Raw genomic sequence first — 55,221 nt, 5'->3', positions numbered from 1 at the left:
GGAGAGGACGTCGTACCCGCCGACCGTCGTACCGAGCAGGTGCGCGGCGCTGGGTGCCTGCTGGGCGCCGAAGTTGCCGTCTTCGCCTTTGAGCTGGTTGTACTCGTACGGCGCGAGCAGGGGCGCGAAGATCGCGCAGATCAGGAAGATGCCGGTCAGCACGAGACCGGCGACCAGCATCCCGCGCTGAAGGCCGACGCTCTGACGCAGCTGACGGATCACGGGGAGCCGTGCGAAGAAGCTGTTCTTCGCCATGTCAGTACCTCACCCTCGGGTCGATGAAGGCCGCGACGATGTCGACGATGAAGTTCGTCAGCGCGACGATGATCGCGATCATCGCGACGATGCCCTGCACGGCGACGAAGTCGCGTGCGCTCAGGTAGGCGGCGAGCTGGAACCCGAGGCCCTTCCACTCGAACGTCGTCTCGGTCAGCACGGCGCCGCCGAGCATGAGCGCGATCTGCAGGCCGATGACCGTGATGATCGGGATCAGTGCGGGGCGGTACGCGTGCTTGCGCACGAGACGCCCCTCGCGAACGCCGCGTGAACGAGCCGCATCGATGTACGGCATGTTGTACGTGCCGATGACGTTGGTGCGCACCAGCCGCAGGAAGATGCCGGCGGTGAGGAGCCCCAGCGTGAGGGCGGGAAGCACGGCGTGCAGGAGCACATCCTGGATGTACACCGGGTTGCCCGTCGCGATCGCGTCGATCAGGTAGATCCCGGTTCCGCCACTGCGGTTGAGGGCGACCTCCGTTCGCACATTCGCGCGACCAGAGACCGGCAGCCAGCCGAGCCACACCGAGAAGATGAGCTTCGCCACGAGACCGGAGAAGAACACCGGGGTGGCGTAGAACAGGATCGCGGAGACGCGCAGAGCGGCATCCGGCCAGCGGTCGCGCTTTGCGGCGGCGATCATGCCGAACGGGATGCCGACGGCGAAGGCGACGATCAGGGCGTAGCAGACCAGCTCGAGCGTGGCGCCACCGTAGGTGACCAGCACTTCGACGACCGGCTGGCGGTCGGTGATGGTCGTACCGAAGTTGAAGGTGAGGATCTGGCCGAGGTACTCGAAGTACTGCACCAGGATCGGCCGGTCGTAACCGGCCTCGTGGATGCGCTGCGCGAGCTGATCGGCAGGGAGCCGGCCGCCGAGTGCAGCGGTGATCGGGTCACCGGTGAGGCGGATGAGGAAGAACACCACGGTGACCAGGATCAGCACCGTGGGGATCATCAGCAGGAACCGCACCAGCACATAGCGTCCGAGCGAGCTTCCACTGCTCGGTCGTCGGCGTGAGGTGGGCGATGCGGGGGCAGCGGGCGCAGGGCCGGCCGCCGGGACGGAGATATCTGTCGTCATGACGGAATACAGGCGTCGGCCGTCGGGTGTGCGCACACGACGCACACCCGACGGCCAGACACGCTAGTTGTTGGTGATCGGAGCGAAGCGGAGCTTGAACGAAGCGTCGAGGATGACGCCGTCCACGCTCTTGCCGGCGACGGCCACCTGAGCACCCTGCAGGTACGGAACCGTCGACAGGTCCTGGGCCACGAGGTCCTGGATCTTCTCGATGTCCGCGGTGCGGGTGTCGGGGTCGGCCTCGACGGCCTGCTTCAGGATGAGGTCGTTGACCTCGGCGTTGTCGTAGTGGTTGCCCAGGAAGTTCTCCTTGAGGAAGAACGGCGTGAGGTAGTTGTCCGCGTCGGAGTAGTCCGGGAACCAGCCGAGCTGGTACGCCGGGTAGACGTCAGCCGTGCGGTCCTCGGAGTACTGGACCCACTCGGTGGACTTCAGGTCGACCGAGAACAGGCCGCTGTCCTCGAGCTGCGACTTGATCAGCGCGTACTCGTCGCCGGACGACGGGCCGTAGTGGTCGGGGCTGTACTGCAGGCTCAGCTTCACCGGGACGGTGACGCCTGCATCCTCCAGCGCGGCCTTGGCCTTGTCGGCATCCGGTGCTCCGTTGCCGTCGCCGTAGAGACCCTTCAGCGACTCGGTTGCGCCGGCGAAGCCCTCGGGGACGTAGGAGTACAGCGGGGTGTAGGTGCCCTTGTAGACCTGGTCGGAGATGGCGTCGCGGTCGATCAGGTCGGCGACGGCCTGGCGGACGGCGAGAGCCTTGGCCGGGTCGGCGTCACTGGTCGTCGCGCCGTACGGCTGCGTGTTGAAGTTGAAGACGATGTAGCGGATCTCGCCGCCGGGGCCGTCGATGACCTGCACGTCGTCGTTCGTGCCGAGGTCTTCGACGTCGGTGGCAGACAGGCTGCGGTACGCGACGTCGACGTCACCCTGCTGGACGGCGAGCTTGAGGTTCGAGGACTCGGCGTAGTAGCTGAGGATGACACCGTCGTTGGCCGCGGCGTCGAGAAGTCCCTTGTAGCTCTCGTTCGGGGCGAACTCGACGGTCTTGTTGAAGTCCCACGAGGTGATCGTGTACGGGCCGCCGAAGGCGTTCGCGTCGACGATGTCCTGATCGGGGGTGAGCGCGTCAGCCGCGAACACCTCGTCATCGACGATCGCGCCGGGGAAGCTCGTGAGGATGAACGGGAAGACCTGGTCGTTCTCGGTCTTCAGGTGGAAGACCACGGTGGTGTCGTCCGGGGCGTCGATGGTGTCGAGGTTGTACAGCAGGCTCGATGCGCCGTTCGGGTCGGCGATGGCGATATTGCGCTCGAACGAGAACTTCACGTCTGCCGACGTGAGGTCGTTGCCGTTCGCCCACTTCAAGCCCTCGGGGAGCGTGACGGTGTACTCGGTCGGCGAGGTGAACTCTGCCGACTCTGCGAGGTCGGGGACGACCTCGGTGCTGTTGTAGTCGGTGTTGACCAGGTACGGGAAGACCTGGGTCTGAACCGCCAGCGAGCCGTTGTCGTAGGAACCGGCCGGGTCGAGCGTGGTGACCTTGTCGGTGGTGCCGACGATGACCGTGCCGCCACCGCCACCGCCTCCGCCGTCTCCGTCGCCTGTGTTCCCGCCGCCGGCGCAGCCGGCCAGGATCAGACTCGTGACGCCGATCGCGCCGATGGCGAGGCCAACGCGGCCCCTGTGGATGTGCGAAGACATGGATCTCCCTCGTCTGTGAAGGTCGTGCCGCATCGGGTGGACGCGGCGATGCACTCAATCATGCGCGCGAGGGGGCCTCAACACGAATCCGCCGCACGATTTGTAACGAGACCGCAACGTGTCGCGGGGCTCTGGCGGGCGTCGGCTAGGCCGGGCGGAGCGCCTTGCGCACCTCGGGCAGCACCTCGGTCGCAAGCAGCTCGATCGAGCGCAGCGTGTCGCGCTGGCTGATGCCGCCGAGGCCGACCTGCGCGAGGAAGCGCGTGTGGCCGAGCATCTCGTGCTCCCACAGGATCTTGTCGGTGATCTCCGCAGGGCTGCCCGCGAACAGCGCTCCGCCTGGATCCGCCCAGGTGTCGAGGGTGTCACGGTCGAGTCGCCCGCCGCGCGGCATGTTCTCGGCGAAGTAGGCGGCGTAGTGCGGGAAGAACGCGTCGCGCGCGGCCTGCGTCGTCTCGGCTACGTGGAAGTGCGAGGTCACGCCCAGCTGCGGTGCGGCGAGCCCCGCGGCGGAAGCCGATTCGCGGTGCAGTGCGGCGAGCGCACGGAACCGCGGCGGGGCGCCGAGAATCGCGAGGTACATCGGCAGCCCGAGGGAGCCGGCGCGGGCGGCGGAGGCCGGAGTGCCGCCGACCGCGATCCAGACCGGGAGCTTCTCCTGCTGCGGACGCGGGTACACGCCGGCATCCCGAAGCGGGGCGCGCGTCGTTCCCGTCCACGTGATCTCGCTGCTCTCGCGGGCGGCGAGCAACAGGTCGAGGCGGTCGTCGAAGTACTCGTCGTAGCGCTGCAGGTCCTGCCCGAACAGCGGGAACGACTCGATGTAGGCACCGCGACCCGCGGTGATCTCGGCGCGACCGCCGCTGAGCAGATCGAGCGTCGCGAACTCCTCGTGCAGGCGGACGGGGTCGGCGCTCGAGAGCACGGTGACCGTGCTCGTCAGGCGGATGCTCTCGGTCTCCCGCGCTGCGGCGGCGAGCACGATCTGCGGGGACGAGACCGCGAAGTCGGGCCGGTGGTGCTCACCGACGCCGAACACGTCGAGGCCTGCCTGATCGGCGACGCGTGCCCACTCCAGGAGCTGCTCGAGGCGCGCCGCAGGGTCGGTGAACCGGCCGTCCAGGGTGCGGCTGAGTTCGCCGAACGTGAAGATGCCGATCTCGAACGGAGGGGTCATGCGGTGTGATCCTGGGGGGATCCGACGCGAGCGAGGAACGCCTGCACGTCGGCGAGCATGCGCGCGTCGATGCCATGGCCGAGGCCGGGGTAGCTGCGGGCGTCCAGGGTCGTGTGCACCGGTGCCCAGGCGTCGGTGCGCTCGACAGCGGCCGGCGCGATCACCTGGTCATCCGCGCCGCGGCCGAGGAACATCGCAGGGCGCGATTCGCGCAGCGCTGCATCCGCCTTCTGCTCGCCGGCCGCGACGAATCCGCCGAGGACGACCGGTGCGAGCACGCGCTCCGGTGCGGTGCGCAGCAGCTGAGTGGCCATGAGGCCGCCCTGCGAGAAGCCGATCGGCACGATCCGCGCAGCACTCGGAACGGCAGCATCGACCCACGACCGGATCGCGCCGGTCGCGGCATCCAGCGCGTCCTGATCAGGATGCCCTGGCGTCACGATCCGGAACCAGGCGTGTCCGCCCGGCGTCACTTCGATCGGCGCACGCAGAGAGGCCCACGGCATCCCGTCGGGAAGAGCCGACGCCAGGGCGGTCAGATCGCGCTCGTTCGAGCCGTACCCGTGCAGGAAGAGGGCGACGGCGGTCGCGTCGCCGGCGAAGTCCTCGGATACGATCGCGGCCGGAGTCATCGCCCCAGCACCTCGTCGACGCCCGCACCGGGGAGGGCGATCGTGACCTGGGTGTTCCACGGGTCGGTGACGGTGACGGCGCGGCCGTCGTCGGCGAACTGCAGACCGCGTGCCTTCAGGCGGGCGACGAGGGCGTCGAGGTCTTCGCGACCGGGGACCGTGATGGCGACATCCCCGAGGCCGAGCTGCGCGGCGCGGGGTCCGGCGCCGGCACTGTTCCAGGTGTTCATGGCGACATGGTGGTGGTAGCCGCCTGCCGAGGCGAACAGAGCGCCGGGGTAGCTGCCGACCGTGGTCTCGAATCCGAGAGTATCGACGTAGAAGGCGCGCGCGGTGTCGATGTCGCCGACCTGCAGGTGGACGTGCCCGACGGTGCCGGCCTGCGTGGCGACGGAGTCGACCGTCCGCTGGTCGAGGTGCTGCTGGAGGTAGGCGTTCGGGTCGAGGTGCAGGGTCGACATCTGCAGCTCGCCGTTCACGTACTGCCACTGGTCGCGAGCGCGGTCGACGTAGAGCTCGATGCCGTTGCCCTCCGGGTCGGTGAAGTAGAAGGCCTCGCTCACCAGGTGGTCGCTCGAGCCGGTGAAGTGGCCGCGATTGTCCTGCGCGGCGCGGAGCACGGTGGCTGCGAGCGCCGGCGCATCCTCGAACAGGAACGCGGTGTGGAAGAGGCCGGCCTGCCTCGGGTCGACCGCGGGGAGATTCGGCGTGCCGATCAAGCGCACCATCGGGGTCGTACCTCGGCCGAGAACGCGGTGCACTTCGGTACCGCGACTGCGCTCCTCGATCGGATCCAGGGCGAGCGCGTTCGCGTAGTACGACGACATGTTCTCGAGGTCGCCGACGCGGAGGGTCACGGCATCCATCGCGGTCTGCGTGTTCAGCGTGCGGTCGGTGACGGACTCGGTGGCGGTCATTGCGGCTCCTCTGCGAAAGTATTTACTTGCAGGTGCAACCAACTGTCGACGAGATGTATTCCCGCGAGCGACGCGCGCGGTGCGCTACCCCCGCGCGGCCCACCATTCGCGCAGACGCTGCTCGGCGGCATCCGGGCCGATCATGCCCTCGTCCAGACGCAGGTCGAGCAGGAACCTGTATGCCTCGCCCACCTCGCGACCGGGGCCGATCCCGAGGATCTGCTGGATCCGGTTGCCGTCGAGCTCTGGACGCATGGCGTCGAGCTGCTCCTGCTCGCGCAGGTCGGCGATGCGCTTCTCGATGTCGTCGTAGGCGGATGCCAGACGAGAGGCCTTGCGCCTGTTGCGCGTGGTCACGTCCGCTCGGGTGAGGATGTGCAGGCGCTCGAGCAGGTCGCCGGCATCGCGCACGTAGCGGCGGACGGCAGCATCCGTCCACGTCCCCTCGGCATAGCCGAAGAAGCGCAGATGCAGCTCGATGAGCGTGGCCACGGCATCCGTCGTGTCGCCGTCGAAGCGCAGGGCCTGCAGACGCTTGCGCGCCATGCGCGAACCGACCACGTCGTGGTGGTGGAACGTCACCGCTCCCCCTGGTTCGAGCTTGCGCGTCCGCGGCTTGCCGATGTCATGCAGGAGCGCGGCGATGCGCAGGGCGACGTCGGGCGCCTCGCCGGGGTGGCGGGAGTGCTCGAGCTCGATCGCCTGCTGCAGCACGGTGAGCGAGTGCTCGTAGACGTCCTTGTGGTGATGGTGCTCGTCGACTTCCAGGCGCAAAGCGCTGATCTCGGGCAGGAACTCCTCGACGAGGCCGGTGTCGACGAGCACGCGGATGCCGCGGACGGGGTCGTCGGTCTGCATGAGCCGGACGAGCTCGCCCTGGATGCGCTCGGGGCTGACGATCTTCAGCGTGTCGCGCAGGCGGGTGATCGCCTCCCGCGTCGCGTCGTCGATCTCGAAGCCGAGCTGTGCGCTGAAGCGGGCGGCACGGAGCATCCGGAGCGGATCGTCGCCGAAGCTGACGTTCGGATCGGCCGGGGTGCGCAGGATGCCGGCGACGAGGTCCTCGACGCCGCCGGTCGGGTCGACGAGCTTGATCTCTCGCGCCGTCTCCGGGGATGCGACCTGCAGAGCCATCGCATTCACGCGGAAGTCGCGACGCACGAGGTCGCCCTCGATCGTGTCGCCGAACTCGACGGTCGGCTTGCGGGTGACGCCGTCGTAGCTGTCGGCGCGGTAGGTGGTGATCTCGACCTGCTCGCCCTTGCCGCCAGAACCGGGCACCCTGGCGCCGATCGTCCCGAAGGCGCGGCCGATGTCCCACTGCGCGGTAGAGATCGGCGTGACGATCTTCAGGATCTCGTCGGGCGACGCGTTGGTCGTGAAGTCGAGGTCGTTCACGTCGCGGCCGAGCAGCGCATCGCGCACCGGCCCCCCGACGACGGCGAGCTCGAAGCCCGCAGCGTGGAACGCGTCGGCGACCGCCGAGACGACCGGTCCTTCGGCGAGCGCGCGCAGACGTGCAAGCCCCTCGGCCATGTTCAGCATGGGTTCCAGATTACCGGGCGCTTGCGACGTGACTCATCGTGCCGAATCCCGGATGACTCGTGCGCAGTCCGGCAGGCCCCGTCACGCCGCTAGCAGTCGGCGGAGCACCAGGCCGGGGGCGGATGCCGCGACCGCAGCCCGCTCGGCGGTCATGCCCCCGCCGGCGAGGGCCCACTCGTCGATCGCACGCAGCACGGCGAAGACGATGTCGGCCTGCAGATCGAGCGGAAGCTCGTCGCGCACGGCGCCGGACGAGCGCCCCGTCTTCAGCACGTCCTTCACCCAGGCGCGCACGCTCGCCAGCAGTTCAGCGCGAGCGCCCGACGCTTCCGCTCCGCCCGGCAGGTAGAAGATCCGGCCGAGGTGCTGCAGCGCCGGTGTCGCAGACAGGGCCCCGAGCTGCTCCAGCAGCTCATCGACGTGTCGCCAGAACGCTCGCGCGCCGAACTCCGCGAACTCGGCGGGCGCCGGCGGCGTCCATATGGCGGCCACATCGGCGATGAGCATCCGCACGACCGTGTCGAACAGCTCGTCCTTGGATCCGACGAAGTGGTAGAACGAGCTCTTGCTCATGCCGGCGGCACGGATGATCCGGTTCAGCGACGCGCCCTCATACCCGGCGCGCGAGAACTCCGCGACCGTCGCCTCGGCGAGCGCGCGGTGTCGGTCGGGTGCCGGCCGTTCGAAATCATCCATGTCGCGATCATACTGGACCACCCAGTCCAATCAGGAGTAGGCTCTGGACCACCCAGTCCAGAGCGTCATCCGGAGGACCGCATGCTCACCGCCACCACGCTCTCCGAGCAGCTCGAGGCGCAGAGGGACGATCGCCTGCGCGTCCTCATCGCAGGTGCCGGCGTCGCCGGTGTCACTCTCGCGTCTTTCCTGCGCACCCGGGGTCTCCATCCGGTGCTCATCGAGCGGATGCCGCGCATGGAGCATCCCGGCTACATGCTCGCCCTCATGCCGACCGTCGATCCCGTGCTGAAGGACATCGGCGTGCACGACGAGTACCTCGCCCGCAGCGCGCCGCTCACCCGCTACGCCTTCCGCTCACATCGCGGCAGGACGCTTCGCACGGACGACCTCGGCGCCCTGCTCTCGCTCCACGGCGATTACCAGGGCATCGAACGCGGTGTGCTCCTCGAGGTGCTCACGGCGCACGGATGCCCGGTGACGTTCGACACGACGATCACGACGATCGGAGACGACGTCGGGTTCAGCTCCCGCGAGCGCGCGGCGTTCGATCTGGTCGTCGCCGCCGACGGCATCCATTCGCGCACGCGCGACCTGCTCGAGGTCGGCGAGGTGTCGACCGTCGACACCGGCTGGGCCGGCTGGGTGACCTGGTCGGACGCGCTGGGCGACGACCCCGCGCTCGGCGAGGAGCTGTGGGGTGATGGTCTCTTCCTCGGCGTCTATCCCGTCAAGGATCGGATCGGCATCTTCCTCGGCGGCCCCGTCGCCGATCTGAGAATCGGGCCCTCGGCGCTCGCTGCGCGCGTCCGGAAGGCCGCACCCGAGATCGGTCCGCGACTCGGCGCGGCCCTGGATGCCGTCACCGCCGATCCCGACACCTATCTGTGGCCGCTCACCGACGTCCGTGCGCAGCGCTGGATCGATGCCCGACGACATGCGGTGCTGCTCGGCGACGCGGCATCCGGATTCCTCCCGACTGCCGGCATCGGCGCGGGCATGGCGATGGAATCCGCGTGGATGCTGGGGCGGATGCTCGCGCACGCCGACCGCACGAGTCTCTCGGCGGTGCTCGCCGAGTGGGAGCACGTGCAGAAGCCGCGCGTCGAATCCGCGCAGTCAAACTCGCGGATGCTTGCGAAGCTGATGTTCCGCCGCGGCAGGGCCGTCGCATGGTTGCGCGAGACCGCGATGCGGGTGATGACGGTCAAGGCGGTGCTCGGCCCGATCATCAGGCTCATCGCCGAGCAGCCAGACCCCGATGCCGCGGCCGAGAGCGCGATCAGCGCCCGGTGATGTCGCGCAGCTCCTGGGCGTGACGGCGGGTCATCGACATGATGCCGGTGCTCATCGCTGTCGCTCCGATCAGGGCGATGCCGAGGAGGATCCAGATGCCGAACTGCGGATCGACCAGACCGAACAGATACACGACGACGACAGCCGCCAGGATCGCCAGACCCTCGACGACGGCGAACGTGATGAAAAAGCGGCTCTGACGCTGTTGGTGCTGCCGCTTGAGCGCCTCGACCCGATGGTCGTCAGAGCTGCCGTTCAGCGAATAGCTCATGCCCGAAGCGTAGCGGGGCGGTACCGCTCCGGAGGATGCTGCGTTTCACCGCGAGCTGTGGTTGGAGCGCGACCCGCGAACGGATCGGCTATTGCGGCTTGGTAGCCGGCGCGATGCCGCGCACGGCGACTCGATCTTCACCACGATCCTCCTGTAGCGGTCGGGCCGCCCTGATCCGTCAGACCGGGTCGCCCTGAACGGGACCCTCGGTGTTCGGCTTCCAACCCAGCGCCGGGGCGACGTGCTCGGCGAACGCCTGCAGCACGTGCAGGTTGTAGTCGACGCCCAGCTGGTTCGGGATCGTCAGCATCAGAGTGTCCGCGGCCATCACGGCTTCATCGGCGAGCAGCTGCTCGATCAGCACATCGGGCTCTGCCGCGTAGGTCTTGCCGAAGGTCGAGCGGAATCCGTCGATGATGCCGACCTGGTCGCCGTTCTCGGCACTGCGCAGACCGAAGTACGCGCGGTCCATGTCGGAGATCAGCGGGAACACACTGCGACTGACCGACACTCGGGGAGTCCCCTCATGCCCTGCCGCCTGGTACGCCGCCCTGTACAGATCGATTTGTTCGCGCTGTAGCACGTGGAACGGCACCCCGGTGGCCTCGGTGAGCAGCGTCGAGCTCATCAAGTTCAGACCCTTGCGTCCGGTCTCCTCGGCCGTCGCACGCGACCCGGAGCCCCACCAGATGTGCTCGCGCAGCGTCTCGGAGCGCGGCTCGATCGCCAGGTAGCGGCCCTCGCCGACCTGCTGCGGGTCGCCCTGGACGACGCCGGCACCGTCGATCGCCTCGAGGAACAGGTCGAACTTGTCGCGGGCGAGGTCAGCGCCACGAGGGTCTTCCGACCCCACGTATCCGAACGCCTCGTAGCCGCGCAGGGCGGTCTCGGGTGAACCGCGGCTCACGCCGAGCGCGATGCGCCCACGGGCGATGAGGTCGAGAGCGGCGGCCTCTTCGGCGAACTGCAGCGGGTTCTCGTATCGCATGTCGATCACGCCGGTGCCGACCTCGATGCGCTCGGTCTTCGCGGCCATCGCCGCGAGCAGCGGCATCGGCGACGCGGCCTGACGCGCGAAGTGATGCACCCGCACGTAGGCGCCGTTCACGCCGATCTCGTCCGCGCCGACGGTGAGATCGATCGACTGGTGCAGCATGTCGCCGGCGGTGCGGGTGCCAGAGCCGGGGACGGGCGCGTAATGGCCGAACGAGAGGAAACCGAAAGCCTTCATGCTCCATGCAACCGAATGGATGCCGGCGGCATTCCCCGAAGCGCGTCAGGATGCCGCGACGAGGAACCCGTCCTGCACGAGCTCGCGGATGCGCGGCTCCAGCTCTGCCCAGAGGTCGGCCAGCGGCACGTCGAACAGGTCGGCGAGGGCGCCGGCGATCTGCGAGACCGTCAATTCGCCGTCGCAGGCGCCGACGAATCCGGCGAGCGCGGTGTCGGCCGAGACGGTCCGCCCGAATCCGCCGCCCTGCCGCAGCTCGATCACGCTCGGATCGTCGTCGCCGGGCATGTAGTGCCGCGCCTCGGTGACATCGGATGCCGTCACGAGAGTCTGCGGGATGCCGTCGCCGAGTACGTCGTGAGCAGCGAGCCCGTCGCGCAGCGCTCTCCCCGGGGCCGAGAGCGGCTGCGACAGCCTCTCGAAGCGCCGGAGGGGCGCGCGGCCGGCGGCGCCCCGTCGCAGCAGAACATATCCGAAGCCGACGGCCGTGACACCGCGGTCTGCGAAGTCGTCGAGCCAGGCTTCGAGCATTCGGCCGAACTTCGACTCACGTGGCGTCGTGCCGCCGTCGCGGATCCACAGCTCGGCGTACTCGAGGGGTGTGAGCTCTTCGCGCTGGACCACCCAGGCGTCGAGGTCCGGCGCGATCCACGATTCGAGGCGGTCGAGACCTGAGGTCGTCGACCCTTCGGCCCCCGGCCCGGTCGAAGGATCGGAACCCGAGGACACCGACTCCCAGTTACCGAGAAGCTGAGCGATCCCGCCAGGGGTGAGATGCGCTGGGGCGGATCGCACGAACTGCTCCACCAGCGCATCGCCGATGAGTCCCCCGTCGCGGTACTCGTACGCCGTGACACCGTCCACCCGGGGCGTGATGACGAACGGCGGGTTCGACACGATGAGGTCGAACGCCTCCCCCTCCACCGGCTCGAACATGCTCCCCAGCTGGAAAGTGATGTTGCTCACCCCGTTCAGTCGCGCGTTCAGCGCCGCGAAGGCCAGTGCGCGCGACGACACGTCGGTTGCGACGACCTCGCCGGCGTGCCGAGACACGAGGAGCGCCTGGATGCCGCATCCGGTCCCGAGGTCGAGCGCCCTGCCTACGGGCGTCGGCACGATCAGCTCCGCCAGGGTGCGGGATGCTCCGCCGACCCCGAGCACGTGATCGGCGGGCAGCTCGGTGCCGAGGGCGAGTTCGTCGAGATCGCTGGCGATCCACCACTCCCCGATGCCGTCGGCGTCCACGAACGACTGCGGTCGCACGAGCGCCGTCGGCACGGCATCCGCGCCGCTCACACGAGCGAGCCCCAGGGCTGCGAGACCTTCGGCGCCGAGCCGCGGCAGCGCCGCCGAGACCAGCGCGGCGGGCTGCGGCATCCCGAGAACCAGCAGACGACCCAGGGTCGCCAGCGCACTGGAGTCGCCGTCGACGGCCCGCAGCAGCGGCTCGCGGACTCCGCGACCGAGGGCGTCATCCGCCTCCTCTCCCCACAGGCGCCGCAGCGGCTCGGAGCGGAAGTCCGAGGCATCCAGGTCGGCGGCGAGCGCCGAGACGAGGGCAGGGTCGGGTACGGGAGGCAGGGCGTCGGACACGGCGGTCACTCTACGCGCCTTCAGGGTTCCCCGACGCCGCCCGCCTAGAATTGCGGGGTCACAACTCACGGGCCGCCGCCACCGCGCGCCCGAGGAAGACCAGAGACTTGATCAGCCCCCGAAACGGCAGACGTGCCCGCGCGCACCGCGGCATCCGCGGTGCGCTGGCGGCGGCCATCGCCGTCGGGGCGATCGCGGCCGGTCAGTTGATCGCCCCGGCATCCGCCGTCGCCGACGTGCAGACGCCGGACGAGGATGCCGTCGTCGAGCTCTCGCTGACCGCCGGCATCCACGGGGTCGTGGCGCCCGATGCGCCGGTGACCGCGACCGTGACGATCGACAACGGCACCGACGCGGCCGTGGCCGCAGGGCGCGTGTCGGTCGAGATCAACAAGACCCCCCTGGCGGATGCTGCGGCGCTGACCGCCTGGCTCGACGGCGGTGACGCCGACGGCGCGTTCACCTCGATCGGCGTCGAGGACTCCGATGAGGTGGCCGCCGCCCAGACCGCGTCGACGACGATCAGCGCGACGACCACCGTGCTCGGCAAGCTGCCCGCCGGCGTCTATCCGATCCGTGCGCTGCTGACGGGGCCGGAGATCACCGAGAGCCCCGGCGCGACGAGCGTGCTCGTGGTCACCGCCGAGAAGGACCTGCAGCTCACCGTCGTCGTGCCGATCACCGCGACGCCGGCCGACGGCAGCCTGCTCAGCGCCGAGGAGCTCACAGCCCTCACCGCGCCCGATGGCGCCCTGACCGCGCAACTGGACGGCGTCGCCGGCACCTCGGCCGCCATCGCGATCGACCCGCTCATCCCCACGGCCATCCGTGCTCTGGGTTCGGCCGCGCCGGCGGATGCCACGTCGTGGCTGGCCCGCCTGGAGTCGCTTTCGAACGAGCGATTCACGCTGCAGCCCGGAGATGCGGATGCGACGATTCAAGCGCGTGCGGGTCTGCCCGAGCTCCTCCGACCGCTACCGCTGTCGCCGTTCATCGACCAGGCGAACTTCGTCGACACCGGCGAAGCCGAGGGCCCGACGCCGAGCCCGACGCCGACGGAGCTCGAGCCGGAGATCCCGACCGACTCCGAGCTCGGCGCGGTCAGGGATGCCGAAACCGACATCCTCTGGCCACTCGGCGAAGCCCGAACCGCCGATCTCGAGACCTTCGACGAGTATCTCGATGCGGACATCACGACGATCCTGCCGTCCTCCTCCGTCGCGGCCGAGAGCAGCGCGCTGGTCGAGGTCGACGGCCACCGTATCCTCGTGACCGATGCCGTCGCCTCCGCAGCGCTGTCGGAGGCCGCCGCCACCGCCGACGAGTCGGATCGGGAGCGCACCATCACGGCGGGCATCGCCGGGCTGAGCCTCGTGCCGCACTCGTCGCTGCTCATCGGCCTCGACCGCAACGAGACTCGCACCGCTGACGCCCTGCGCGAGACGATCCTCTCGCTCTCGTCGATCGGCGCCCCGACGTCGCTCTCCGCGCTGCGCTCAGAGGAGCCGGCATCCACCACGATCGTCGGCGACACCACGACGGCGCGAGCTGACGCGTTGAAGGATCTCCTCGCCGACGAGGTCCGGCTCACCTCGTTCGCGTCGATCCTCGACGACCCGCTCGTACTCCTCTCGCCGGAGCGCATCGAGATCATGCGCCTGATCGGCGTCGGCACCGCGAGCGTCTTCGCGCCGGGGACCGGAGCGCACCGCACGCAGACAACCGTCACCCTGAACTCCGTCGGCGTGCAGCAACCGAGTCCCGTTCAGCTGTTCACGGCCGCCGCTCCCCTGCCGGTGTGGGTGCGCAACGACCTCCCCTGGCCGGTGAACGTGACGCTCACATCGACGCCGTCGGATGCCCGCCTCGACATCGAACCGCTCACCGCTGTGGCAGCGCAGCCGGCGAGCAACACGCGGGTGAAGGTCCCCGTTTCCGCACGCGTCGGCAGCGGCGTGCTCGATGTGCGGTTCAGTCTCACCTCTCCCACCGGGGTGCACATCGGCACCGACCAGACCGCCAAGGTCACGGTGCGCGCCGAATGGGAGGGCATCGGCCTCGGCATCCTGGGCGGCCTCATCGGCCTGCTGCTGATCCTCGGCATCGTGCGCACCATCGTTCGTCGTCGCAAGGACAGCGAGGCGGATGCCGCGACAGAGGCCCCGGCGGCGGAGTAGGTCCGACCCCGGTCACAACAACCGCAGCGGGAATGCCGCGCGGTTACGATTGGTTTCACGCAGGGACGCGTCTGCACGCGAGAAGGAAGAGGACATGCGCAAGGTCATCATCATCGGCTCCGGCCCCGCCGGATTCACCGCCGCCATCTACGCGGCCCGCGCGAACCTCGAGCCGCTTCTGATCGCGAGCTCGGTCGAAGTCGGCGGCGAGCTGATGAACACCACCGAGGTCGAGAACTACCCCGGCTTCCCCGACGGCATCCAGGGTCCCGACTTGATGTCGAAGTTCCAGGCGCAGGCCGAGCGGTTCGGCACCGAGGTCGTGTACGACGATGTGACCTCGCTCCAGGTCGACGGCCCGGTCAAGAAGGTCGTCCTCGGCAGCGGAGCGGAGCACGAGGCCCACACGATCATCTACGCCACCGGCTCTGCGTACCGGAAGCTCGGCATCGAGGGCGAAGAGCGCCTCTCGGGCTACGGCGTCTCGTGGTGCGCGACGTGCGACGGCTTCTTCTTCCGCGAGAAGACGATCGCCGTCGTCGGCGGCGGCGACTCGGCGATGGAAGAGGCCACGTTCCTCACCCGCTTCGCGGACAAGGTCTACGTGATCCACCGCAAGGACACGCTGCGCGCCTCGAAGATCATGCAGGAGCGCGCGTTCGCGAACGACAAGATCGAGTTCATCTGGAACAGCGAGGTCGCCGAGATCACCGGTGGGGATGCCGTCACCGGCGTCACCCTGCGCGACACGGTCGACGGGTCCACCCGCGAGCTGTCCCTCGACGGTCTGTTCATCGCCATCGGCAACGACCCGCGCACCCACCTGGTGCACGACAAGCTCGAGCTCACCGCCGAGGGCACGATCTGGGTCGACGGCCGCTCGTCCCGCACCTCCGTTCCCGGCATCTTCGCCGCCGGCGACGTCATCGACCCGACCTACCGCCAGGCGATCACAGCCGCCGGCTCAGGAACGGTCGCCGCTCTCGACGCCGAGCACTTCCTCGCGGATCTTGAGGACGCCTCGGTGGAGGTCCCGGCTGCCGAGGCAGCCGAGATCATCGCGTAGGGAACAGTTCCGACACCTCTGCTGTTGCAGTGGGTGAACTTCGATCAAGGAGAAGCAGATGACTGCCAAGGTAACGAGCCAGGCGACGTTCGAGCAGGACGTGCTGCAGGCTGAGGGCCCCGTCCTCGTGGACTTCTGGGCCGAGTGGTGCGGACCGTGTCGCATGGTCGCTCCTGTTCTGGACCAGATCCAGGCGGAGCACCCCGACAAGATCACCATCATGAAGCTCAACGTCGACGAGAACCCCGAGCTCGCGATGAAGTACCAGATCACGTCGATCCCGGCGATGAAGGTCTTCCAGGGCGGCGAGGTCAAGACGACCATCATCGGCGCCAAGCCGAAGCCCGCTCTCGAGCAGGACCTCGCCGCGTTCATCGGCTGATCCCGTTTCACTGAAGAACCCGTCCTTCCGTCAGGGAGGGCGGGTTCTTTCTGTTCGGCGGCTCAGCCCGGGATGCTAGGACGCGTCAGCGATCGTGGCATCCCACCGGCGATGCTGCGATCCCTCGCCGAGGAGCCCCCACACGGCCGTCGTGAGCTCCGGATACTCGAGAGCGATCTGCCGCATCACACGGTAGTTGCGCGCTGCGTTCGGGCGAACGCCGTCATTTGCTGCGATGTTGTCAGCCCGCAGGAGGAACACGACGAGCTCGTCGACGCTGGGGAGATCCTCCATGAACTCCCAGGGGTCCTCGCCGCTGAGCAACCGCTCCTGGATGAGCACAGCCAGCTCGTCCGACGCCTCTGCGCGCAGCACCTCGAGGCTGGCGCGGCGGGGGACGGCTTCAGACATGCTTCCAGAGCCTACGCGGGCTTCTTGCCACCGCGGCGCGGCAGGTTCACGACATCCGTCATCGTCTCGAGCTCCCGCCCCTTGGTCTCCGGCACCTGGTAGAAGACGAAGAAGAACGACACCAGCGCGAAGAACGCATAGAAGCCGTACGCGAACGTGAGCCCGATCTCGGCGAACGCGGGGAACGTCGTCGAGATGAAGAAGTTCGCGACCCACTGCGCTGCCGCGGCGACGGCCAGTGCTCCGGCGCGGATCTTGTTCGGGAACATCTCCCCCAGCAGCACCCACACGAGCGGGCCCCAGGTGGCGCCGAAGAAGACGACGAAGCCGTTCGCACAGACCAGAGCGATCAGCGACCACGGCTGCGGCAGGGTGACAGCACCGTCCTCGAGCGTGCCGAACGAGAAGGCCAGCGCCATCATGCCGAGAGTCACGGCCATGCCGATCGATCCGATCATGAGCATCGGGCGGCGGCCCACCCGATCGACCAGCAGGATGGCGACGATCGTGACCACGATGTTGGTGATCGATGTGATGACCGAGGTCATCAGGGCGCTCGACTCGTCGAAGCCCACCGACAGCCAGAGCGTCGTCGAGTAGTAGAAGATCACGTTGATGCCGACGAACTGCTGGAAGACACTGAGCAGGATGCCCACCCAGACGATGGGCTTCAGACCGAAGCGGTCACCTCTCAGATCCTTCAACGACTCGTTCTTCTCGTCGCCGAGACTCTCGCGGATCTCCTCGATCTTGAGGTTCACGTCCGTCTCGCCGGTGAAGTCGTACAGCACCTGCGAGGCCTTGTCGACCTTGCCTCGGGCGACGAGGAACCGCGGGGACTCCGGCAGTCGGAGCGCCATGATGCCGTAGACGATGGCGGGGATCGCTTCGACCATGAACATCCATCGCCAGGCGTCGATGCCGAGCCACAGGACGTTCGCCGCCGAGCCCGCGATGTTCGCGAGCAGGGCGTTCGAGAGCAGAGCGGTGAAGATACCGGTGACGATGGCGAGCTGCTGGAGAGAGCCGAGCCTGCCGCGGACCTTAGCCGGCGAGACCTCGGCGATGTAGGCGGGGGCGATGACGGATGCCGCACCGACACCGAGACCGCCGATCACACGCCAGACGATCAGGTCGATGACACCGAAGGCGAGTCCGGATCCGATGGCCGAGACCAGGAACAGGATCGCCGCGATCACCATGACCGGGATGCGCCCGAGCTTGTTCGCGAGACTTCCGGCGAACCATGCGCCGATGGCGCAGCCGATCAGCGCGGACGAGACCGCGAAGCCCTGCAGGCCCGGTCCGAGCTCGAAGGCCCCGGCGAGGGCATCCACGGCACCATTGATGACCGCGGTGTCGAACCCGAACAGGAAGCCGCCGAGCGCTGCCGCGATGCTGATGCCGATGACCCGGCCGTTGAGCCGGCCTGCTTTGCTCTTGTTCTCGGACATGTGCCCTCCCCCGTCTCGGTCCACTCTAGGAGCCGGACGGGGACGGGGCGCGGAGACGGGCGGAATCCGTCAGGATCCGTACTGCTCCTCACCCAGCTCCGAGAGGATGCGGTTGAGGTCCTGGATTGACGCGAATTCGATCGCGACCTGGCCTTTTCGCGCGCCGAGTGTGATCTTGACGCGGGTGTTCAGGCGGTCTCCGAGCTTGCCGGATACCTCGTCGAGGTACGCACGGCGCGCGCCCGGCTGGGGCTTCACCTTCTTGGCGCCGGCCGCTGGCAACGCCTTGGCGGCTGCCTCGGTCGCACGCACAGAGAGGTCCTCGTTGATGACCTTGTCGGCGAGCTTCTGCATCTGCTCCGGGTCGTCCAGCGACAGCAGGGCGCGGGCGTGACCGGCCGACAGGACTCCCGCCGCCACGCGCTGCTGCACGGGAACGGGAAGCCTGAGCAGACGGATCGTGTTGCTGATCTGTGGGCGGGACCGGCCGATGCGGGTGGCCAGTTCCTCCTGCGTGATGCCGAAGTCCTCGAGGAGCTGCTGGTACGCGGATGCCTCTTCCAGCGGGTTCAGCTCTGACCGGTGCAGGTTCTCCAACAGGGCATCGCGGAGCAGATCTTCGTCGGCGGTGTCGCGGACGATCGCGGGGATGGTCTCGAGGCCGGCTTCTCGTGCGGCGCGGGTGCGCCGCTCCCCCATGATGAGCTCGTAGTCGCCGTCCGTGTTCTTCCGGACGATCACCGGTTGCAGGACGCCGAACTCGCGGACGCTGTGGACGAGCTCGGCCAGATCCTCCGTGTCGAAGTGCGTACGCGGCTGACGAGGGTTCGGAACGATCGTCGTCGGGTCGATCTGGATCAGGTGGATGCCGGGAACAGACTCGAGCTCGGCCTCCGGAGCATCCTGCTTCTCCGGCTCACCGCTCGTCGGTGGGGCCTGGATCGTCCCTCCGGGGAAGAACACGTCCACCGGACGCGCCGAGGTCTGGTCGGCCGTGGGGATGAGTGCGCCGATTCCTCGACCGAGCCCAGTGCGCTTCGCCATCAGTTCTCCTTGCTCTGCGTCTTGTGGGACGCGATCTCGACAGCGGCCTCGCGGTACGCGATCGCGCCGGCGGAGGACCCGTCGTACGCGATGACCGTCTGGCCGAAGCTGGGGGCCTCGGAAACACGCACCGAACGCGGGATCACCGTGTTCAGGACCTGCTCCGGGAAGTGATTGCGGACCTCATCGGCGACCTGCTGCGCCAGGCGGGTGCGACCGTCGTACATCGTGAGCAGGATCGTCGAGAGGTGAAGACCGGGATTGAGGTGCTTCTGGATCATCTGGATGCTGCCGAGCAGCTGGCTGAGGCCTTCAAGCGCGTAGTACTCGCACTGGATGGGGATGAAGACCTCTGATGCCGCCGTGAAGGCGTTGATCGTCAGCAGTCCCAGCGAGGGCGGGCAGTCGATGATGACGAAGTCGACCGGGTGGTCAGCGATGTACTGGTCGAGGGCGCGGCGGAGGCGGTGCTCACGGGCAACCTGCGACACGAGTTCGATCTCGGCGCCGGCGAGGTGGATCGTGCTCGGCGCGCACAGCAGCGTCTCGGCCTCCGGGCTCTGCTGAACGATGTCGGCGAGCGGAACATCATCGATCAGCACGTCGTAGACGCTCAGGGTCTCCGCATCATGCGGGACCCCGAGGGCTGTGGATGCATTTCCCTGCGGATCGAGGTCGATCACGAGCACCTTCGCTCCGAAGGAGGCGAGCGCGGAAGCGATGTTGACGGCTGTCGTGGTCTTGCCGACGCCGCCCTTCTGGTTGGAAACCGTGAGAACGCGGGTCTCACCCGTGAAGGTGACCTCGACGTTCTCGAGGTTGCGGCGGCGAGCACTCAGATCGGCGATTTCGCGAGCCAGGGGCGTATCGATCCCGAAAGCCTCGTTCGGCGTTGTCTTCTCGGACTGTTTCACGTGAAACATCCACTCCTCTCGATGGCCGCGTTCCACTCTACTTGGCTCCCTCAGTGCTCGGTTACTCGCGGGCGTGAGAGCCGCACGATGTTTCACGTGAAACATTTCCACCGGGCATCCCATGGTCGTTGAGCGAAGCCGTCGCAGACGGCGAAGACGAAACGGGGCGAGCGAGCGAAACGAGTCGAAGCCGCAGCCCGGTGCGGCTTGTCTGCAGGAGGGCTTCGACCCATCGCCGAGGAGCTCCTCGCTCAGCCCGTTTCGTCTCGCTCCGCTCGGTCAACGAACCGCGACCGCATCCACGCACTCCCGAGTCGATGTTTCACGTGAAACATCACTGCCTGCGGAGACGGTCAGACGACGCGAACCTTGGCGCGCACAACGCGCGTCGTCTCGGCTAGGACGCCCTCGCCGAGCACATCCACCCGCACATCGCTCAGCCGGTACTTCTTGAGTTGCTTGGCCGCAGCTTCGATCTCGGCGGAAGCATTCTGCCCCTTGAGCAACGCGAGCTCTCCTCCGTCGCGTACGAGCGGCGCGGTCCAGGGCAAAAGAGTCCGCAACGCGCTGACCGCGCGGGCGGTGACGACGTCGAACTGCTTCGGCACGACCTCTTCGGCTCGGGCCCGAATCACGGTGACGTTGGAGAGTCCAAGCTCGTCTACCTGCTCCGTGAGCCAGGTGACGCGTCGCTCCATCGGCTCGATCAGAGCCCAGGTGACATCGGGGCGTGCGATAGCGAGCACGACACCGGGAAGTCCCGCGCCGGATCCGATGTCCGCCGCGGACCCATGGAACAGCGGTGCAGCGATGGCGCTGTTCAGAACATGCCTCGTCCACAGGCGGGGCAGCTCGAGCGGGCCGATCAATCCTCGCTCTTCTCCCTGCGCAGCGAGGTTCGCCGTGAACGCCCTGGCCAGGTCGATGCGGTCACCGAACAGCGCGGCCGCGGCATCGGGTTCGGTCTCAACAGTCATCCCAGCGACCTCAGCAACGTTTCACGTGAAACATCAGCGCCGGCGGATGACCGTGTGACGGTCTGCGCCCTCGCCGTACGACTCGGAAACGAGTTCGCGGTCAGCCACGATGTCGTGCACCAGCTTGCGCTCGTAGCTCGACATGGAAGGAAGTGAAGCCTGCGATGCTCCCTCGTCCAGTTTCACGACCGCGGCATCCACCAGCTTCTCCAGCTGACGACGGCGAGCGTCGCGTGATCCCCCGATGTCGAGGATCAGACGTGAGAACGAACCGGTCTTGCTCTGCACGGCCAGACGGGTGATCTCCTGCAGCGCCTGCACGGTGTCCGGATCCGCAAGCACGGAAAGACTGGAATCCTCGGACTCGACCGAGACGTACGCACGTCCCTGACGGACGTCGAGGTTCAGGTCGCCGTCGATGTCGGCGATGTCGAGCAGTCCCTCGATGAAGTCGGCGGCGACGTCACCCTCGAGCTCGAGCTGCTCCACGGAAGGTTCAGAGCGCTCTGCGACGTTGTCCACGGCCATCAGTTCGACCCCTTCTTCTTGGCGCGCTTCTTGCTCACCGGCTGCTGACGCTTGGGAGCCTCCTGCTTGGCCTTCTCTACTTCTTCCAGCATCCGCTTCTGCTCCGCTTCGTAAGCCGCCATCGGAACGACCTTGCCCGACGAGTCGATCGCCTTGCCCTTTCGAGCAAGCCTCTCCTCGCGAGCCTTCGCGGCCTCGGAGCCGGGCGTGGGCATCTCGCGGATGACGAGGAACTGCTGGGCCATGGTCCACAGGTTCGAGATGAACCAGTAGACGACGACACCGAGCGGGAAGAAGACACCCGAGAAGATGAAGCCCAGCGGCAGCACGTAGAGCATGATCTTCTGCATCTGGTACGCCTGGCCGGTCTTGGCCTCGGGCGACAGGTTCTTCGAGATGATCTGCAGCTGGGTGAAGAACTGCGAGCCGATCATCAGCACGACGAGAATCACCAGCAGGACGATGGCGATCGTGTTCTGCGTCTCGACAGCCTGACCGAGCGTGCCGTGCAGCGACACAGTTCCGAAGATCGTGGCGTCGTAGAACTCCTTGGTGAGCTCGGGACTGAGCAGTCCGACTCCACCGAGGCCGGCGATGGCATGCTTGCTGACGTCGTTGAGCACGCTGAAAAGCGCGAAGAAGATCGGCATCTGCACGAGCAGCGGCAGACAGCTCGACATCGGCGACGTGCCGTGCTTCTTGTACAGGCCCATGGTCTCGCGGCTCATCGCCTCGCGAGAGAGCTGATCCTTCTTGCCCTTGTACTTCTCCTGGATCTTCTTCATCTCAGGAGCGATTTCCATCATCTTGCGCTGGCTCTTGATTTGCCGCACGAACAGGGGAAATACTGAGGCGCGAACCACGATCACAAGACCGATGATCGACAGGATCCAGGTGATTCCGGATGCCGCCGGCAGGCCCACAGCGGTGAACAGCCAGTGCCAGGCGACCAGGATGAGTTCAACAGCCCACTTCAGGGGCCACAGGATGGTGCCGAGCAGATCGAAGCCGCCACCGGTGTCGGTCGGCGTGGGTGTCGCAGAGGCGAGCAGAAGGTCAAGACCCACTGTTCAGTCCTTTCGAGAAGGTACGACGAAACCTCGTGCGGTCAGGTCGTGTCGGAAATGGTCGTGTGGGCGGACGTCGTCGACGCCGCCTTTGCTCCAGGGGTTGCAGCGCAGGATGCGCCACGCAGAGAGCGCGGCTCCCTTGATCGCACCGTGCTGCTGCACCGCTCCTACAGCGTAAGCCGAGCACGAAGGGTAGTACGCACAGACGTCCCCGTAGATCGGCGAGATCACAGCCCGATAGGCGGTGAGAAATCCCAGCACGAGATTGCGAGGGATGAGCGGGATGCTGCGCGCGACGTCGCGGGCACGCAGATGTCCCGTGCCCATCGCATACGAAGGCAGCGCGCTCATGATGTGGCCTGCGCACGATTCAGACGTGCCAGGCACCGCGTCACGTCGGCTTCGAGTTCGGCGAAGCTCGCTGACGCAGACGCAGGAAGGGCACGGATGACGACATCCGTGCCCTCAGGGACCCCGGCGATCGCGCCTGCGCACACGGCCTTGAGCCGACGGCGCACGGTGTTGCGGATCACAGCGGTACCCACCTGCTTGCTGATGATGAACCCGAATCGGGGTTCGCGCGCTTCCCCCGTCGTCAACATGGAGGTGACGACTCGGGCGCCCCCGCACCGGACACCGCGACGGACGACTGACCTGTAGTCAGTGCCTCGCGTCAGCCGGAACGGACGGGCGAGCACAGCGGTTCCGGGCTCAGGGCTTACGCCGAGAGCTCGGTGCGGCCCTTCGCACGACGAGCCGACAGGATGCTGCGGCCGGCGCGGGTGCGCATGCGAGCGCGGAAGCCGTGCTTCTTAGCGCGACGACGGTTGTTGGGCTGGAACGTACGCTTGCTCATGGAATCACTCCGGGAATGGCGTCACCGGGAGAGTACGACCGGAGACATTGGGGAACTGCCCAGATCCGGGCATAAGTCAACCGATTAAGGGTACGTCTTGGCGGCGCAGAGAGCAAATTCCCCGCGCTGGGCGCCTGGCGCACGAGCCACTTCGCACACCAATTATCCACAACTGCGACTTTCGTGACACGCAGGACACGCCCCCGGTTTTCCACAGGCAGGTTGCCCTGCACAGCTTCGATGACTACCGTGGCATCCGAAGTTATCCACAGGGGAGCCGGGCCGATTCGCCCACCCCGACGCGAGCCACTGCCCGGAGCACCATGTCCTCACCTGCCCAGCCCGACGTTCCGATCTGGGCACAGGTGTTGGAGCTGCTCGATCATGACGATCGTGTCACTCCGCAGCTTCAGGGTTTCCTGAGCCTGGCCGTACCCGCCGGTGTCATGAGCGGCACCCTCTACCTCGACGTCCCCAATGACCTGACCGCGGCGCAGATCAACAAGCGTCTGCGCGTGCCGCTGATGGAAGGTCTGGCGCACCTCGGCCAGGAGGTCACGTCCTTCCGCGTCGTCGTGAACCACGAGCTCGCCGAGCAGCCGACCGCGCCGATCGCGGTCGCCGACTTCGGCCGCCCCGAGGCACCGCGCACCGATCTCACCATCGAACAGCCGACACCGATGCGCCATGAATCGCGCCTCAACCCGAAGTACACCTTCGACAACTTCGTCATCGGTCAGTCCAACCGTTTCGCGCACGCCGCTGCGGTCGCCGTCGCCGAAGCGCCGGCCAAGGCGTACAACCCGCTGTTCATCTACGGCGACTCGGGGCTCGGCAAGACCCATCTCCTCCACGCGATCGGCGACTATGCGCAATCGCTCTACACAGGAGTGAAGGTGCGGTACGTCTCGAGTGAGGAGTTCACGAACGACTTCATCAACTCGATCGCGAACAACCGCGGCTCGGCTTTCCAGGCTCGATACCGCGACGTCGACATCCTTCTCATCGACGACATCCAGTTCCTGCAGGGTCGCGCCGAGACGCAGGAGACGTTCTTCCACACCTTCAACACGCTGCACGATCACAACAAGCAGATCGTGATCACCAGTGATGTCGCGCCGAAGCACCTCACCGGTTTCGAGGACCGGATGCGGAGCCGGTTCGAATGGGGTCTCATCACCGATGTGCAGGCTCCCGACCTCGAGACCCGTATCGCGATCCTCCGCAAGAAGGCGCAGAGCGAGGCGCTGCACATCCCCGATGACGTCCTGGAGTACATCGCCACGATCGTCTCGTCGAACATCCGTGAACTCGAGGGCGCCCTGATCCGCGTCTCGGCCTTCGCGAGCCTGAACCGCTCGCCGCTCGACATCTCGCTCGCCCAGACCGTTCTGCGCGACATCGTCGACACGGCGGAGGACAACATCATCTCGCCGACCGACATCATCTCGGCGACCGCTCAGTACTTCAAGCTCACCGTCGACGATCTGTACGGCTCGAGCCGCTCGCAGCAGATCGCGACGGCTCGGCAGATCGCGATGTACCTGTGCCGGGAGCGCACGAACCTGTCACTGCCCAAGATCGGGCAGCTCTTCGGCAACCGCGACCACACGACGGTGATGTACGCATACAAGAAGATCAGCGACCTCATGAAGGAGCGCCGCTCCATCTACAACCAGGTGACCGAGATCACCACGCAGCTCGGTCGACGCTGAAAACGTCCCCTCGGAAGTCTTGACAGCAGCCGCCGGCATCCCTTTAAATGCCGCTTTGCACATGTGGATAACTTGTGGATGAATACGGTCCGCGCTCGGGACGAATGTGTGCGGATCGCGGCATACTGTGGATAACTCGTCGACGAGCGGATGCGACTGACCACCTGTTTTCGCCCGGATTCCTCACGAATTCCACATCTCACAAACGTGTAGTTCCCTACGGAGCGTTGCTATCCACCGAGTTATCCACAGTATCCACAGGTGTTAACACTGTTAAGAAGTTAATCCTCTAGAGCCGGCATCCGATCACCTCGAAGATGTGGGAAGTCCGGCGTATGGCGCATCTGCGCTCTGGGGATACGATGGGAACCCCTGAGGTGGGTCACGCCTCTCAGGTCATGTAATTCACGACGAGGGAGAGCCCGTGAGGTTCCAGGTCAACCGCGATGTCTTCAGCGAAGCAGTGTCGTTCGTCGTCAAGCTGCTCCCGCAGCGCAATCCGCAGCCGATCCTGGCAGGTGTGCTCATCGAGGCGGGTGACGAGGGTCTGACCCTCTCGGCGTTTGACTACGAGGCGTCGGCTCGCACGACCATCGACGCCACGGTGGACACCCCCGGCACGATCCTCGTCCACGGACGTCTGCTCTCCGACATCGCCAGCCGTCTGCCCAACGCCCCGATCGAGATCGCCGTCGAGGAGGACGGCGGCATCGCGGTCACCTGCGGTTCGGCTCGATTCACGCTGGCTGCGATGCCCGTCGAGGAATATCCGTCGATCCCCGAGGTGTCTGGATCTTCCGGCGTCGTCCCGGCTGACGATTTCGGCACCGCGATCGCGCAGGTCGGGTTCGCGGCATCCCGTGACGACGTCACCCCCGTGCTGACCGGAGTCCAGCTCGAGGTCGCAGGTCACAACCTGAGCCTCGTCGCCACCGACCGCTACCGCGTTTCGCTTCGCGACGTCCCGTGGGATGGCGAAGCCGCCGAGCAGACCGCTCTGGTCCCTGCCCGCACGCTCACCGAGGTCGGCAAGACCTTCGGTCACGCCGGCACGATCCAGGTCGCTTTCTCCGGCAGCGGCGACCGCGAGATCATCGCCTTCACCGCCGGCAACAAGACGGTCACGTCGCTGCTGATCAAGGGCAACTTCCCGCCGGTCCGCCGACTGTTCCCCGAGCAGACCGAGCACTACGCGGTCGTGAACACCGCCGATCTCATCGAGGCGGTGCGTCGTGTCGCCCTCGTGCTCGACCGCGCCGCTCCGCTGCGCTTCACATTCACGTCCGACAGCGTGACGATGGATGCTTCGGGCAGCGAGCAGGCACGCGCATCTGAGTCGGTCGACGCCCACCTCTCCGGAGGCGCCGATGTCACTCTCGGTCTGAACCCCCAGTACCTCACCGAAGCGCTGAGCGCGGTCAAGAGCGAGTTCGTCCGCGTCACGTTCACGTCGAGCGACAATGCGAACAAGCTCAGCCCGGTTCTCATCACGAGCCAGACCTCGGTCGACCAGGCCGGCTCTGACTCGTTCAAGTACCTGCTTCAGCCGAACCTCCTGTTGCGCTGATCCTTCTTCCTCGACTGTTCCTTCATCAGCCGGCCGGTCAGCGTTCCGAGCGAAGCGATGGATGCCTCCGACGGGCTGGCACCGGGTCTGGCGGGAGCCCGGCCGAAGGCCGAGGGAGGGCATGTCCCGACGAAGGCATCCATCGCGTAGCGAACCCACTCGTGAGGTCCGTCACCCGAGGCATCCGTGCCGCTGCGAACTCGGTGTCACACCCCCGAAGTAGGCTGAACCCGTGATTGTGGAGCACCTGAACCTGGTCGACTTCCGCAATTACGCGACCGCTGATCTGAGCCTTCTGCCAGGGCCGAACGTTCTCGTCGGCCGCAACGGCCAGGGCAAGACGAATCTCGCAGAGGCCGTGGTCTTCCTGGCGACTCTCGGATCGCACCGGGTGTCGGCGGATGCTCCGATGGTCCGAGACGGCAAGGACTTCGCGGTGATCCGAGCCCGCCTCTCCGTCGGCGAGAGGCGTGTGCTCACCGAGGTGCAGATCAATCGACAGGGTTCGAACAAGGCGCGCATCAATGGCTCGCCCTCCAAGACGAGCGAGCTCCCCCGGTACGCGCACGTGGTGCTCTTCGCACCGGAGGATCTGCAGATCGTGCGAGGAGACCCGTCCTCCCGCAGAAGATTCGCAGATCAGCTGCTGATTCAGCGCACCCCGCGCATGGCGGGTGTGCTCGCCGACTACGACCGCGTGCTGAAGCAGCGCACGGCGCTGCTGAAGTCGGCCAGGGCTCGCGGCATCCGCGGTGAGGCTCTCACGACTCTGGATGTCTGGGACGACAAGCTGGTCGCTCTGGGATCCGAGATCATCGAGGCGCGCTTGCGCCTGGCATCCGATCTGCAGCAGCCTCTCGCCGATGCGTACACGGCGATCGCGGGCGCCGACCACAAGCCGGAGCTCGAGTGGGCGCTGTCGGTGCGCGGCGGCGACCCGGAAGAGGGCGAGGTCGAAGCATCCGATTCTCGTGGCGCGCTGGCCGACCAATTCCGCGCAGCCCTGCTGGCCAAGCGGAACCAGGAGCTCGACCGAGGACTCACCCTCGTCGGCCCGCACCGCGATGACCTGCTGCTGCGGGTCCGCGACCTGCCGGTCAAGGGATACGCATCCCATGGCGAATCGTGGTCCGTCGCCCTCGCCCTCCGTCTCGCATCCGCCGAGCTGCTGCGAGCGGAGTCCCCCGCCGGCGACCCCGTGCTCATCCTCGACGACGTCTTCGCCGAGCTCGACGCCGACCGGAGACAGCGACTGTCGGGCCTGACGGTCGGGTACGAGCAGGTCATCGTCACCGCCGCGGTCGAAGAGGACATTCCCGAGCCGCTCCACCGGCACGTCGTCCGCATCCATGCGGGTACGATCAGCGACGACCGCGACCCTTCGACAGGCTCAGGGACCGAATCGACAGGAGAGGAGGGCGAATGACCGACGCTGAGACCCCGGAGACGGTCGCGACCTACCTGCGCCTGCGCGGACTCAAGCCCAGCTCCAAGAGCTGGAAGCGCAAGCGCCGCATCCGCGATGACGATGACAACGCTCCGTTCACCCCGGGTCGTGACCCGGGGGCGCTCGGTTCCGTGCTCGACAAGCTCAGCCGCGAGGCCGGGTGGGAGATCACGCTCGCACGTGAAGATCTCGTCCGGCAGTGGGCGGATCTCGCGGGAGCCGACACCGCCAAGCACTCCGAACCGGTATCTCTGGAGAACGGGATGCTCACCGTGAAGTGCGATTCGACGGCCTGGGCGAAGAACCTGCAGTTCATGCGCGCGACCATCCTCACCGAGATCGGCCGGCGCTACCCGCAGGCGGGTGTGGACAACCTCCGTTTCATCGGTCCGGACGTCCCTTCTTGGAAATGGGGGCCCAGAGCCGTCCCAGGGCGGGGCCCTCGCGATACCTACGGGTAGGACACCACGAATGGGGTCCGAGGCGATTTCAGGGCCACACACGGCCGTTCAGCGCGATGAACCGGTCTTGATGACGCTAGACTGGGTATTCGAGATATCGATGTGGAGAACGCCCTCTGATGACGCCTGAAATTCCTGCTGACGAGCCTGAATCCACTAACGGTCACACCCCGGCGACGGAGCCGTCCACCGATTACGGTGCCGACCAGATTCAGATCCTCGAAGGCCTCGAAGCCGTGCGCAAACGCCCCGGCATGTACATCGGGTCCACGGGCCCGCGTGGTCTGCACCACCTGGTCTACGAGATCGTCGACAACTCCGTCGACGAGGCACTCGCGGGCTACGCCGACACGATCCTGGTGACGATCCTCGCCGACGGCGGCGTTCGCGTCGTCGACAACGGTCGTGGCATCCCCACAGACCCGCACTCCTCCGACCCGAACAAGTCGACCGTCGAGGTCGTGCTCACGATCCTGCACGCCGGTGGAAAATTCGGCGGCGGCGCGTATGCCGTCTCCGGCGGTCTGCACGGTGTCGGCTCGTCCGTCGTGAACGCACTGTCGACCCGCTTCGACGTCACGGTGAAGCAGAAGGGCTTCGCCTGGCACCACAGATTCGCGGATGGCGGTGTTCCCCAGCAGAAGCTCGAGAAGGGTGAGCCGACCGACGCCACCGGCACCGACATCACGTTCTGGCCGGATCCCGAGATCTTCACCGAGTCCGTCGAGTTCGAGTACGACGTACTGCGCACCCGCTTCCAGCAGATGGCGTTCCTCAACAAGGGGCTGCGCATCGAGCTGCACGACGAGCGCGAGGGTGCGACCTACGAGGTAGAAGAGGACGGCCAGGCGGTCACGAAGCAGCGCAGCGACGTCTTCCTCTACGAGCGCGGCCTCGTCGACTACGTCGAGTACCTGAACAAGGTGCGTCACGCCGAGGTCGTCACCGAGGAGATCATCGACTTCGAGGCCGAGGACACCGAGCGCAAGATCTCGCTCGAGATCGCGATGCAGTGGACGACCGGGTACTCCGAGAACGTCTACACCTACGCCAACACGATCAACACTCACGAGGGCGGCACTCACGAAGAGGGCTTCCGTGCTGCACTGACGACGCTCGTCAACAAGTACGCCCGTGCCAACAACCTCCTCAAGGAGAAGGATGACAACCTCTCCGGTGACGACGTCCGCGAGGGTCTGACGGCCGTCATCTCCATCAAGCTCGGCGAGCCCCAGTTCGAGGGGCAGACCAAGACGAAGCTCGGCAACACCGAGGCGAAGGCGTTCGTCCAGAAGGTCGTCGGCGATCAGCTCGGCGACTGGTTCGAGCGCAACCCCGCCCAGGCGAAGAACGTGATCCGCAAGGCGATCGACGCGGCGACCGCTCGGCTCGCCGCTCGCAAGGCTCGCGAGACAGCGCGTCGCAAGAGCGTGTTCGAGTCGGCGGCGATGCCCGACAAGCTCAAGGACTGCACGAGCAAGGACCCGTCGATCAGCGAGATCTTCCTCGTCGAGGGAGATTCGGCCGGCGGCTCGGCCGTGCAGGGACGCGACCCGCACACGCAGGCGATCCTGGCGCTGCGAGGCAAGATCCTCAACGTCGAGCGCGCACGTCTCGACAAGGCTCTGGCCAACAAGGAAGTCCAGGCGATGATCCAGGCCTTCGGCACCGGCATCGGCGAGGACTTCGACATCGAGAAGGCCCGCTATCACAAGATCGTCCTGATGGCGGATGCCGACGTCGACGGCCAGCACATCACGACGCTGCTGCTGACGCTGCTGTTCCGCTACATGCGCGGGCTCATCGAGGCCGGATTCGTCTACCTCGCGATGCCGCCGCTGTACCGACTGAAGTGGTCGAACCAGCCGCACGAGTACGTGTACTCGGATGCCGAACGCGACGCTCTGCTCAAGCACGGCCTCGACAACGGCAAGCGCATCCCGAAGGACAACGGCGTGCAGCGCTACAAGGGTCTCGGCGAGATGAACGCGAAGGAGCTGTGGGAGACGACGATGGATCACACCACGCGCACCCTGCGCCAGGTGACCATCGAAGACGCCGCCAGCGCGGACGAGATCTTCAGCGTGCTGATGGGCGAGGACGTCGAGTCCCGCCGCACGTTCATCCAGCGCAACGCGAAGGACGTCCGCTTCCTCGACATCTGAGGTAGGCGACTCCGGATGCTTCGACGAGCTCAGCAATCGAAAGAAACACATGACTGACGAAGAACGCACAGAGCCGGTTCACGAACACGGCAAGATCGACCAGGTCGATCTGCAGTCCGAGATGCAGCGCAGCTATCTCGACTACGCCATGGCCGTGATCGTCGGCCGCGCCCTCCCCGACGTGCGCGACGGCCTCAAGCCCGTGCACCGCCGCGTGATCTACGGCATGTACGACGGCGGCTACCGCCCGGACAAGTCGTTCTCGAAGTGCGCCCGCGTCGTCGGCGAAGTCATGGGTCAGTATCACCCGCACGGTGACACCGCGATCTACGACACCCTCGTCCGCCTCGTGCAGCCGTGGGCGCTGCGCTACCCGCTCGCGCTCGGCCAGGGCAACTTCGGCTCGCCGGGCAACATGGGTGCGGCAGCTCCGCGATACACCGAGACGAAGATGGCTCCGCTCGCGCTCGAGATGGTGCGCGACATCGAAGAGGAGACGGTCGACTTCTCGCCGAACTACGACGGGCAGACGCAGGAGCCCGACGTCCTGCCGGCGCGGTTCCCGAACCTGCTGGTCAACGGATCCGTCGGCATCGCGGTCGGCATGGCGACGAACATCCCGCCCCATAACCTCCGCGAGGTCGCGGATGCCGCGCTCTGGGCGCTCGACAACCCCGAGCTCCCGCGCGAAGAGCTCCTCGAAGGTCTGATCAAGCGCGTCCCCGGCCCTGACTTCCCGACCGGAGCGCAGATCCTCGGCACGAAGGGCATCCACGAGGCGTACCGCACCGGGCGCGGCTCGATCACGATGCGCGCGGTCGTCGACGTCGAAGAGATCCAGGGCCGCACGTGCCTCGTGATCACCGAACTGCCGTACCAGGTCAACCCCGACAACCTCGCGGTGAAGATCGGTGACCTGGCGCGCGACGGCAAGGTCACCGGCATCGCCGACATCCGCGACGAGACCAGTGACCGAACCGGTCAGCGCATCGTCGTCGTCCTCAAGCGGGATGCCGTCGCCAAGGTCGTTCTGAACAACCTGTACAAGCACACGCAACTGCAGGACAACTTCGGCGCGAACATGCTCGCGATCGTCGACGGTGTGCCGCGCACGCTCGCGCTCGACGGATTCATCGCGAACTGGATCACCCACCAGATCGACGTGATCGTCCGGCGCACGATCTTCCGCCTGCGCAAGGCGGAGGAGCGCATGCACATCCTGCGCGCCTACCTCAAGGCGCTCGACGCGCTCGACGAGGTCATCGCGCTGATCCGCCGCTCCCCCACCCCTCAAGAGGCGAACCAGGGTCTGCAGAAGCTGCTCGACATCGACGAGATCCAGGCTGACGCGATCCTGCAGATGCAGCTTCGCCGCCTGGCGGCGCTCGAGCGTCAGAAGATCATCGACGAGGCCGACGAGCTCGAGATCAAGATCGCCGACTTCAAGGCGATCCTCGCCGACGAGGCGCGCCAGCGCACCATCATCCGCGAGGAGCTCACCGAGATCGTCGAGCGCTTCGGCGACGACCGCCGCACGCACATCCTGCACGGCTTCGACGGCGACGTCTCGATGGAAGACCTCATCGCCGAAGAGGAGATGGTGGTCACCGTCACCCGTGACGGCTACATCAAGCGCACGCGGAGCGACAACTACCGTTCGCAGCACCGCGGCGGCAAGGGCGTCAAGGGTGCGCAGCTGCGCGCCGACGACATCGTCGAGCACTTCTTCGTCACCACGACGCATCACTGGCTGCTCGTCTTCACCGACAAGGGCCGCGTCTACCGCACCAAGACGTACGAGGTGCCGGAGGCCGGCCGTGACGCGAAGGGCACGCACGTCGCGAACCTGCTCGCGCTGCAGCCGGATGAGGGGATCGCCCAGATCCTCGACCTCGCCAACTATGAGGTCGCCGACTACCTGGTGCTCGCCACCCGCGACGGCCTGGTGAAGAAAACCCGGCTGAGCGAGTACGACACCAACCGTCAGGGCGGCGTGATCGCGATCCGTCTGCGTGAGGACGACGAGCTCGTCAGCGCGATGATCGTGGATGCGTCGGATGACATCCTCCTCATCAGCCGTAAGGGGATGTCGGTCCGCTTCCAGGCGACCGATGCGGCTCTGCGTCCGATGGGGCGTGCGACCGCCGGCGTCACCGGCATGAAGTTCAAGGGCGAGGACCGACTGCTCTCGGCGTCCGTTGCGACACCGGACGGCTTCGTGTTCACGGTCACCGACGGCGGCTACGCGAAGCGCACCGAGGTCGAGCAGTACCGCGTCCAGAACCGCGGTGGATACGGCATCAAGGTCGCCAAGCTCAACGACGATCGGGGCGTCCTGGCGGGCGGTCTGATCGTCAGCGAGGACGACGAGGTCTTGGTGGTTCTCTCCAGCGGCAAGGTGGTACGCTCTGCCGTGGCCGAGGTGCCCGCGAAGGGCAGAGACACCATGGGTGTTCTCTTCGCCCGGACGTCCGAGACGGACCGGATCCTCGCGATCGCCCGCAACGGAGAGCGGGGCCTCGTCGAAGACGAGGCGGAGGCGACGGCTGAGAACGACGCTCCGGAGACGGCCACGGCCCCCGACACCAACCCTGAGGAAGCAGACGCATGAGCACAGTAGCCGACAAGCTGGCTAAGAAGTCCACGCGCAAGACCGGCGGCAAGCAGGTTCGCCTGCGCCTGGTCTACGTCGACTTCTGGTCGGCAGTGAAGCTCTCTTTCCTGGCCGCGGTCGCCATGGCGATCGTGACGATGGTCTCGTTCTTCCTCATCTACCTGGTGCTGCAGGCGACGAACCTGATCACCCAGGCGGATGACTTCGTCGGCAACATCACGGACGGCTCCGTCTCGCTCGCATCGCTTCTGGGACTCCCCCAGGTCATGGCTTTCGCGGCAGTCGTCTCGATCCTCAACCTCATCGTGTTCACGGTGCTCGGCGCTGTGATCGCCGGGATCTACAACCTCGCAGTGAAGGTGACCGGCGGGCTGCTGGTCGGCTTCATGTCGAACTAGTTCTTCTCTACGAAGGGCGGATGCTGCGGCATCCGCCCTTCGTCGTTTCCGGGGCACCCGCACGCGGGGTAGGGAAAACCCGAATCGAGCTGTCCGGATTACTCGGTGTCGGCGGGCGGTGCCCGCGGCCTACGTTTGAGGCATGACCACTCAGACCGTCCCTCCAGCACCGCCGGCATCGTCGGCCGTGCCCGCCCTGGCGAAGACCCCGCCGCTGCGCATCTTCATGACCGTGCTGCACCTGGCCGGGCTCGGCGTCATCGGCGCGATCGTTCTCACGATGCTCTCGGGCCTGCTGGGTCTGGGCCTCGGACTCATCCTCGTGCTCGGCGTCGGACTGCTGTTCCTCGTCGGCTTCGTCTACTTCTTCTACGCCACCGCATGGTTCGAGGTCGGGCGCGCGAGCAGCCTGTACCGGCTCGACCTGCCTCCCCTGCGGTGGCGTGGAAGTCAGCACACCGGTTTCGGCGGCTGGCTGCACTCGCTGTGGCGCCAGCTGATCGACGGGCGCACATGGCGGGCGATCGCGAACTTCGTCATCGCCTGCGTCATGGGAGCGATCGTCCTGCGCCTGTTCGAGGGCATGATCCGCTCGGCCATCGTGTCGTTCGCGCCGCTGACCGGCGCTGAGACGATTCGCGCGCCGTTCCCCTTCTTCGCGGCTGAGACCGCGGTGAGCTGGGCGCCGCTGGTGGGTGCGCTCGGGGTGGTGCTGGCCGCGGCCGCGATCGTCGGCCTCGCCCTGCTGCACCGCGTGCTCACCCGGGCGATCGTCGTCCCCAATCGCGAGGCCGAGCTTCACGAGCAGGTCCGCACGACGAGCGCGCAGCGCGAAGGCGCCGTCCGTGCGGCCGACGTCGAACGCACGCGTATCGAGCGCGACCTGCATGACGGCGTCCAGCCGCGACTCGTCTCGGTCGGCATGACCCTGGGGCTCGCCCAGCAGAAGATCGATTCCGACCCCGACACGGCCAAGGCCCTGATCGGCGAGGCCCACACCTCGACCAAGGCGGCGATCACCGAACTGCGACAGCTCGCCCGCGGCATCCACGCGTCCGTCCTGGATGATCGGGGTCTGGATGCCGCGCTCTCCGCTCTCGCCAGCAGGTCGCACATTCCTGTGAGTCTTGACGTCCGGATGGACGGGCGCTGCAGCAGGGATGCCGAGGCCGCCGTGTACTTCTCGATCGCCGAGTCGCTGACGAACGCCGCGAAGCACTCCCGTGCCAGCGAATGCCGGGTCGTCGTGCGACTGCGCGAAGGCGGAACCCTGTGGGCCCGAGTCGAGGACAACGGCATGGGCGGGGCGCAGGTGCAGCCCGGCGGGGGTCTCGACGGCATCTCGAACCGGGTGGTCGCGGCCGGCGGCACCTTCCGACTGGAGAGCCCGCAGGGCGGCCCGACCTCGCTGGAGGTGAGCGTGCCATGCGCATCCTGATCTGTGAGGACTCTGTTCTCCTCCGCGAAGGGCTCGTGCGGCTGCTGGAGGACTCCGGTCACGTCGTCGTCGCAGCTCTCGCTGACACCGAGACGCTGACCGAGGCGGTGCAGACCACGGACCCGGAGCTCTGCATCCTGGACGTGCGGCTTCCTCCGACGTTCACCGACGAGGGCATCCGCGCTGCGCTGAGTCTGCGGCGGACGCACCCGCAGCTTCCGCTTCTGGTGCTCTCGCAGTACGTCGAGGAGCGCTACGCCAGCGATCTCATCGCGGCACAGGTCGGATCAGCACAGGGTGGATCAGCACAGGGTGGCCCGCTCGGGTACCTGCTGAAGGATCGCGTCGCCGACGTCGCCGAGTTCGTCGCCTCTGTGGAGCGGATCGCCGAGGGGGCGACGGTGCTCGACCCCGAGGTCGTCGCCCAGCTGCTCACGCGTCGCAATCGCGACGATCGGATGCTGCAGCTCACCGAGCGCGAGCGCACGGTTCTCGCCCTGATCGCCGAGGGAAAGTCGAACCAGGCGATCGCCGGTCTGCTGTTCCTGTCGGAAGCGAGTGTCGAGAAGAACATCACCTCCATCTTCCAGAAGCTGGGCCTCGAGCCGGATGAGTCGGGCAACCGACGCGTGCTCGCGGCGCTGGCGCACATCGAGAATTCGGGCGGGCCGAGCGGCTCGTCCTCGCAGACAGGAGCAGAACGATGAACGAGCAGGAGAACAGCGGCTTCAAGGCCGTGGCCATCGTCACGGCCGTGATCGGCGGCATCGCGCTCGCCGGTGCAGGAGCGACAGCGGCCTTCGGCGCCGTGCACACTGTCACCCGCGCGACGGACCAGTCCGATCGCCTGGACGTCGACGGCGTCACGGAGCTCGACGTCGACGTGTCCGCCGGGGATGTCAGCATCCGCTTCGGTGACGTCGACCAGGCCGAGCTGCAGGTCACCGGATCCGATCGCGAGTGGCGACTCGAGCGGGACGAGGACGAGCTTCGCCTGTACAGCCCCGAACGCTGGTGGGGTTGGGGCGGCGACTGGTCGTGGTTCGGAGGATGGGGCCGCGACGAGCACGTCGAGCTCGTCCTGCCGCAGGAGCTCGCCGGTCTCGACGCCGACGTGACTCTGAGCGCGGGAAGCCTGGATGTCGAGGGCGACTTCGGTGAGCTCGGTGCCGATGTCTCGGCCGGTTCGCTCTGGATCGACGGGACGGCGGAATCGCTGGATGCCGACCTCAGTGCCGGCGATGCCGAGATCAACCTCGCGGACGTCCGCGAGGCGTCGTTCGGCGTCGCAGCCGGTGACCTCGACGCTGCGCTCACGGGCGAAGCGCCCAGTGACGTGGAGATCGACGTGAGCGCCGGTTCGCTCACGCTCACCCTTCCGGATGTCGAGTACAACGTGACGCAGGATGTGAGCGCCGGTTCGCTCGACAACGGGCTGCAGACATCGTCCGATGCACGCAGCACGGTGTTCGTCGAACTGTCCGCAGGCAGCGTCGAACTGCGCCCGGCTGACTGATCGGCCTCGATTCGGATTTTCCGTCAAACTCCGGTAAAGTCTTGGAGGTTGACGGGGCTATAGCTCAGGCGGTTAGAGCGCTTCACTGATAATGAAGAGGTCCCAGGTTCAAGTCCTGGTAGCCCCACCGTTTCCTCCAATTCAATACCCGTTCGGGGCCTTAGCTCAGTTGGTAGAGCGCCTGCTTTGCAAGCAGGATGTCAGGAGTTCGAATCTCCTAGGCTCCACAGTTTCATTCACGTCGTTCTCTTCGAATTCACTCGTCGTCTGCGGCCTTGCGATCGATCGCGTTGAGAAGCTCCTTGAGTGCCTTCTCGATCGCCTCGTGCTTGTACTGACCCGCACGGCTCTCTCCTGAGATCACCGCGCATCGGTGCAGCTGCTGGAAGTCGCCGTAGGGAAAGTGGTAGCGACCCTTGGTGTCCTCGCCCATGTCGGTGTCTTCGCCGAGATGCCATTTCGCGTACTCGGTGATTCCGTTCTTCTCGATGAAGTCGTTCTCCTGATCAGTCGACGGTGCGTGCTCGCTCCAGTCGTCGCGATCGTCGTCGGTGAACTCTCCACGACGCAGCAGTCCACGAGCGTATGTCACCGCCGCGTCATTCAATTTCATGCTCATACCAGCAGACAACTCGCCATAGAAGCATCCACCGAGGGCGTTGACAGGCTCGTGAACTGCGCGTACGACTCGGTCACCGACAGGAACCCAGCGCGAAAGTCGACCTCAACGGGCCTCTCCAGGGTGGCGCCTTCTCTGTGTGGGGCGTCTACCCTGAGGTCATGACCGAGGCGCACGACGACCCGACGCTGCTGTTCCTGCACGGGGCCGGCGGGTTCCGCGAGGACGCGCCGCTGGCCAGAGGCATCGCTGAGGCATATGGTGCACGACTGGTGATGCCGATGCTCTCGGACGAGGACACGACGTTCGAGGCGTGGGCCGCACCGATTCGTGCGGCGCTGAGCGGACTGGGCTCCGCCGACCTCGTCGTGGGGCAATCCTTCGGCGGATCGATCCTTGTGAAGGTGCTCGCCGAGAGGGAGTGGAAGGTCCGCCGAGCCGTACTGCTCGCCATGCCGAACTGGGGCGAGGGCGGATGGGGCGTCGACGAGTACGCCTTCGATGGGCCGGAGCCTGGGCAGTTCCTTGTGCTCCACCACTGCCTCGACGACGAGGTGGTCCCCTTCGACCACCTGGCGCTCAATCGTGCGGATCTGCCGAACGCGGCTTTCCAGGTGCACGAGAAGGGCGGCCACCAGTTCGAAGGTCCGGCGACCGCCCTGCTTCGCTGATCGCTACGGTCGGTGATGAGCGCTTAGCGCAAGGGCAAAGTATCAGGCGAGTCCCGACTGGTACGCGAAGACGACGAGTTGCGCGCGGTCCCGCGCACCGAGCTTGATCATCGCGCGGCTGACATGGGTGCGCGCGGTCGCCGGGCTCAGGAACAGCCGCTCGGCGATCTCGTGGTTGCTGAGTCCCTCCGCCACGAGCGCGACGATCTCCGATTCCCGCGCGGTCAGCTGGTCGAGCTGCGGATGCGGCGTCACGGTGCGCCGTCCTGAGGTGACGAACTCGGCGATCAGGGTGCGGGTGACGCTCGGTCCCAGCAGCGCTCCCCCATCGTGGACGGTGCGGATCGCCTCTAGCAGCTGGACCGGCGGGGTGTCCTTGAGCAGGAAACCGGATGCTCCGACCCGCAGTGCTTCGAACACGTACTCGTCCCGTTCGAAGGTGGTCAGGACGATGACGCGGGTGTCGGACAGGCTCGCGTCCGCCACAATCCGCCTGGTCGCTTCGAGCCCGTCGATCCCTGGCATTCGGATGTCCATGAGAATCACGTCCGGCCGGGTCTCGGAGGCCTGGTCGACCGCGGCGAGCCCGTCGGTCGCCTCGCCGGCGACCGCGAAGCCGTCCTCGTTCTCGAGCAGGGCCCGCAGCCCGAGGCGCACGAGCTCCTGGTCGTCGACCAGCAGCACACGGATCACCCGGCACCTCCTTCAGCCGGGTTCGGCATCCCGTCGGGTTCGTCCCCACGGTTTTATCACCGAAATCGCGATCGTGAACAGCAGCGCGCTCGACGAGACGATCGGAGGGGCGATCAACTGCTGGCTGAGCGCGAACTCCTCAGGCGCTCCGGATGCCGCAGCAGCGAGCTCGGCGACGGATGGAACCAGTACGAGCAGGATCAGCGTGATCAGCACCACGGTGAGTGCGAGTTTCGTCGCCACCCACCAGTAGCGCAGCAGACCGTGCTTCGAGCCGAGCGCGAGCAGCAGACCGCTGAGCAGCGTGAGCAGGGCTGCGACGATGAGGGGCCAGCCGACGAACATCGCGATCGAGAGCGCGAAAGCCGGTGCCGATTCCGCCGGTGCGCCGAGCGCCGAGCGCCGCGAACGTCAGCACGCCGAGAACGAAATGCATGCCGAACCATGCAGCGACCGAGGACAGGTGCACGATCAGGGTGACCTTGCGCGTGCGGGCACCGAGCCGCGGGAACCGGGCGCGCCCTGCAGCTGAGGGGCGAGAAAGGTGCTGTGTCGTGGTGCTCATGACTTCCAGTCTCGGCACAGCGCGCTTCCAATGCGTACGCCAACGGACGTATCTCCGAGTACGTCCTGTGCAGGGCGACGTCGTGGTGCAACCCGAACAAGCTGAGGTCATGAACAGACGAACGCTGTCGCCCCCGACTGACGCGCTCATCCTCATCGCCGGCACCATCCTGACCCCGCGACGCACTGTCGGTGCCGCCCCGCGTCGGGCACGATGGTGAGGTGATGCGCACGACACGGAGTCTCGTCGGGAACCTTCTCCTGACCGCATTCCTCGTGCTCATCGGGCTGGGGAGCCTGCGCTTCCTGAACGCCTGGGGCAACCAGACGCGCTGCAGCGGTGTCTGCCGGCGCGCTGCGGTGGTGGCCGCTGGTCTCGTTCGCGATCTGCACAGTCGCCGTCACCACGTACCTCGTGCTGGGGTACCCGTTCGGGCCGATCCTGCTGAGCCTCGTCATCGCCACGTACACGCTTGCGCGGCGCGAGCGCCTCAGGATCGCGGTCATCGCTGCCGTGATCGCGCTGCCGCTGCTGGCCGTGCGGCTGTTCACGAACCCGGATGCGCTCGAGGGCTTCTGGGGGCTGGTGCCTGCGCTGGCCTGGATCGTCGTACCGTTCACCGTGGGGCTGACGCGCCGTCTCGTCGTGGATGCCGCGGAGCGCCAGCGTGCCGAGACCGAACGCCGTGCCGTTGACGATGAGCGCCTGCGACTGGCATCCGAGGTCCACGACATCGTCGGGCACGGGCTCGCCGCGATACAGATGCAGGCCGACATCGCGCTGCATGTTCGCGATCGCAAGCCCGAGCAGTCCGCCATCGCTCTCGAGGCGATCAGTCGGGCCAGCGCGGACGCGCTCGCCGAGCTGCGCGCGACCCTCGCGGCCATCGCGCCGGAGGGCGGTGCGGTGTCGCAGGACTCGCGCGCACCCACGCCGGGCCTCACCCGCATCGCGGATCTGTGCGCGCGGAAGCGCGAATCCGGCATCCATATCGATCTGACGATCACCGGGGATGCCCGCACCGTCGACCCTGCGGTGGGCGTCGCCGCCTATCGCGTCGTGCAGGAGTCGCTCACGAACGTCGCCAAGCACGCGACAGAGCGTCACGCCCGCGTCGGGGTGCAGTACGAGCCGGATGCCGTGCACGTCGAAGTCGTCAACCCCACGGCATCCGTCGCACCCATCGACGAGGGCTTCGGGATCACCGGCATGCGTCGTCGCGTCGCCGACGTGGGAGGCGAGATCTCCGTGACCAGCGCCGGCGGCGAATTCCGGGTCGCTGCCGTCCTTCCCGGGTGAGCCGTTGAGTGAGCCGCCGTCCCTGGACGAGCCGGCGTACGCGCGCTGACGTACGCGAGGTTACGTCGAGCGGCAGATGGCACAGGCTGCGATCGCCGCGAGAGTCGGGGCATCCGATAACGGAGGGGGTCTCTCATGACCACTGCAGCACTCATCGCCCTCGCCGAGCAAGGCCACCACTGGGGCGGATTCGACGGCCCGGGCTTCTTCTGGCCGATCTTCCCGATCGTCTGGTTCGTCCTGATCGCGGGCGGCATCATCACCGCGATCGTCCTCTCGCGCCGCCGTCACAACCTCGCACCGCGCCGCGAGGCCGAGGCGGCTCTCGCCACCCGCTTCGCCGCCGGAGAGATCGGAGAGGACGAATACCGCTCGCGCCGTGCCGTGCTGCGCGACAAGACGTAGCCGCCGTCCCACCCACCTCGGCGATGGGAGGAAAGTGGTCGGTCCCAGCGTGGAAGCCGATCACCTCCCTCCTATCACGGGGCGAGTCGATCACGTATCGTCAGAGCATGTCGACGACGACGCACACCCTGGACGTACCAGGGGCGATTCTCACTTACGACGTCCATGAACCCGAGAACGCCGGCGATCATCCGCCGCTGTTCGTCTTCGGCTCGCCGATGGGGGCGTCGGGCTTCACTCAACTGATCGCACACTTCGGCGACCGCACCGTCATCACCTACGACCCGCGCATCGCAGAGCGCAGTCACCTGAAGGACGGCGGCGAGGTGACGCACGACATCCACGGTGACGACCTCCACCGAGTGGCTGAGGCCATCGGGCTCGGCCCCGTCGACGCGTTCGCTTCGAGCGGCGGAGCCGTTGCCGCGCTCCCCTGGGTCTCGAGCCACCCCGATGACGTGCGCACGCTCGTGGCGCATGAGCCGCCGCTGACCGTGCTGCTCGAGGATGCCGAGACGATCACGAAGGTCAACGCCGACATCGTCGACACGTACCGCCGAGACGGATTCGGTCCGGCGATGGCGAAGTTCATCCAGCTGGTGAGCCAGGTCGAACCGCTGCGGGCGGATTACCTCGATCAGCCTGCCCCGGATCCGGCCCAGTTCGGTCTGCCCACGCACGACGACGGATCGCGAGATGATGCCCTGCTCGGATACAACATGGCGATGCCCGCGTTCGTACCGGATGCCGCGGCGCTGAAAGCATCCGGCGCGCGTATCGTTCCCGCGATCGGCGCCGCCAGCGGCGACGGGATGCCGGCACGGGGTGGGCGAGCGCTCGCCGCTCTGCTCGGTGTCGAACCTGTCGTGTTCCCCGGTGATCACGGAGGATTCGCGGCGAGCGAATGGTCGCCCGGCAACGATCCGGCGGCCTTCGCAGACACGCTGCGGGCGGTGCTCGACGGGGATCAGTCCTCGCTCGGCACGCCCGATCCCGGCCGTTGACGGGAGGAAAGTGATCGATCGGCGTTCGAGAACCGACCACTTTCCTCCCATCATGCGCGGCGATGCAGGCTCAGCGCCGCCGGCGCACCCCGTCCGCCAGCATCGCGAAGGCGGTGGTCGTGGCATCCCAGCCCATGCAGGCATCCGTCACGCTCTGGCCGTATGTGAGGCGCGTCCGTGCCGAGACGTCGAGCTTCTGCGCGCCTTCGACGAGGTTGCTCTCGAGCATGATGCCGGCGATCGCGGCGCCGTCGGCCGCGATCTGCTCGCCGAGCTCCGCGGCGACGACGGCCTGACGCACGTGGTCCTTGCGGCTGTTGCCGTGGCTCGCGTCGATGATCACGCGCGGGGTGAGTATCGCGGCATCCAGCCGACCAGCCGCCTCGGCGACGTGAGCTGCGTTGTAGTTCGGGCCATCCGCTCCCCCGCGCAGGATGACCGATGTGTCCGGGTTGCCCGTCGTCGACACGAGACTCGCTCGCCCGTCGGCGCCGATTCCCAGGAACGCCTGCGGGGCGGATGCCGCGGCCGCAGCATCCAGCGCCACCTGAAGCCCGCCGTCCATGCCGTTCTTGAAACCGATCGGCATCGACAGGCCCGATGCCAGCTGCCGATGGATCTGGCTCTCGGTGGTCCGCGCGCCGATCGCCCCCCACGTGATAAGGTCAGCGGTGTACTGCGGGCTGATCGGCTCGAGGAACTCGGTGGCGCACGGCATCCCGAGCGCCGTCACATCGCGGAGGAATCCGCGCGCCATCCGCAGTCCGGTCTCGATGTCGTGACTGCCATCGAGGTGCGGGTCGTTGATGAGTCCCTTCCACCCGACCGTCGTGCGCGGCTTCTCGAAGTAGGTGCGCATGACGATGAGCAGGTCGTCACGGTGCTCTTCGGCTGCTCGAACGAGGCGGCCGGCGTACTCGAGCCCGGCCGCCGTGTCGTGGATCGAACACGGGCCGGCGACGACGAGAAGTCGGTCGTCCTCCCCCGCCATGATCGCCCTGACCTCGTCACGGGTGCGAGCGACGAGTCCCGCTCGCTCATCCCCGATCGGCAGCTCGGCGGCGATGTCGCCCGGAGACGGGAGGGTCGTGAATCTCGAGACGTGCAGGTCGGCGGTGGTCTCGATCGCAGTGATGGTGCTCATGGGTCCTGTCCTGTTTCGGCAGCGGACCCGGATGCAGAGCCCGCCGTAAACGGCGAAAGCCAGAGCTAGTGCTCTGGCTTGTCGGCTCTGAAGGGTTGGTGCGCGCTAGTTCTGCGCCGGCCCCTCCAGAGCCGACTCGAAATACGCATACCAACGGGTTGTCATGCGAAAGACACTACCCCATCGCGCGGATGTCCCGCGCCGAGGCCCCCTCTGAGCATCGGCGCCCCCTCTGTTTCACGCAAACCAGAGGGGGCGCCGACGGCCCGGAGGGGCTTCGGCGAGAGGCGCGCGTCAGCCCGCCGCGAGTCGCACCCGCTCGGCCAGGAACGTCAGGTCGGTGTCCGTCACGGCGGTCACCGCGTACGCGGTCGGCCAAACATTGCCGTCGTCGAGGTGAGCTGCCTGATCGAACTCGAACGTCGAGTACCGCACCTTGAACTTCGACTTCGGCTTGTAGAAGCAGACGACCTTGCCCGCCTCGTTCGCCCACGCCGGCATCCCGTAGTACGTCCTCGGCACGAGGTGCGGGGCGTTCTCGGTCACCATCGCCGAGAGCCTCTCCCCCAGCATCCGGTCGTCATCGGGCATCTCGGCGATCTTGGCAGCGATCTCGGCCGCGCCCTCCGCACGCACCTCCTCGGGGCTCTTCTTCGCCCGTGACCTGGACTTCTTGCTCTCATCCAGCTTGGCCTTCATGGCAGCGCGCTCTTCGTCGCTGAAGTTCTTCTCGCTCATGCGTCTCTCCTTCGTCTGAGAACAGATTACGAACGCAGCGAACGCGGGTGCTTCTCGATTCCTGACCGATCGCATCGACCGCCGTATGGGATGCTGGGCGCATGACCTCCCTCCCGCACGATGACGTCGACCCCGGTGGCCTGCTCGAGTACTCGGTGGTCTTCACCGACCGCTCCCTGAACCACATGTCCGCCCGTTTCGTCGGCGTGATGCAGCAGCTGCTCGGCATCCTCGACGAGGCCTACGGCGCGCACACGTCTGCGGTCGTCCCGGGAGGTGGCACATACGCGATGGAGGCGGTCGCCCGCCAGCTCGCGACCGGTCGCCGCACCCTCGTCGTGCGGAACGGTCTGTTCTCGTTCCGCTGGTCGCAGATCCTGGATGCCGCCGGCATCAGCGACGACGTCACCGTGCTCACCGCCCGGCCGGACAGCGACGACGTGCAGGCGGCCTGGTCCCCGACGCCGATCGACGAGGTCGTCGCGGCGGTTCGCGCTCGCCGTCCTGAGGTCGTCTTCGCTCCGCATGTCGAGACCGCGGCCGGCATGATCCTGCCGGACGACTACGTGCGTGCGCTCGCCGATGCGGTGCACGAGGTCGGCGGCCTGCTGGTGCTGGACTGCATCGCCTCGGGTGCGATGTGGGTCGACATGAAGGCGCTCGGCGTCGATGTGCTGCTCAGCGCTCCGCAGAAGGGCTGGAGCGGAACGCCGGCCGCGGGGTACGTCATGCTGAGCGAGGCGGGTCGGGATGCCGTCATCAACCGTCCGTCGACGAGCTTCGCGATCGACCTCGCCAAGTGGCTGGCGATCGCCGACGAGTACCGTGCCGGTCGCCCTGCGTACCACGCGACGATGCCGACCGATGCGCTGGTGCGCAACCTCGCCGCCATGGTCGAGACGCGCGATCGCGGATTCGAGCAGCTTCGTGCGGCCCAGGTCGAACTCGGTTCGCGGGTTCGCAGCCTCCTCGCCGAGCGTGGTCTGCCGTCGGTCGCAGCCTCCGAGTTCGCCGCCCCCGGCGTCGTCGTCGTGCACACGGATGATCCCGCACTGAAGTCCGGTGCCGCATTCAAGGAACAGGGGCTCCAGATCGCAGCCGGCGTGCCCCTGCACTGCGACGAGCCCGAGGGCTTCTCGACGTTCCGCATCGGCCTGTTCGGACTCGACAAACTCGCGGACGTCGACGGAACGGTCGCGCGCCTGGAGACAGCGCTCGACGCGATGGGGCGCTGAGTCGGATCTCACCGCGCAGGCGCAGTCGCAGGCGCAGGAACAGGCACGGGGCACTGAGCACTACAGTTGACGCATGGATCTGCGCGTCGCGGCGTACGCGGTCATCACCGACGATGACGGCAGGGTGCTGCTGGCGCGTTGGGTCGACGGTCGCCGTGCCGCCTGGACGATGCCAGGCGGCGGGCTCGAGGCCGGTGAGGATCCCGAAGACGCCATGCGCCGGGAGGTCGACGAGGAGACCGGCTACACGGCGCGTGTCGGCGACCTGATCGGCATCAATTCGCGCGTGATCCCGGCGAACCGACGGTCACATCGGTCGGATGCTCCGCTGCACACCCTGCGGATCGTCTACTCGGCCACCATCACGGGTGGAAGCCTGAGGTTCGAGGAGCACGGAACGACCGACAGGGCAGGGTGGTTCACGCTGGCCGAGGTCAAGGAGCTTCAGCGCGTCAAGCTCGTCGACATCGCGCTCCGGATGGCCGGGCTCTTCTAGAGAGCTTCGGGAACCGAGATGTCGGCGACGGTAGCGCCGTAGGCGGCGATCAGCGCGTCGGCGTCGACGAACAGACCGTAGCCGTGGGCGCCGGCGCCCATCGCGATGCGGTGGCCGACGATGGACTCATCGGCGTAGATCGGCCAGTCCGTCGTGCTGCCGACGGGAACGATGGTGCCGCGCTCGTAGCCGGTCGCCGCAAGGGCGAGCTCGGGCTCCGGCAGCCGCAGCTTGTTGACGCCGACGAGGGCACGCAGCTTCGGCCACGAGATGGATCGGCCGCCGGGGATCAGCGCGAACAGGTACGTGTCGTCGCTGCGCTTGACCACGAGGGTCTTGACGATCCCGGATGCCGGGATGCCGAGCAGTTCTGCGGCCTCGTGGAGGCTGCGGGCATTCGGACGCTCGCGGATCTCGATGTCGAGACCACGGGCAACCGCGGCATCCCGGACCCGGTCGAGGGGATCGGTCACGCGTCGGGGGCTGCGAGCGGGTCGTCCGCGACCCAGAGCTCGTCATCCGTGCGCAGCGCCTGCCATGCGGCGTAGAGAACGCCGGCCGCTGCTGCAGCACCGAGGATGATCGCGACGATCGAGCCGAGCCCTGGGCCCTGCTTCTTCTTCACGATGCGTCCCTTCGAGACGGTCAGTCCCTGGCGCTTGGCGTTCGCCACGTCCCAGGCCGAGAGTGCGCTGCCGACGACACCGCCGACGATCGGGACGACCTTGTCGTCGACGACGTGGCGGCCGATCTTCAGACCGCGGTCGACGGTCGGCGCGACGCGACGATTGTAGGCGTCCTGGACCACAGGCAGAACCTGCTCGCGACCGACGTTGCCGAGCTGGCGACCGGCCTCACGGGCGATGTCGGCCGCGTGGCCGACGAGCTCCTGCTGGTGCTCCCAGAGGTCATTGGCGTCGTTCTGCAGACGGCGCAGTTCCTTCTTCCGCTTGCGGGTCAGGCTCACGATTGTTCTCCTGTCGATGTGGAGTACGGGTTCCCCATCTTGCCAGACGACCCTGGATACCGGCACTGATTCCGTCGACCCTTGTCATACGGGGCCGTCAGCGCTATCGTCCGGCACGTTTCCGGCCGGTCGGGCGCATGCTCTGCGAGAATGGATGCATGCCCCAGCACTCTCATGTCGCAACTCTGCACACCAACCACGGTGACATCGTCATCAACCTCTTCGGCGACCACGCCCCGAAGACGGTCAAGAACTTCGTCGGTCTCTCCGACGGAACCCAGGCCTGGACGGACCCGGCCACCGGCAAGCCCGGCGAGGGCGCGCTCTACAAGGACGTCATCTTCCACCGCATCATCCCGAACTTCATGATCCAGGGCGGCGACCCGCTCGGACAGGGCGTCGGCGGCCCCGGATACAACTTCAACGACGAGATCCACCCCGAACTGAACTTCAACGAGCCCTACATCCTCGCGATGGCGAACGCAGGCCTGCGCCGCAACGCCATCACGGGCGAGCTCGAGGGCACCAACGGCTCACAGTTCTTCATCACCACCGACCCCACCCCGTGGCTCATGGGCAAGCACACGATCTTCGGCGAGGTCGCGGACGACGCGTCCAAGAAGGTCGTCGACGAGATCGGCGCCGTGCGCACCGCGGCGGGCGACCGCCCCGTCGAGCCCGTCGTGCTGCAGTCCGTCGACATCGCAGCGGTCTGACCCCGCCCCCTCTGGCCGATCCGGATGACGTCCTCTGAGTTCGCGAGCAACAGCGACAACTTCTGTTACCGCCATCCGGATCGGCAGAGCTTCGTGCTCTGCCAGCGCTGCATGCGCACCATCTGCCCCGAGTGTCAGACGCAGGCGGCCGTCGGCGTCATCTGCCCCGAGTGCATGGCCGCGGAGCGCAAGAATCGCACGCCGGCACAGAAGCGCGCGCAGCGCCGGTGGGGAGGACGATCGTCGGGGAGGATCGCGGCCGCCACCCGCGGCGGCAAGCCTGTCATCACCTACGCGCTGCTGATCATCACGTCCTTCATCGGGCTCGTGCAGTTGATTCCGGGCATCGGTGATGCGGTCACCGATGCGCTGTACTTCCGCGGTCCGTTCCTGTACCCGGCGCTCTTCCCGTTCCCGTTCGAGCCCTGGCGTCTGCTCACGACCGTCTTCGCGCACGGCGGATTCATCCATCTCGCGCTGAACATGCTGGCGCTGTGGATGCTCGGGCAGATCCTCGAGCCGATGCTCGGCCGCACGCGCTACCTCGCGCTGTACCTGATCAGCGGTCTGGGCGGATCGGTCATGGTCGCGGTGCTCGCGCCGACCACGGCGACCGTCGGCGCCTCGGGCGCGATCTTCGGCCTCATGGCCGCTCTGCTCATCATCGGGCGCCACATCGGCGCGAACGTCACCGGCATCCTGATCATTCTCGGCATCAACTTCGCGATCGGGTTCATCTTCGGCGGCATCGCGTGGCAGGCGCACCTCGGCGGCGCGATCGTCGGCGCGCTGGTCGCCCTCATCTACACGCGTACGCGTCGCCGTGAACAGCGGACCTGGCAGATCCTGTTGCTCGTGGCCCTGGTCGTGGTGCTGATCGTCGTCGTGGCGTTCATTCCTCCACTGGTCCTCCTGGCTTAACAGTCCAGGTCAGAAGTTGTTAACAGGGTTCTCCACCCCTGTGAATAACACCGGTGTAATTCTCCCCAGCCTGTGGATAACTCGGTGGATAACTTCCGGGTGACAGCCCACAGCACGAGAAGAGCCCCTCGCCGAAGCGAGGGGCTCTTCTCGAAAGCGATGGACGATTACCGCCAGCGGGTCGTCATGAGGAAGCCGATGAGCGCGATGCCCAGACCGACGGCGAGGTTCCACGATCCGATGCCGGGAATCGGCAGAGTCGAACCGGAGAGGTAGAACACGAGGATCCAGGCGAGACCGAGCAGCATGAAGCCCAGCATGACGGGCTTGAACCAAACGGCGTTGGGAGCCTGCTCGCCCTCGCTGCGCTCGACGACGGGCTCTTCGCTCTTGCGGTCTCGTGCCATGCCGTCATTCTACCCATGAGCGCCCGCTTCCCTCGATTCGGTGCGAGGTGGACGAGTCCGAAGGTTATGATCACGCATATGACTGCTCCCGCCACGCAGCCGACCGGGCGATCTCGCCCCCACGGGCGGTCGCGGGCGACGTTCACGAGTGTGCTCGGTGAGCTCCTGCTCACCGCCGGTGTGCTCGTCCTCCTGTTCATCGCGTGGCAGATGTGGATCGGCGACATCATCATCGGCGCCCAGGGAAACAGCGAAGGCCAGGCCGTCTCACGGGAGTGGGCTGAGCTGCCGGCACCGGCGCCCCCTCCGTCGGTCGAAGACGATGACGGGACACTCCGGTACGAGCCGCCGATGCTGGAGCATCCCGCGGATGGCATCGCGTTCGCCCAGATGCTCATCCCTCGATTCGGCTCGGACTACAACGTCAAGATCGCCGGCGGAACGAGTAGGCCCGTGACACTCGACCACGGCTGGATCGGCGTCTACGATCAGTCGGCGATGCCTGGCCAGGTCGGCAACTTCTCCGTGGCCGGCCACCGCACCACCTGGGGCGCGCCCTTGAACAGGATGGACAAGCTCGAGCTCGATGATGCGATCGTCGTCGAGACACGGGAGGGCTGGTTCACGTATCGGTTCAGGAACCTCGAGTACGTGAAGCCCAGCGCGGTCGAGGTGCTCGCCGACGTCCCGCAGATGCCCGAGATGCAGACGGGGGAGCGGTACCTGACGCTCACCGCCTGCTCTCCGCTCTATTCGCTCGCCGAGCGCATCGTCGGGTACGCCGTCTTCGATGGCTTCCAACCCCGAGCCGAAGGCGCCCCCGATTCCCTGGCCCCGGTCGACGACGTCGCCGCGCCGTCCTGGTAGGAGTTCTGATGTACGCAGCGCTGTGGCGCATCCTTCCCGGCCCGTGGTGGCTGCGGGTGCTGATCCTGCTGGTCGCCGTCGCGGCGATCCTGTACGGGCTGTTCTTCTACGTCTTCCCCTGGGTGAGCCCGATCATCACGCCGGGAGAGGTCGACCTGGAATGAGCGCGAGAGTGCTCGTGGTCGACAATCACGACAGCTTCGTGCACACCCTGGTCGGGTACCTTCGCGAGCTCGGTGCGTCCGTCACGCTGATCGAGGCGGATGCCGCAGATGCGGCCAGCTTCGCCGCCCTGCTGCCCGAGTACGACGGAGTGATGCTGTCGCCCGGTCCAGGTCGGCCGCGGGATGCCGGGAGCTCGGTCGACGTCGTCGAGCTGTGCGCCGGGCTGAGGATGCCGCTGCTCGGCGTGTGTCTCGGCCATCAGGCGATCGGGGCGGCATTCGGCACCGAGGTCTCCCACGCTCCGGAGCTCATGCACGGAATGGTCTCGACCGTCGAGCACGACGGGTCGGCCCTGTTCGACGGCATCCCCTCGCCGTTCGACGTCGGTCGGTATCACTCGCTGGCGCTCGCGGAGGGGGAGCTTTCCGCCGAGCTCACGGTCACGGCGCGCACGGCATCGGGGACGGTCATGGCCATCGCGCACCGCGACCTGCCGATCGTCGGCGTGCAGTTCCATCCAGAGAGCGTGCTCACGCAGCACGGCTACCGCCTGCTGGCCAACTGGCTCACCTCCGTCGGAGATCCGCACGCCGTCGCGGCGGCGGCGAAGTTGCATCCGCTCGCGTGAGCATCTCACTCGCGTGAGATGCTCACGGACGGGAGAAGGGTTTCGCGGGTTCAGATCGGCGCGAGACCGCGACATCCTTCTCGCATCGCAGACAGGACGGGTGCCCGAGACGGGGCGGATGCCCGAGACCGGGGGCACGTCACGGGGTTCGTGCGATGATCGCGCGACGGATGCTCGCGATCATCGGCTCCGGCGCGTCGAGGTCGGCCTGAGTGAGGCGGATGACGATCCATCCTTCGCTCTCGAGATGCCGCTGTCGCTGGATGTCCTTTCGCCACTGTTCCTTATCGGTCCGGTGGCCATCCCCCTCGTACTCGATCGCGACCTTGAGCTCGGGGTAGGCGAGGTCGATGCGCCCCAGTAGCACGCCGCCCGCCCGCACTTCCTGCTGCACGACCGGCTCGGGCAGACCGCTCGCGATGAGCAGCAGTCGCGTCTCGGTCTCCTTCGGGGACTCCACCCGCTCGCGCGCCTGACGCAGCGCAGTGCGGATCGTCGTACTCCCGGGGAACCGCCACCACTCATCGAGGCGACGGGCGATCTCGTCGCGCGTGCTCATCGGCCTGCCCGGCCCCAATCCCGGATAGTTGGATGCCGTCGTCAGCAGTGCATCGATGATCGTGACAGCCTGCTGCACGGTTAGCGTGCTCGCGCAGGTGAACAGCGCCGCGACCGGGTCGACGACCGGGTGTCCTTTGAGGATGCGTGTTTCGGCGCGATCCTCGCGCAGCCGACGTCCCTTCACCCCCGCGGTCTTCGGCGCGGCCCCCGTCGGCGGCACGATGACCTCGATCGGCTCGTCCGGTTGCCACATCGTCGGCAGCGGTAGTCCCCAGTCGCGGGCCGCCGTCAGCCCGCCGAACCGTTGACCCGGTTTCAGACGCGGCTCGTAGCAGCGGACCACGTCATCGAATGTCACCGGCTTCTCGCGTGAGCGGACTCCGTGGAACGGCCGGTGCAGATCGGGGGTGCTGCACCGGCCGCGACGGATGCCGGCGGCTTCCGCGCTGCGCACCGAGAACCTGTCGCCGAGACGGCGGGGAAGCGGAACTCTGTGTCGCATCCCCTGATACTGGCGCAGTCGCGCAAACCGGCAACCCGAGATTCTCCGGGCCTGTGCACAGGTCGCCCATCCGGTCGCACTGTGCAGAACGTGTCGCGGGCGACAGGTCGCGAGTCGATGCGAGAAGGATTGCGTCGCTCCGCCGGCCTGTGAAGCCGCGAAACCCTTCTCGCATCGGCGCGAAGCGGGGGCGAGGCGAGGCGCGGGGGCGCGAGCAGGCGCGACTACTCGCCCGTGCAGTACCGGAGCTCGACGTCGGAGTGCACCGGCACATCGCCCGGTGCGGACGACATCGACGCAACCGTTGCCGGCGTCGTCGCGGGGCAGTCGGGCGACTCGGTCTGGATCGCGTTCAGTCCCAGTTCGCCGAGCTTCGCCGTTGCGGCATCCAGCGTCCAGCCCGTGACGTCAGGCAGCGTCACGCGCCCGCTGGCGACGACGAGGTTGATCACCGTCTTCGGCGCGACCTCCGTGCCCTCTTCGGCGCTGGCCTCGAGTACGGTGTCGGCAGCACTCTCGGCATCACTGCGCGGCGTCACCGTGCCGAGTTCGAGCCCGGCCTTGGTCAAGGCATCCTTGGCGGCGGTCTGCGAGAGGCCGACGAGCTTCGGCACCTCAACGGTCTCGGCACCGGACGATACGTACAGCGTGATCGTCTCGCCGACCTTCACCGATTGCCCGGCCTCCGGATCGGTGCGGATGACGTTGTCCTCGGCGACGTCGGCATCGGCCTCATAGATGATCTCGGACTGAAGATCGAGGTCGAGCAGGTCGGCCTGCGCGCGCTCCGACGAGACATCGACGAGGTCGGGCACGATGCGGGAGGATGTCGGGATCTGCTCGCCGCGCGGCATCATGATCACCCACAGCAGAACCGATATCAGCAGCACGGCCAGCAGTGCGACGCCGGCCCAGATCCATGCCACCGGAGGGCCGGACTGCGTGCGGGTCATCGTGGTGTCGGAGCTCAGCTGCCGCAGAGACCGTGCGGTCTCCTGCGCCTGCCGCGGGCTCGGCCCGTACAGCTCGCTGGTGAGCGCGCCCAGCTGCTTCTTCGTCGGCGCTTTACCGGTGACAGCGGAGTCGAGAGCGAGGCGGAAGCTCGCGGCATCCGGGTACCGCTGGTACGGATCCTTCGCGAGAGCGCGGAGCACGATCGGGTCGAGCGTCTTCGGCGCGTCCTCCTTGACCTCGGTCGGCGGCACCGGCGCCTCGCTCACGTGCTGGTACGCGACGGCGACGGGGGAGTCCCCGCGGAACGGCTGGCGTCCGGTGAGCAGCTCGTAGAGCACGACGCCGGTCGAATACAGGTCGGCCCTGGCATCCACAGGCTCGCCCTTGGCCTGCTCGGGGGAGAAGTACGCGGCCGTGCCGAGGATCTGCGTCGTCTCGGCGACCGTCGACGACGAGTCGGAGACGGCTCGGGCGATGCCGAAGTCCATGACCTTGACCTGGCCGCGGTCGGTGACCATGACGTTGCCCGGCTTGATGTCACGATGCACGACGCCGGCGCGGTGCGAGTAGTCGAGGGCCTCGAGGATGCCGTCGATGTAGCGGACCGCATCCTCGACGGACACCGGTCCTGCCGCGATGATGTCCTTCAGCAGCCGCCCGTGGACGAGCTCCATGATGATGTACGGCTCGCTGTCGGCCGATGTCGCGCCGTCAGCGGATCCTGGGTCCCCAGCGTCGAACACGCGCACGATCGACGGATGCGACATGCGGGACGCCGCCTGCGCCTCAAGCCGGAACCGGGTACGGAAGGCCGTGTCGCGCGCGAGCTCGGGATCGAGGATCTTGATCGCGACGTCGCGCCCGAGTGTGAGGTCGTATCCGCGGTACACCTTGGCCATGCCGCCGTGGCCGATGAGCTCGTCCACACGGTACCGCTCAGCGATGATGCGCGGCTCTGCTGCCAATGATCAGTCCCCCGGAATTCGGCGCCTCAGGATGCGGCGCGGTTCAGCTGTGCACAAGGCTACTTCAGCCCTGCTGAGCGTCACCTTCGGCGCCGCCGCCCTCTTCGGCCGGTGCTGCGGCGATCGGGACGCTCATCTGCGGAGACGGGTCGGACTCGCGCTGCTCGTCGCCGCCCGAGCACAGCGCCGTGTACGTGGCGGTGGCCTGGAGACCCTCTGCGCCGAGCGTGATCGGCGCACTGCGCACGCCGGGGTCGAACGCACGTGCCGTGCTGCCGTCGTCGAAGGTCGCGTTGGTGATCGCGACCTTGTACCCGCTGAGGGTGCCGGTACCGCTCGGGCAGGTGAAGTTGGTCCAGTTCAGCGTGACGACGGTGCCGGTGACCGGGTCGCCGGTGATGGTCGGGGCGCTCTGCGGGCTGCCGAGCTGCACGCGGTCGGCGAACAGGGTGAGCGTGATGGGCGCTCCCTGCTCCAGGTCGCCGCGGGGGCTGACGGACTCGACCGTGCCGACCTGCGCGTCGGACGAAGCCGCAGTGGACCCGGTCTCGCAGACCGGAGCGAGCCCGGCTTCCCTGGCCTTGGCCATGGCGTCGTCGCACGACAGACCGACCAGTCCCAGGCCGTCGACGCTGATGCGGGTCTCCGTCGGGGTCGGGGTCTGCGACGGCGTGTTCGACGGCGTCCTGGATGCTGTGGTCGAGGGCGGCGTCGACGGGCCGACGTCCGGCTCGTTCTGGTTCAGCAGCGCGAACAGAGTGCCGGCGAGAACGATCACGAGCAGGACGATCAGCGCGATGAGCGGCCACGTCCACGGGCTGCGCTTCTTCTTCTTGCCGTCTTCGCCTTCTACGACCTCATCGGTCGGCAGCTGCGCGGTCGTCGGCAGGATGCGCGTCGTGCCGTCATCGCCGGAGGCGGTCAGGAGACGGGTGGCGTCATCCCCGGCCGCTGCACCGGCGATCGCCGGCACGGCGATGGCCGCGGAGTTCAGATCGCCGCGGCGGAGCGCCTGAGCCGCACGCGCCACCGTCGCCGAGGACGACGGGCGATCGGCCGGCTTCTTGGCGATCATCGCCATGACGAGGTTCTGCACCGGGATCGGCACGGTGACGGGCAGCGGCGGGGGCTGCTCGTTGATCTGCGCCATCGCGATCGCGACCTGCGATTCGCCCGTGAACGGGCGCTTGCCTGCGAGGCACTCGTACGCGACGATGCCCAGCGAGTACGTGTCGGTCGCGGGGGACGCCGGGTGACCCGACGCCTGCTCGGGGGAGAGGTACTGCACGGTTCCCATGACCTGACCGGTCGCGGTCAGCGGCACCTGGTCGGCGATGCGGGCGATGCCGAAGTCGGTGATCTTGACGCGGCCGTCCGGGGTGATCAGCAGGTTTCCCGGCTTGATGTCCCGGTGCACGAGACCGGCGGCGTGCGCGGCCTGAAGAGCGGATGCCGTCTGCGCGACGATGTCGAGGGTCTTGTCCGCGCTCAACGAGCCGTCGCGTTCGAGCACTGTCGACAGCGCCTCGCCCGGGACGAGCTCCATGACGAGGAACGCGGAGCCGTTCTCCTCGCCGTAGTCGAAGACGCTCGCGATGCCCTCGTGGTTGACGAGGGCGGCGTGCCGCGCTTCAGCGCGGAATCGCTCGAGGAATCCGGGATCCCCCATGTACTCGTCCTTGAGGATCTTGATGGCGACGGTACGTCCGATGACGTGATCCGTCGCTTCCCAGACCTCGCCCATACCGCCGATCGCGATACGCGACTGAAGCTCGTATCGACCACCGAACGACACACCCTGCGTCGGCCTCATTTGTTCAGCACCGCCTCAATGATCTTCTTCGCGATCGGGGCGGCGAGTGTGTCACCGGAGCCCGACTGTCCCATCCCGCCGCCGTCTTCCACGACGACGGCCACCGCGATCTGCGGGTTGTCCGCCGGTGCGAAACCGGTGAACCACAGTGTGTACGGATCGTCTGGTTCGTGTTCGGCCGTCCCCGTCTTACCGGCGACCTCGACCCCGTCTATTCTTGCACCCTGAGCCGCGCCATCCGTGACGCTGGCGACCATGGCTGCG

The 55,221-nt window shown here is 67.1% G+C and carries 58 protein-coding genes and 2 tRNA genes (2 of these 60 cut by a window edge); 27 read left to right on the top strand and 33 right to left on the bottom strand.

The genetic code is table 11. The features are described 5' to 3' along the window. The 8 genes from KHB019_RS09945 to KHB019_RS09910 all read right to left on the bottom strand — a co-directional run. Window positions 1–255 carry the start of an ABC transporter permease gene (locus tag KHB019_RS09945; RefSeq protein ID WP_337458843.1) on the bottom strand. It extends 735 nt beyond the left edge of the window, so 255 of the gene's 990 nt are visible here — the first part of the coding sequence; its start codon is at window positions 253–255; its stop codon lies beyond the left edge, outside the window. Window position 256: 1 nt separating this feature from the next. Further along, complete coding sequence (locus KHB019_RS09940) at window positions 257–1,360, bottom strand: ABC transporter permease (RefSeq protein WP_337458842.1); 1,104 nt, start codon at window positions 1,358–1,360, stop codon at window positions 257–259. A gap of 63 nt (window positions 1,361–1,423) precedes the next feature. Next, complete coding sequence (locus tag KHB019_RS09935; RefSeq protein WP_337458841.1) at window positions 1,424–3,064, bottom strand: ABC transporter substrate-binding protein; 1,641 nt, start codon at window positions 3,062–3,064, stop codon at window positions 1,424–1,426. 145 nt (window positions 3,065–3,209) lie between these two features. Then, window positions 3,210–4,241 (bottom strand): LLM class flavin-dependent oxidoreductase, encoded by a 1,032-nt coding sequence (locus KHB019_RS09930; protein WP_337458840.1) that lies wholly within the window; start codon window positions 4,239–4,241, stop codon window positions 3,210–3,212. Beyond that, entirely contained in the window at window positions 4,238–4,873 is a 636-nt protein-coding gene (locus tag KHB019_RS09925) for an alpha/beta hydrolase (protein WP_337458839.1), read from the bottom strand. Before KHB019_RS09925 ends, KHB019_RS09930 begins: the two co-directional genes overlap by 4 nt. After that, a complete protein-coding gene (locus KHB019_RS09920; protein WP_337458838.1) occupies window positions 4,870–5,790 on the bottom strand; it encodes a VOC family protein in 921 nt (306 codons plus the stop codon). The genes KHB019_RS09925 and KHB019_RS09920 overlap by 4 nt, the downstream gene beginning before the upstream one ends. An 84-nt stretch (window positions 5,791–5,874) precedes the next feature. Continuing rightward, the gene (locus KHB019_RS09915; protein ID WP_337458837.1) at window positions 5,875–7,335 is read right to left on the bottom strand and encodes a CCA tRNA nucleotidyltransferase; all 1,461 of its coding nucleotides are present in this window, start codon (window positions 7,333–7,335) and stop codon (window positions 5,875–5,877) included. 81 nt (window positions 7,336–7,416) lie between these two features. Next, on the bottom strand, window positions 7,417–8,031 hold the full coding sequence (locus KHB019_RS09910) for a TetR/AcrR family transcriptional regulator (RefSeq protein ID WP_337458836.1): 615 nt from the start codon (window positions 8,029–8,031) through the stop codon (window positions 7,417–7,419). A gap of 81 nt (window positions 8,032–8,112) precedes the next feature. Here KHB019_RS09910 and KHB019_RS09905 point away from each other — a divergent pair, with 81 nt between their 5' ends. After that, on the top strand, window positions 8,113–9,327 hold the full coding sequence (locus tag KHB019_RS09905; protein ID WP_337458835.1) for an FAD-dependent oxidoreductase: 1,215 nt from the start codon (window positions 8,113–8,115) through the stop codon (window positions 9,325–9,327). Here KHB019_RS09905 and KHB019_RS09900 read toward each other — a convergent pair. From KHB019_RS09900 to KHB019_RS09890, 3 genes are all read right to left on the bottom strand, one after another. Further along, window positions 9,314–9,598, bottom strand: coding sequence for a hypothetical protein (locus tag KHB019_RS09900; protein WP_337458834.1), 285 nt, complete (start codon window positions 9,596–9,598; stop codon window positions 9,314–9,316). The genes KHB019_RS09905 and KHB019_RS09900 overlap by 14 nt on opposite strands. A 178-nt stretch (window positions 9,599–9,776) precedes the next feature. Beyond that, the gene (locus KHB019_RS09895) at window positions 9,777–10,829 is read right to left on the bottom strand and encodes an LLM class flavin-dependent oxidoreductase (protein ID WP_337458833.1); all 1,053 of its coding nucleotides are present in this window, start codon (window positions 10,827–10,829) and stop codon (window positions 9,777–9,779) included. Window positions 10,830–10,874: 45 nt separating this feature from the next. Further along, window positions 10,875–12,431, bottom strand: coding sequence for a DUF7059 domain-containing protein (locus tag KHB019_RS09890; RefSeq protein WP_325471609.1), 1,557 nt, complete (start codon window positions 12,429–12,431; stop codon window positions 10,875–10,877). Window positions 12,432–12,529: 98 nt separating this feature from the next. Here KHB019_RS09890 and KHB019_RS09885 point away from each other — a divergent pair, with 98 nt between their 5' ends. From KHB019_RS09885 to trxA, 3 genes are all read left to right on the top strand, one after another. Then, window positions 12,530–14,599, top strand: coding sequence for a DUF6049 family protein (locus KHB019_RS09885; RefSeq protein WP_337458832.1), 2,070 nt, complete (start codon window positions 12,530–12,532; stop codon window positions 14,597–14,599). A gap of 94 nt (window positions 14,600–14,693) precedes the next feature. Next, complete coding sequence (gene trxB / locus KHB019_RS09880; RefSeq protein ID WP_337458831.1) at window positions 14,694–15,665, top strand: thioredoxin-disulfide reductase; 972 nt, start codon at window positions 14,694–14,696, stop codon at window positions 15,663–15,665. Window positions 15,666–15,723: 58 nt separating this feature from the next. Further along, on the top strand, window positions 15,724–16,047 hold the full coding sequence (gene trxA / locus KHB019_RS09875) for a thioredoxin (RefSeq protein WP_230104152.1): 324 nt from the start codon (window positions 15,724–15,726) through the stop codon (window positions 16,045–16,047). Between the two features lie 75 nt (window positions 16,048–16,122). Here the strand turns inward: trxA and KHB019_RS09870 are convergent, their stop codons facing one another. The 10 genes from KHB019_RS09870 to rpmH form a co-directional block, all read right to left on the bottom strand. Beyond that, entirely contained in the window at window positions 16,123–16,458 is a 336-nt protein-coding gene (locus KHB019_RS09870) for a tryptophan synthase subunit alpha (protein WP_337458830.1), read from the bottom strand. Window positions 16,459–16,469: 11 nt separating this feature from the next. Next, window positions 16,470–17,912 (bottom strand): sugar porter family MFS transporter, encoded by a 1,443-nt coding sequence (locus tag KHB019_RS09865; RefSeq protein ID WP_230104150.1) that lies wholly within the window; start codon window positions 17,910–17,912, stop codon window positions 16,470–16,472. A 69-nt stretch (window positions 17,913–17,981) separates the two neighbouring features. Next, window positions 17,982–18,956 (bottom strand): ParB/RepB/Spo0J family partition protein, encoded by a 975-nt coding sequence (locus KHB019_RS09860; RefSeq protein ID WP_230104149.1) that lies wholly within the window; start codon window positions 18,954–18,956, stop codon window positions 17,982–17,984. Beyond that, entirely contained in the window at window positions 18,956–19,879 is a 924-nt protein-coding gene (locus tag KHB019_RS09855) for a ParA family protein (RefSeq protein WP_230104148.1), read from the bottom strand. The genes KHB019_RS09860 and KHB019_RS09855 overlap by 1 nt, the downstream gene beginning before the upstream one ends. 344 nt (window positions 19,880–20,223) lie before the next feature. Further along, window positions 20,224–20,847, bottom strand: coding sequence for a 16S rRNA (guanine(527)-N(7))-methyltransferase RsmG (gene rsmG, locus KHB019_RS09850; protein WP_443193203.1), 624 nt, complete (start codon window positions 20,845–20,847; stop codon window positions 20,224–20,226). A 33-nt stretch (window positions 20,848–20,880) separates the two neighbouring features. Next, on the bottom strand, window positions 20,881–21,375 hold the full coding sequence (locus tag KHB019_RS09845) for a Jag family protein (RefSeq protein WP_230104147.1): 495 nt from the start codon (window positions 21,373–21,375) through the stop codon (window positions 20,881–20,883). Beyond that, window positions 21,375–22,442, bottom strand: coding sequence for a membrane protein insertase YidC (yidC, locus tag KHB019_RS09840; protein WP_230104146.1), 1,068 nt, complete (start codon window positions 22,440–22,442; stop codon window positions 21,375–21,377). Before yidC ends, KHB019_RS09845 begins: the two co-directional genes overlap by 1 nt. Window positions 22,443–22,445: 3 nt before the next feature. Continuing rightward, entirely contained in the window at window positions 22,446–22,796 is a 351-nt protein-coding gene (gene yidD / locus KHB019_RS09835; protein ID WP_230104145.1) for a membrane protein insertion efficiency factor YidD, read from the bottom strand. Continuing rightward, window positions 22,793–23,143 (bottom strand): ribonuclease P protein component, encoded by a 351-nt coding sequence (gene rnpA, locus KHB019_RS09830; RefSeq protein WP_325471606.1) that lies wholly within the window; start codon window positions 23,141–23,143, stop codon window positions 22,793–22,795. The genes yidD and rnpA overlap by 4 nt, the downstream gene beginning before the upstream one ends. A 20-nt stretch (window positions 23,144–23,163) precedes the next feature. Then, on the bottom strand, window positions 23,164–23,301 hold the full coding sequence (gene rpmH / locus KHB019_RS09825; RefSeq protein ID WP_005054680.1) for a 50S ribosomal protein L34: 138 nt from the start codon (window positions 23,299–23,301) through the stop codon (window positions 23,164–23,166). A 323-nt stretch (window positions 23,302–23,624) separates the two neighbouring features. On the opposite strand from rpmH, the gene dnaA reads away from it, so the two are divergent. The 12 genes from dnaA (at window position 23,625) to KHB019_RS09765 (ending at window position 36,849) form a co-directional block, all read left to right on the top strand. After that, complete coding sequence (gene dnaA / locus KHB019_RS09820) at window positions 23,625–25,016, top strand: chromosomal replication initiator protein DnaA (RefSeq protein WP_230104143.1); 1,392 nt, start codon at window positions 23,625–23,627, stop codon at window positions 25,014–25,016. Window positions 25,017–25,440: 424 nt separating this feature from the next. Continuing rightward, entirely contained in the window at window positions 25,441–26,583 is a 1,143-nt protein-coding gene (gene dnaN / locus KHB019_RS09815) for a DNA polymerase III subunit beta (RefSeq protein WP_230104142.1), read from the top strand. 232 nt (window positions 26,584–26,815) lie between these two features. Continuing rightward, entirely contained in the window at window positions 26,816–28,009 is a 1,194-nt protein-coding gene (gene recF, locus KHB019_RS09810; RefSeq protein ID WP_337458829.1) for a DNA replication/repair protein RecF, read from the top strand. Further along, window positions 28,006–28,491, top strand: a complete 486-nt coding sequence (locus KHB019_RS09805; protein ID WP_230104140.1) for a DUF721 domain-containing protein — start codon at window positions 28,006–28,008, stop codon at window positions 28,489–28,491. Before recF ends, KHB019_RS09805 begins: the two co-directional genes overlap by 4 nt. A 119-nt stretch (window positions 28,492–28,610) precedes the next feature. Next, window positions 28,611–30,656, top strand: a complete 2,046-nt coding sequence (gene gyrB, locus KHB019_RS09800) for a DNA topoisomerase (ATP-hydrolyzing) subunit B (RefSeq protein ID WP_230104139.1) — start codon at window positions 28,611–28,613, stop codon at window positions 30,654–30,656. A gap of 49 nt (window positions 30,657–30,705) precedes the next feature. After that, the gene (gene gyrA / locus KHB019_RS09795; RefSeq protein ID WP_325471604.1) at window positions 30,706–33,267 is read left to right on the top strand and encodes a DNA gyrase subunit A; all 2,562 of its coding nucleotides are present in this window, start codon (window positions 30,706–30,708) and stop codon (window positions 33,265–33,267) included. After that, the gene (locus tag KHB019_RS09790) at window positions 33,264–33,668 is read left to right on the top strand and encodes a DUF3566 domain-containing protein (protein ID WP_230104137.1); all 405 of its coding nucleotides are present in this window, start codon (window positions 33,264–33,266) and stop codon (window positions 33,666–33,668) included. Before gyrA ends, KHB019_RS09790 begins: the two co-directional genes overlap by 4 nt. Window positions 33,669–33,810: 142 nt before the next feature. Continuing rightward, the gene (locus KHB019_RS09785) at window positions 33,811–35,106 is read left to right on the top strand and encodes a sensor histidine kinase (RefSeq protein ID WP_337458828.1); all 1,296 of its coding nucleotides are present in this window, start codon (window positions 33,811–33,813) and stop codon (window positions 35,104–35,106) included. Next, window positions 35,094–35,813, top strand: a complete 720-nt coding sequence (locus KHB019_RS09780; protein ID WP_230104135.1) for a response regulator — start codon at window positions 35,094–35,096, stop codon at window positions 35,811–35,813. The genes KHB019_RS09785 and KHB019_RS09780 overlap by 13 nt, the downstream gene beginning before the upstream one ends. Beyond that, the gene (locus KHB019_RS09775) at window positions 35,810–36,622 is read left to right on the top strand and encodes a hypothetical protein (protein ID WP_337458827.1); all 813 of its coding nucleotides are present in this window, start codon (window positions 35,810–35,812) and stop codon (window positions 36,620–36,622) included. The genes KHB019_RS09780 and KHB019_RS09775 overlap by 4 nt, the downstream gene beginning before the upstream one ends. A 53-nt stretch (window positions 36,623–36,675) precedes the next feature. After that, a tRNA-Ile gene (locus tag KHB019_RS09770) sits at window positions 36,676–36,749 on the top strand. A 27-nt stretch (window positions 36,750–36,776) separates the two neighbouring features. Then, a tRNA-Ala gene (locus KHB019_RS09765) sits at window positions 36,777–36,849 on the top strand. 29 nt (window positions 36,850–36,878) lie between these two features. Here KHB019_RS09765 and KHB019_RS09760 read toward each other — a convergent pair. Beyond that, complete coding sequence (locus KHB019_RS09760) at window positions 36,879–37,235, bottom strand: hypothetical protein (protein WP_443193202.1); 357 nt, start codon at window positions 37,233–37,235, stop codon at window positions 36,879–36,881. A 167-nt stretch (window positions 37,236–37,402) separates the two neighbouring features. On the opposite strand from KHB019_RS09760, the gene KHB019_RS09755 reads away from it, so the two are divergent. Further along, on the top strand, window positions 37,403–37,912 hold the full coding sequence (locus KHB019_RS09755) for an alpha/beta fold hydrolase (RefSeq protein ID WP_337458825.1): 510 nt from the start codon (window positions 37,403–37,405) through the stop codon (window positions 37,910–37,912). A 42-nt stretch (window positions 37,913–37,954) separates the two neighbouring features. Here the strand turns inward: KHB019_RS09755 and KHB019_RS09750 are convergent, their stop codons facing one another. Both KHB019_RS09750 and KHB019_RS09745 read right to left on the bottom strand, forming a co-directional pair. Further along, window positions 37,955–38,605, bottom strand: a complete 651-nt coding sequence (locus tag KHB019_RS09750) for a response regulator transcription factor (protein WP_325471600.1) — start codon at window positions 38,603–38,605, stop codon at window positions 37,955–37,957. A gap of 12 nt (window positions 38,606–38,617) precedes the next feature. Next, window positions 38,618–38,950, bottom strand: coding sequence for a hypothetical protein (locus tag KHB019_RS09745; protein ID WP_337458824.1), 333 nt, complete (start codon window positions 38,948–38,950; stop codon window positions 38,618–38,620). A 559-nt stretch (window positions 38,951–39,509) separates the two neighbouring features. On the opposite strand from KHB019_RS09745, the gene KHB019_RS09740 reads away from it, so the two are divergent. From KHB019_RS09740 to KHB019_RS09730, 3 genes are all read left to right on the top strand, one after another. Then, window positions 39,510–40,469 carry a sensor histidine kinase gene (locus KHB019_RS09740; protein ID WP_337458823.1) on the top strand — a complete coding sequence of 320 codons (960 nt, stop codon included), beginning with the start codon at window positions 39,510–39,512 and terminating at the stop codon, window positions 40,467–40,469. 135 nt (window positions 40,470–40,604) lie between these two features. Beyond that, window positions 40,605–40,874, top strand: a complete 270-nt coding sequence (locus KHB019_RS09735) for an SHOCT domain-containing protein (RefSeq protein ID WP_337458822.1) — start codon at window positions 40,605–40,607, stop codon at window positions 40,872–40,874. Between the two features lie 107 nt (window positions 40,875–40,981). Then, window positions 40,982–41,878 carry an alpha/beta fold hydrolase gene (locus KHB019_RS09730; protein ID WP_337458821.1) on the top strand — a complete coding sequence of 299 codons (897 nt, stop codon included), beginning with the start codon at window positions 40,982–40,984 and terminating at the stop codon, window positions 41,876–41,878. A 70-nt stretch (window positions 41,879–41,948) separates the two neighbouring features. On the opposite strand, the gene KHB019_RS09725 is transcribed toward KHB019_RS09730, so the two are convergent. Further along, window positions 41,949–43,022 carry a 3-deoxy-7-phosphoheptulonate synthase gene (locus KHB019_RS09725; protein ID WP_337458820.1) on the bottom strand — a complete coding sequence of 358 codons (1,074 nt, stop codon included), beginning with the start codon at window positions 43,020–43,022 and terminating at the stop codon, window positions 41,949–41,951. Between the two features lie 294 nt (window positions 43,023–43,316). Then, window positions 43,317–43,760 carry a hypothetical protein gene (locus tag KHB019_RS09720; protein ID WP_337458819.1) on the bottom strand — a complete coding sequence of 148 codons (444 nt, stop codon included), beginning with the start codon at window positions 43,758–43,760 and terminating at the stop codon, window positions 43,317–43,319. A gap of 101 nt (window positions 43,761–43,861) precedes the next feature. Here KHB019_RS09720 and KHB019_RS09715 point away from each other — a divergent pair, with 101 nt between their 5' ends. Together KHB019_RS09715 and KHB019_RS09710 are read left to right on the top strand one after the other, a co-directional pair. Continuing rightward, window positions 43,862–44,995, top strand: coding sequence for an aminotransferase class V-fold PLP-dependent enzyme (locus tag KHB019_RS09715; RefSeq protein ID WP_337458818.1), 1,134 nt, complete (start codon window positions 43,862–43,864; stop codon window positions 44,993–44,995). A gap of 73 nt (window positions 44,996–45,068) precedes the next feature. Further along, a complete protein-coding gene (locus tag KHB019_RS09710) occupies window positions 45,069–45,491 on the top strand; it encodes an NUDIX hydrolase (RefSeq protein WP_337458817.1) in 423 nt (140 codons plus the stop codon). On the opposite strand, the gene KHB019_RS09705 is transcribed toward KHB019_RS09710, so the two are convergent. Together KHB019_RS09705 and KHB019_RS09700 are read right to left on the bottom strand one after the other, a co-directional pair. Beyond that, window positions 45,488–45,964, bottom strand: a complete 477-nt coding sequence (locus KHB019_RS09705; RefSeq protein ID WP_337458816.1) for an aminoacyl-tRNA deacylase — start codon at window positions 45,962–45,964, stop codon at window positions 45,488–45,490. The two genes, KHB019_RS09710 and KHB019_RS09705, sit on opposite strands and share 4 nt — an antisense overlap. Then, window positions 45,961–46,458, bottom strand: a complete 498-nt coding sequence (locus KHB019_RS09700) for a DNA helicase (RefSeq protein WP_325471592.1) — start codon at window positions 46,456–46,458, stop codon at window positions 45,961–45,963. Before KHB019_RS09700 ends, KHB019_RS09705 begins: the two co-directional genes overlap by 4 nt. A gap of 158 nt (window positions 46,459–46,616) precedes the next feature. Here KHB019_RS09700 and KHB019_RS09695 point away from each other — a divergent pair, with 158 nt between their 5' ends. Continuing rightward, window positions 46,617–47,174, top strand: a complete 558-nt coding sequence (locus KHB019_RS09695; RefSeq protein ID WP_325471591.1) for a peptidylprolyl isomerase — start codon at window positions 46,617–46,619, stop codon at window positions 47,172–47,174. Window positions 47,175–47,198: 24 nt separating this feature from the next. Then, window positions 47,199–48,095: a rhomboid family intramembrane serine protease gene (locus KHB019_RS09690; protein ID WP_337458815.1), complete on the top strand. Its 897-nt coding sequence runs from the start codon at window positions 47,199–47,201 to the stop codon at window positions 48,093–48,095. Between the two features lie 167 nt (window positions 48,096–48,262). On the opposite strand, the gene KHB019_RS09685 is transcribed toward KHB019_RS09690, so the two are convergent. Further along, complete coding sequence (locus tag KHB019_RS09685) at window positions 48,263–48,502, bottom strand: cell division protein CrgA (protein ID WP_337458814.1); 240 nt, start codon at window positions 48,500–48,502, stop codon at window positions 48,263–48,265. Between the two features lie 78 nt (window positions 48,503–48,580). On the opposite strand from KHB019_RS09685, the gene KHB019_RS09680 reads away from it, so the two are divergent. From KHB019_RS09680 to KHB019_RS09670, 3 genes are read left to right on the top strand one after another with little or no spacing between them, the layout of a single operon-like run. Next, a complete protein-coding gene (locus KHB019_RS09680; RefSeq protein ID WP_337458813.1) occupies window positions 48,581–49,369 on the top strand; it encodes a class E sortase in 789 nt (262 codons plus the stop codon). Window positions 49,370–49,377: 8 nt separating this feature from the next. After that, window positions 49,378–49,533: a hypothetical protein gene (locus KHB019_RS09675; protein WP_194421090.1), complete on the top strand. Its 156-nt coding sequence runs from the start codon at window positions 49,378–49,380 to the stop codon at window positions 49,531–49,533. Further along, complete coding sequence (locus KHB019_RS09670) at window positions 49,530–50,162, top strand: anthranilate synthase component II (protein ID WP_337458812.1); 633 nt, start codon at window positions 49,530–49,532, stop codon at window positions 50,160–50,162. Before KHB019_RS09675 ends, KHB019_RS09670 begins: the two co-directional genes overlap by 4 nt. A 139-nt stretch (window positions 50,163–50,301) precedes the next feature. Here KHB019_RS09670 and KHB019_RS09665 read toward each other — a convergent pair whose 3' ends face one another. The 4 genes from KHB019_RS09665 to KHB019_RS09650 form a co-directional block, all read right to left on the bottom strand. Then, on the bottom strand, window positions 50,302–51,225 hold the full coding sequence (locus KHB019_RS09665; RefSeq protein ID WP_337458811.1) for an endonuclease domain-containing protein: 924 nt from the start codon (window positions 51,223–51,225) through the stop codon (window positions 50,302–50,304). Window positions 51,226–51,449: 224 nt separating this feature from the next. After that, window positions 51,450–53,144 carry a Stk1 family PASTA domain-containing Ser/Thr kinase gene (gene pknB, locus KHB019_RS09660; protein WP_337458810.1) on the bottom strand — a complete coding sequence of 565 codons (1,695 nt, stop codon included), beginning with the start codon at window positions 53,142–53,144 and terminating at the stop codon, window positions 51,450–51,452. Between the two features lie 64 nt (window positions 53,145–53,208). After that, a complete protein-coding gene (locus KHB019_RS09655; RefSeq protein ID WP_337458809.1) occupies window positions 53,209–54,957 on the bottom strand; it encodes a protein kinase domain-containing protein in 1,749 nt (582 codons plus the stop codon). Next, a protein-coding gene (locus KHB019_RS09650) for a peptidoglycan D,D-transpeptidase FtsI family protein (RefSeq protein WP_230104022.1) crosses the window boundary here: on the bottom strand, window positions 54,954–55,221 show its end. It continues 1,187 nt past the right edge of the window; the window shows 268 of its 1,455 coding nt (coding positions 1,188–1,455); its start codon lies beyond the right edge, outside the window; its stop codon occupies window positions 54,954–54,956. Before KHB019_RS09650 ends, KHB019_RS09655 begins: the two co-directional genes overlap by 4 nt.

It is taken from the genome of Microbacterium sp. KHB019, assembly GCF_037285405.1.
Lineage (GTDB): Bacteria > Actinomycetota > Actinomycetes > Actinomycetales > Microbacteriaceae > Microbacterium.
The sequence above is the reverse complement of the archived record's forward strand: the minus strand, read 5'-3'. Positions and strand labels throughout refer to the sequence as shown.

What these genes read in the sequence shown, in the direction of transcription:
- KHB019_RS09940 (WP_337458842.1), bottom strand. Translation starts at nt 1,360, where the DNA reads ATGACGACAGATATCTCCGTCCCGGCGGCCGGCCCTGCGCCCGCTGCC.
- KHB019_RS09935 (WP_337458841.1), bottom strand. Translation starts at nt 3,064, where the DNA reads ATGTCTTCGCACATCCACAGGGGCCGCGTTGGCCTCGCCATCGGCGCG.
- KHB019_RS09930 (WP_337458840.1), bottom strand. Translation starts at nt 4,241, where the DNA reads ATGACCCCTCCGTTCGAGATCGGCATCTTCACGTTCGGCGAACTCAGC.
- KHB019_RS09925 (WP_337458839.1), bottom strand. Translation starts at nt 4,873, where the DNA reads ATGACTCCGGCCGCGATCGTATCCGAGGACTTCGCCGGCGACGCGACC.
- KHB019_RS09920 (WP_337458838.1), bottom strand. Translation starts at nt 5,790, where the DNA reads ATGACCGCCACCGAGTCCGTCACCGACCGCACGCTGAACACGCAGACC.
- KHB019_RS09915 (WP_337458837.1), bottom strand. Translation starts at nt 7,335, where the DNA reads ATGCTGAACATGGCCGAGGGGCTTGCACGTCTGCGCGCGCTCGCCGAA.
- KHB019_RS09910 (WP_337458836.1), bottom strand. Translation starts at nt 8,031, where the DNA reads ATGGATGATTTCGAACGGCCGGCACCCGACCGACACCGCGCGCTCGCC.
- KHB019_RS09905 (WP_337458835.1), top strand. Translation starts at nt 8,113, where the DNA reads ATGCTCACCGCCACCACGCTCTCCGAGCAGCTCGAGGCGCAGAGGGAC.
- KHB019_RS09900 (WP_337458834.1), bottom strand. Translation starts at nt 9,598, where the DNA reads ATGAGCTATTCGCTGAACGGCAGCTCTGACGACCATCGGGTCGAGGCG.
- KHB019_RS09895 (WP_337458833.1), bottom strand. Translation starts at nt 10,829, where the DNA reads ATGAAGGCTTTCGGTTTCCTCTCGTTCGGCCATTACGCGCCCGTCCCC.
- trxB (WP_337458831.1), top strand. Translation starts at nt 14,694, where the DNA reads ATGCGCAAGGTCATCATCATCGGCTCCGGCCCCGCCGGATTCACCGCC.
- trxA (WP_230104152.1), top strand. Translation starts at nt 15,724, where the DNA reads ATGACTGCCAAGGTAACGAGCCAGGCGACGTTCGAGCAGGACGTGCTG.
- KHB019_RS09870 (WP_337458830.1), bottom strand. Translation starts at nt 16,458, where the DNA reads ATGTCTGAAGCCGTCCCCCGCCGCGCCAGCCTCGAGGTGCTGCGCGCA.
- KHB019_RS09865 (WP_230104150.1), bottom strand. Translation starts at nt 17,912, where the DNA reads ATGTCCGAGAACAAGAGCAAAGCAGGCCGGCTCAACGGCCGGGTCATC.
- KHB019_RS09860 (WP_230104149.1), bottom strand. Translation starts at nt 18,956, where the DNA reads ATGGCGAAGCGCACTGGGCTCGGTCGAGGAATCGGCGCACTCATCCCC.
- KHB019_RS09855 (WP_230104148.1), bottom strand. Translation starts at nt 19,879, where the DNA reads ATGTTTCACGTGAAACAGTCCGAGAAGACAACGCCGAACGAGGCTTTC.
- rsmG (WP_443193203.1), bottom strand. Translation starts at nt 20,847, where the DNA reads ATGACTGTTGAGACCGAACCCGATGCCGCGGCCGCGCTGTTCGGTGAC.
- KHB019_RS09845 (WP_230104147.1), bottom strand. Translation starts at nt 21,375, where the DNA reads ATGGCCGTGGACAACGTCGCAGAGCGCTCTGAACCTTCCGTGGAGCAG.
- yidD (WP_230104145.1), bottom strand. Translation starts at nt 22,796, where the DNA reads ATGAGCGCGCTGCCTTCGTATGCGATGGGCACGGGACATCTGCGTGCC.
- rpmH (WP_005054680.1), bottom strand. Translation starts at nt 23,301, where the DNA reads ATGAGCAAGCGTACGTTCCAGCCCAACAACCGTCGTCGCGCTAAGAAG.
- dnaA (WP_230104143.1), top strand. Translation starts at nt 23,625, where the DNA reads ATGTCCTCACCTGCCCAGCCCGACGTTCCGATCTGGGCACAGGTGTTG.
- KHB019_RS09805 (WP_230104140.1), top strand. Translation starts at nt 28,006, where the DNA reads ATGACCGACGCTGAGACCCCGGAGACGGTCGCGACCTACCTGCGCCTG.
- gyrB (WP_230104139.1), top strand. Translation starts at nt 28,611, where the DNA reads ATGACGCCTGAAATTCCTGCTGACGAGCCTGAATCCACTAACGGTCAC.
- gyrA (WP_325471604.1), top strand. Translation starts at nt 30,706, where the DNA reads ATGACTGACGAAGAACGCACAGAGCCGGTTCACGAACACGGCAAGATC.
- KHB019_RS09790 (WP_230104137.1), top strand. Translation starts at nt 33,264, where the DNA reads ATGAGCACAGTAGCCGACAAGCTGGCTAAGAAGTCCACGCGCAAGACC.
- KHB019_RS09785 (WP_337458828.1), top strand. Translation starts at nt 33,811, where the DNA reads ATGACCACTCAGACCGTCCCTCCAGCACCGCCGGCATCGTCGGCCGTG.
- KHB019_RS09780 (WP_230104135.1), top strand. Translation starts at nt 35,094, where the DNA reads ATGCGCATCCTGATCTGTGAGGACTCTGTTCTCCTCCGCGAAGGGCTC.
- KHB019_RS09775 (WP_337458827.1), top strand. Translation starts at nt 35,810, where the DNA reads ATGAACGAGCAGGAGAACAGCGGCTTCAAGGCCGTGGCCATCGTCACG.
- KHB019_RS09760 (WP_443193202.1), bottom strand. Translation starts at nt 37,235, where the DNA reads ATGAAATTGAATGACGCGGCGGTGACATACGCTCGTGGACTGCTGCGT.
- KHB019_RS09755 (WP_337458825.1), top strand. Translation starts at nt 37,403, where the DNA reads ATGACCGAGGCGCACGACGACCCGACGCTGCTGTTCCTGCACGGGGCC.
- KHB019_RS09745 (WP_337458824.1), bottom strand. Translation starts at nt 38,950, where the DNA reads ATGTTCGTCGGCTGGCCCCTCATCGTCGCAGCCCTGCTCACGCTGCTC.
- KHB019_RS09735 (WP_337458822.1), top strand. Translation starts at nt 40,605, where the DNA reads ATGACCACTGCAGCACTCATCGCCCTCGCCGAGCAAGGCCACCACTGG.
- KHB019_RS09730 (WP_337458821.1), top strand. Translation starts at nt 40,982, where the DNA reads ATGTCGACGACGACGCACACCCTGGACGTACCAGGGGCGATTCTCACT.
- KHB019_RS09725 (WP_337458820.1), bottom strand. Translation starts at nt 43,022, where the DNA reads ATGAGCACCATCACTGCGATCGAGACCACCGCCGACCTGCACGTCTCG.
- KHB019_RS09720 (WP_337458819.1), bottom strand. Translation starts at nt 43,760, where the DNA reads ATGAGCGAGAAGAACTTCAGCGACGAAGAGCGCGCTGCCATGAAGGCC.
- KHB019_RS09715 (WP_337458818.1), top strand. Translation starts at nt 43,862, where the DNA reads ATGACCTCCCTCCCGCACGATGACGTCGACCCCGGTGGCCTGCTCGAG.
- KHB019_RS09710 (WP_337458817.1), top strand. Translation starts at nt 45,069, where the DNA reads ATGGATCTGCGCGTCGCGGCGTACGCGGTCATCACCGACGATGACGGC.
- KHB019_RS09695 (WP_325471591.1), top strand. Translation starts at nt 46,617, where the DNA reads ATGCCCCAGCACTCTCATGTCGCAACTCTGCACACCAACCACGGTGAC.
- KHB019_RS09690 (WP_337458815.1), top strand. Translation starts at nt 47,199, where the DNA reads ATGACGTCCTCTGAGTTCGCGAGCAACAGCGACAACTTCTGTTACCGC.
- KHB019_RS09685 (WP_337458814.1), bottom strand. Translation starts at nt 48,502, where the DNA reads ATGGCACGAGACCGCAAGAGCGAAGAGCCCGTCGTCGAGCGCAGCGAG.
- KHB019_RS09680 (WP_337458813.1), top strand. Translation starts at nt 48,581, where the DNA reads ATGACTGCTCCCGCCACGCAGCCGACCGGGCGATCTCGCCCCCACGGG.
- KHB019_RS09675 (WP_194421090.1), top strand. Translation starts at nt 49,378, where the DNA reads ATGTACGCAGCGCTGTGGCGCATCCTTCCCGGCCCGTGGTGGCTGCGG.
- KHB019_RS09670 (WP_337458812.1), top strand. Translation starts at nt 49,530, where the DNA reads ATGAGCGCGAGAGTGCTCGTGGTCGACAATCACGACAGCTTCGTGCAC.
- KHB019_RS09665 (WP_337458811.1), bottom strand. Translation starts at nt 51,225, where the DNA reads ATGCGACACAGAGTTCCGCTTCCCCGCCGTCTCGGCGACAGGTTCTCG.
- KHB019_RS09655 (WP_337458809.1), bottom strand. Translation starts at nt 54,957, where the DNA reads ATGAGGCCGACGCAGGGTGTGTCGTTCGGTGGTCGATACGAGCTTCAG.